42 protein-coding genes and 1 pseudogene are annotated in these 49,373 nt (G+C 68.3%); 26 read left to right on the top strand and 17 right to left on the bottom strand.

What is annotated here, in order from left to right; translation table 11 throughout:
• Nucleotides 1-127 (top strand): annotated as a pseudogene (locus tag AC6LJ2_RS20865) (fumarylacetoacetate hydrolase family protein); the annotation flags it as partial.
• Between the two features lie 23 nt (nt 128-150).
• Here AC6LJ2_RS20865 and gtdA read toward each other — a convergent pair.
• Nucleotides 151-1,203 carry a gentisate 1,2-dioxygenase gene (gene gtdA, locus AC6LJ2_RS20860; RefSeq protein ID WP_498152088.1) on the bottom strand — a complete coding sequence of 351 codons (1,053 nt, stop codon included), beginning with the start codon at nt 1,201-1,203 and terminating at the stop codon, nt 151-153.
• A 211-nt stretch (nt 1,204-1,414) separates the two neighbouring features.
• Between gtdA and AC6LJ2_RS20855 the strand changes: the two genes are divergently transcribed.
• From AC6LJ2_RS20855 to AC6LJ2_RS20845, 3 genes are all read left to right on the top strand, one after another.
• Nucleotides 1,415-2,350, top strand: a complete 936-nt coding sequence (locus AC6LJ2_RS20855) for a LysR family transcriptional regulator (protein WP_263915505.1) — start codon at nt 1,415-1,417, stop codon at nt 2,348-2,350.
• The gene (locus AC6LJ2_RS20850; RefSeq protein ID WP_498152087.1) at nt 2,350-2,940 is read left to right on the top strand and encodes a hypothetical protein; all 591 of its coding nucleotides are present in this window, start codon (nt 2,350-2,352) and stop codon (nt 2,938-2,940) included. The genes AC6LJ2_RS20855 and AC6LJ2_RS20850 overlap by 1 nt, the downstream gene beginning before the upstream one ends.
• A 130-nt stretch (nt 2,941-3,070) precedes the next feature.
• Complete coding sequence (locus AC6LJ2_RS20845; protein WP_498152086.1) at nt 3,071-3,526, top strand: SMI1/KNR4 family protein; 456 nt, start codon at nt 3,071-3,073, stop codon at nt 3,524-3,526.
• A gap of 63 nt (nt 3,527-3,589) precedes the next feature.
• Here the strand turns inward: AC6LJ2_RS20845 and glpK are convergent, their stop codons facing one another.
• Both glpK and AC6LJ2_RS20835 read right to left on the bottom strand, forming a co-directional pair.
• On the bottom strand, nt 3,590-5,113 hold the full coding sequence (gene glpK / locus AC6LJ2_RS20840) for a glycerol kinase GlpK (protein ID WP_498152085.1): 1,524 nt from the start codon (nt 5,111-5,113) through the stop codon (nt 3,590-3,592).
• Nucleotides 5,100-6,554: a DHA2 family efflux MFS transporter permease subunit gene (locus AC6LJ2_RS20835; RefSeq protein WP_263915501.1), complete on the bottom strand. Its 1,455-nt coding sequence runs from the start codon at nt 6,552-6,554 to the stop codon at nt 5,100-5,102. The genes glpK and AC6LJ2_RS20835 overlap by 14 nt, the downstream gene beginning before the upstream one ends.
• Nucleotides 6,555-6,651: 97 nt before the next feature.
• Here AC6LJ2_RS20835 and AC6LJ2_RS20830 point away from each other — a divergent pair, with 97 nt between their 5' ends.
• From AC6LJ2_RS20830 to AC6LJ2_RS20815, 4 genes are all read left to right on the top strand, one after another.
• The gene (locus AC6LJ2_RS20830; protein ID WP_263915500.1) at nt 6,652-6,840 is read left to right on the top strand and encodes a DUF3460 family protein; all 189 of its coding nucleotides are present in this window, start codon (nt 6,652-6,654) and stop codon (nt 6,838-6,840) included.
• A 16-nt stretch (nt 6,841-6,856) separates the two neighbouring features.
• Entirely contained in the window at nt 6,857-7,747 is an 891-nt protein-coding gene (locus tag AC6LJ2_RS20825; RefSeq protein ID WP_025137218.1) for a segregation and condensation protein A, read from the top strand.
• A gap of 60 nt (nt 7,748-7,807) precedes the next feature.
• Nucleotides 7,808-8,662, top strand: coding sequence for a pantoate--beta-alanine ligase (gene panC, locus AC6LJ2_RS20820; RefSeq protein ID WP_263915498.1), 855 nt, complete (start codon nt 7,808-7,810; stop codon nt 8,660-8,662).
• Between the two features lie 173 nt (nt 8,663-8,835).
• Nucleotides 8,836-9,306, top strand: a complete 471-nt coding sequence (locus AC6LJ2_RS20815) for a response regulator transcription factor (RefSeq protein WP_498152084.1) — start codon at nt 8,836-8,838, stop codon at nt 9,304-9,306.
• Between the two features lie 140 nt (nt 9,307-9,446).
• Here AC6LJ2_RS20815 and AC6LJ2_RS20810 read toward each other — a convergent pair whose 3' ends face one another.
• Nucleotides 9,447-10,241 (bottom strand): copper resistance protein NlpE N-terminal domain-containing protein, encoded by a 795-nt coding sequence (locus AC6LJ2_RS20810; RefSeq protein ID WP_263915496.1) that lies wholly within the window; start codon nt 10,239-10,241, stop codon nt 9,447-9,449.
• Between the two features lie 193 nt (nt 10,242-10,434).
• On the opposite strand from AC6LJ2_RS20810, the gene AC6LJ2_RS20805 reads away from it, so the two are divergent.
• From AC6LJ2_RS20805 to AC6LJ2_RS20770, 8 genes are all read left to right on the top strand, one after another.
• The gene (locus AC6LJ2_RS20805; protein WP_263915495.1) at nt 10,435-11,292 is read left to right on the top strand and encodes a prepilin peptidase; all 858 of its coding nucleotides are present in this window, start codon (nt 10,435-10,437) and stop codon (nt 11,290-11,292) included.
• A 142-nt stretch (nt 11,293-11,434) separates the two neighbouring features.
• The gene (gene coaE / locus AC6LJ2_RS20800; RefSeq protein ID WP_445658097.1) at nt 11,435-12,082 is read left to right on the top strand and encodes a dephospho-CoA kinase; all 648 of its coding nucleotides are present in this window, start codon (nt 11,435-11,437) and stop codon (nt 12,080-12,082) included.
• 42 nt (nt 12,083-12,124) lie between these two features.
• Nucleotides 12,125-12,877 (top strand): cell division protein ZapD, encoded by a 753-nt coding sequence (zapD, locus tag AC6LJ2_RS20795; protein ID WP_263915493.1) that lies wholly within the window; start codon nt 12,125-12,127, stop codon nt 12,875-12,877.
• A 147-nt stretch (nt 12,878-13,024) separates the two neighbouring features.
• Nucleotides 13,025-14,296, top strand: a complete 1,272-nt coding sequence (locus AC6LJ2_RS20790; RefSeq protein ID WP_498152083.1) for an MdtA/MuxA family multidrug efflux RND transporter periplasmic adaptor subunit — start codon at nt 13,025-13,027, stop codon at nt 14,294-14,296.
• Nucleotides 14,297-14,311: 15 nt separating this feature from the next.
• Nucleotides 14,312-17,410 carry an MdtB/MuxB family multidrug efflux RND transporter permease subunit gene (locus AC6LJ2_RS20785; RefSeq protein WP_498152082.1) on the top strand — a complete coding sequence of 1,033 codons (3,099 nt, stop codon included), beginning with the start codon at nt 14,312-14,314 and terminating at the stop codon, nt 17,408-17,410.
• Entirely contained in the window at nt 17,407-20,520 is a 3,114-nt protein-coding gene (locus tag AC6LJ2_RS20780; RefSeq protein ID WP_263915488.1) for a multidrug efflux RND transporter permease subunit, read from the top strand. The genes AC6LJ2_RS20785 and AC6LJ2_RS20780 overlap by 4 nt, the downstream gene beginning before the upstream one ends.
• On the top strand, nt 20,517-22,082 hold the full coding sequence (locus AC6LJ2_RS20775) for an efflux transporter outer membrane subunit (protein ID WP_498152081.1): 1,566 nt from the start codon (nt 20,517-20,519) through the stop codon (nt 22,080-22,082). The genes AC6LJ2_RS20780 and AC6LJ2_RS20775 overlap by 4 nt, the downstream gene beginning before the upstream one ends.
• 261 nt (nt 22,083-22,343) lie before the next feature.
• Nucleotides 22,344-23,294: a Bug family tripartite tricarboxylate transporter substrate binding protein gene (locus AC6LJ2_RS20770; protein WP_498152089.1), complete on the top strand. Its 951-nt coding sequence runs from the start codon at nt 22,344-22,346 to the stop codon at nt 23,292-23,294.
• A 33-nt stretch (nt 23,295-23,327) separates the two neighbouring features.
• Here AC6LJ2_RS20770 and AC6LJ2_RS20765 read toward each other — a convergent pair whose 3' ends face one another.
• The 13 genes from AC6LJ2_RS20765 to AC6LJ2_RS20705 form a co-directional block, all read right to left on the bottom strand.
• A complete protein-coding gene (locus AC6LJ2_RS20765; RefSeq protein ID WP_263915485.1) occupies nt 23,328-24,581 on the bottom strand; it encodes a D-amino acid dehydrogenase in 1,254 nt (417 codons plus the stop codon).
• 85 nt (nt 24,582-24,666) lie between these two features.
• Entirely contained in the window at nt 24,667-26,196 is a 1,530-nt protein-coding gene (locus AC6LJ2_RS20760; RefSeq protein WP_498152080.1) for an N-acyl-D-amino-acid deacylase family protein, read from the bottom strand.
• Nucleotides 26,197-26,204: 8 nt separating this feature from the next.
• Nucleotides 26,205-26,870 carry a TetR/AcrR family transcriptional regulator gene (locus tag AC6LJ2_RS20755; protein WP_263915482.1) on the bottom strand — a complete coding sequence of 222 codons (666 nt, stop codon included), beginning with the start codon at nt 26,868-26,870 and terminating at the stop codon, nt 26,205-26,207.
• Nucleotides 26,857-27,786, bottom strand: a complete 930-nt coding sequence (locus AC6LJ2_RS20750) for a DUF6963 family protein (protein WP_498152079.1) — start codon at nt 27,784-27,786, stop codon at nt 26,857-26,859. The genes AC6LJ2_RS20755 and AC6LJ2_RS20750 overlap by 14 nt, the downstream gene beginning before the upstream one ends.
• A gap of 27 nt (nt 27,787-27,813) precedes the next feature.
• Nucleotides 27,814-28,713 (bottom strand): carbohydrate ABC transporter permease, encoded by a 900-nt coding sequence (locus AC6LJ2_RS20745; protein WP_263915480.1) that lies wholly within the window; start codon nt 28,711-28,713, stop codon nt 27,814-27,816.
• Nucleotides 28,706-29,647, bottom strand: coding sequence for a carbohydrate ABC transporter permease (locus AC6LJ2_RS20740; protein WP_498152078.1), 942 nt, complete (start codon nt 29,645-29,647; stop codon nt 28,706-28,708). Before AC6LJ2_RS20740 ends, AC6LJ2_RS20745 begins: the two co-directional genes overlap by 8 nt.
• Nucleotides 29,644-30,765: an ABC transporter ATP-binding protein gene (locus AC6LJ2_RS20735; protein WP_263915477.1), complete on the bottom strand. Its 1,122-nt coding sequence runs from the start codon at nt 30,763-30,765 to the stop codon at nt 29,644-29,646. The genes AC6LJ2_RS20740 and AC6LJ2_RS20735 overlap by 4 nt, the downstream gene beginning before the upstream one ends.
• 1 nt (nt 30,766) lies before the next feature.
• The gene (locus AC6LJ2_RS20730) at nt 30,767-32,206 is read right to left on the bottom strand and encodes an ABC transporter substrate-binding protein (protein WP_498152077.1); all 1,440 of its coding nucleotides are present in this window, start codon (nt 32,204-32,206) and stop codon (nt 30,767-30,769) included.
• 312 nt (nt 32,207-32,518) lie between these two features.
• Complete coding sequence (locus AC6LJ2_RS20725; RefSeq protein ID WP_498152076.1) at nt 32,519-33,481, bottom strand: Nudix family hydrolase; 963 nt, start codon at nt 33,479-33,481, stop codon at nt 32,519-32,521.
• Nucleotides 33,474-34,340 carry an ATP-binding protein gene (locus tag AC6LJ2_RS20720; protein WP_445658105.1) on the bottom strand — a complete coding sequence of 289 codons (867 nt, stop codon included), beginning with the start codon at nt 34,338-34,340 and terminating at the stop codon, nt 33,474-33,476. The genes AC6LJ2_RS20725 and AC6LJ2_RS20720 overlap by 8 nt, the downstream gene beginning before the upstream one ends.
• Nucleotides 34,341-34,602: 262 nt before the next feature.
• Nucleotides 34,603-35,829 carry a bifunctional glutamate N-acetyltransferase/amino-acid acetyltransferase ArgJ gene (gene argJ, locus AC6LJ2_RS20715; RefSeq protein ID WP_263915472.1) on the bottom strand — a complete coding sequence of 409 codons (1,227 nt, stop codon included), beginning with the start codon at nt 35,827-35,829 and terminating at the stop codon, nt 34,603-34,605.
• A 123-nt stretch (nt 35,830-35,952) separates the two neighbouring features.
• Nucleotides 35,953-36,993, bottom strand: coding sequence for a hypothetical protein (locus AC6LJ2_RS20710; RefSeq protein ID WP_263915471.1), 1,041 nt, complete (start codon nt 36,991-36,993; stop codon nt 35,953-35,955).
• A gap of 106 nt (nt 36,994-37,099) precedes the next feature.
• A complete protein-coding gene (locus AC6LJ2_RS20705; protein WP_263915470.1) occupies nt 37,100-37,594 on the bottom strand; it encodes a MarR family winged helix-turn-helix transcriptional regulator in 495 nt (164 codons plus the stop codon).
• 306 nt (nt 37,595-37,900) lie between these two features.
• Here AC6LJ2_RS20705 and AC6LJ2_RS20700 point away from each other — a divergent pair, with 306 nt between their 5' ends.
• The 10 genes from AC6LJ2_RS20700 to AC6LJ2_RS20655 all read left to right on the top strand — a co-directional run bounded on the left by AC6LJ2_RS20700 (nt 37,901) and on the right by AC6LJ2_RS20655 (nt 49,307).
• Nucleotides 37,901-39,064, top strand: coding sequence for an ABC transporter substrate-binding protein (locus AC6LJ2_RS20700; protein WP_445658106.1), 1,164 nt, complete (start codon nt 37,901-37,903; stop codon nt 39,062-39,064).
• A gap of 212 nt (nt 39,065-39,276) precedes the next feature.
• Nucleotides 39,277-40,197, top strand: a complete 921-nt coding sequence (locus tag AC6LJ2_RS20695) for a branched-chain amino acid ABC transporter permease (RefSeq protein WP_263915467.1) — start codon at nt 39,277-39,279, stop codon at nt 40,195-40,197.
• A gap of 8 nt (nt 40,198-40,205) precedes the next feature.
• A complete protein-coding gene (locus AC6LJ2_RS20690; RefSeq protein WP_263915466.1) occupies nt 40,206-41,168 on the top strand; it encodes a branched-chain amino acid ABC transporter permease in 963 nt (320 codons plus the stop codon).
• Entirely contained in the window at nt 41,165-41,971 is an 807-nt protein-coding gene (locus AC6LJ2_RS20685; protein ID WP_263915464.1) for an ATP-binding cassette domain-containing protein, read from the top strand. The genes AC6LJ2_RS20690 and AC6LJ2_RS20685 overlap by 4 nt, the downstream gene beginning before the upstream one ends.
• The gene (locus tag AC6LJ2_RS20680) at nt 41,971-42,675 is read left to right on the top strand and encodes an ABC transporter ATP-binding protein (RefSeq protein ID WP_025137247.1); all 705 of its coding nucleotides are present in this window, start codon (nt 41,971-41,973) and stop codon (nt 42,673-42,675) included. The genes AC6LJ2_RS20685 and AC6LJ2_RS20680 overlap by 1 nt, the downstream gene beginning before the upstream one ends.
• A gap of 242 nt (nt 42,676-42,917) precedes the next feature.
• Nucleotides 42,918-44,912, top strand: coding sequence for a biofilm regulation protein phosphatase SiaA (gene siaA, locus AC6LJ2_RS20675; RefSeq protein WP_263915462.1), 1,995 nt, complete (start codon nt 42,918-42,920; stop codon nt 44,910-44,912).
• A 23-nt stretch (nt 44,913-44,935) separates the two neighbouring features.
• On the top strand, nt 44,936-45,475 hold the full coding sequence (siaB, locus tag AC6LJ2_RS20670) for a biofilm regulation protein kinase SiaB (protein ID WP_199168715.1): 540 nt from the start codon (nt 44,936-44,938) through the stop codon (nt 45,473-45,475).
• Between the two features lie 43 nt (nt 45,476-45,518).
• The gene (gene siaC, locus AC6LJ2_RS20665; protein ID WP_263915460.1) at nt 45,519-45,896 is read left to right on the top strand and encodes a biofilm regulation phosphoprotein SiaC; all 378 of its coding nucleotides are present in this window, start codon (nt 45,519-45,521) and stop codon (nt 45,894-45,896) included.
• Nucleotides 45,893-46,690, top strand: a complete 798-nt coding sequence (gene siaD, locus AC6LJ2_RS20660) for a biofilm regulation diguanylate cyclase SiaD (RefSeq protein WP_263915459.1) — start codon at nt 45,893-45,895, stop codon at nt 46,688-46,690. The genes siaC and siaD overlap by 4 nt, the downstream gene beginning before the upstream one ends.
• A gap of 40 nt (nt 46,691-46,730) precedes the next feature.
• Entirely contained in the window at nt 46,731-49,307 is a 2,577-nt protein-coding gene (locus tag AC6LJ2_RS20655; protein ID WP_263915458.1) for a sensor domain-containing protein, read from the top strand.
• Nucleotides 49,308-49,373 lie beyond the last annotated feature (66 nt).

The following is a 49,373-nucleotide window of genomic DNA, read 5'->3' as shown; positions in this document are numbered from 1 at the left end:
CGGCAGCGCCGACTGCTTCCCCGTGCGCCGCGTCTACTGCGTGGGCCGCAACTACGCCGCGCATGCCCGCGAGATGGGCTTCGACCCCGACCGCGAACCGCCTTTCTTCTTCTGCAAGCCGGCCGACATGAAGCGGGAAACGCGGGGCGTTCAGGCGATGCGCTCTTCGCGCCACAGGCCCAGGGCGTCCTGCACCGGGCGGTCCGAATAGCTGAACAGCGTGGCGTCGTCCAGCGCCGCCAGTTGCACCGGCAGCCACGACGGCGCCACGAACACGTCGCGCGGGCCGAAGTGGAATTCGGCGTCGCCGATGCGGGCCGTGCCGCGGCCTTCCACCACGCTGTAGACGGTGGAATCGGTGCTGCGAAATGGCTTGCCCTGAAAGCCCGCGGGCAGCAGCTGCATGAAGGTGGCCATGGTGGGCATGGGGTAGCCGCCGGTGGCCGGGTTCAGGTAGCGCAGCTTCACGCCGTCCCAGGGGTCGAGTTCGCCGTGGCGGTAGAGCGAATCCAGGGCTTCGCGGCTGCGCTCGTAGGGGTAGTTGAAGATCGGCGAGGTGCCGCCGGCCGCGCGATGCCGCACGGGCGCCATGTTGTGGCCAAAGCGCGCCATGCTGTCGCCTTCGGGGCGCGTGACGGGTTGGGTGGCCTGCGGGTAGTTCTCGGCAAAGCCCGCGTCCAGAAAGCGCAGCAGCGGAATGTCCAGGCCGTCCAGCCACACGACCGGCTCGCCGCCGTCGACCGTTTCGGCGTTGCCATGGTCGTGCCAGGTCCAGGACGGCGTGATGATGAAATCGCCCGGGTGCATGGTGGTGCGTTCGCCGTTGACCGCGGTGTAGGCGCCGCGGCCTTCGACGATGAAGCGCAGGGCCGACTGGGTGTGGCGATGGCTGGGCGCGATTTCGCCGGGCAGGATCAGTTGCAGGCCGGCGTACAGGCTTTGCGTGATGCTGGCCTGGCCGGGCAGGCCGGGGTTCTCCAGGATCAGCACGCGGCGCACGGCCTCTTCGGCGCTGATGAGCGAGCCCGAGGCCAGCACGTCATCGCGCACGTCGTCGTATTTCCAGAGGGCGGGCACGCAGCGCGGCGCGGGGTGGCGCGGCACCAGGTTGTGCAGCGATTCCCACAGGGGCGCCATGTGTTTCTGCGCGATGCGCGCGTAATAGGCAGCGCGGTCCGCGCCGGGGGGATGGCCGTCGGGCATGGTCTTGTCTCCTGGGCCGGCGTCGGGGCCGGCCTTCTTGTCGGCATGGCCCGCCGTCGCAAGGGGCGCGGCGGGGCCTGATAGGGAGACGATTATGCGGAACGAGCTATGTGTTTTGAAATGAAATTATCTTATTATCCATACCAATAACCATATACGTACGGCGCCGCCCGGCTCACGTACGACACCTCACAAGAGACAAGAGGGCGCCATGGACTGGACCCACCGCCTGCGCCTGCGCAACCTGAAAATGTTGCTCAGCCTGGCCCAGACCCGCAACATCAGCCACTCGGCCGCCATGCTCAACACGACCCAGCCGGGCCTGTCGAAATGGCTGAAGGACCTGGAAGACGATATCGGCCTGCCGCTGTTCGAGCGCCACGCGCGCGGCCTGCGGCCCACGCCGCATGGCGACGTGCTGATCGCGCATGCGCAGCGGGTCGAGGCGCAGCTGGACCGCGCCAGCGCGGACATGGCCGCGCTGCGCGAAGGCGGCGGCGGCCGGGTGGTGATCGGCGCATCGGGCGCTTCGGCGTCCGACACCGTGCCGCTGGCGGTGCTGAAACTGTTGGAGCGCATGCCGCAGGCCCGCGTGAAGCTGGTGGAAGGCACCACCGACCGCCTGCTGGCGCAACTGGCCCAGGGCGACCTGGACATCGTGGTGGGCCGCTCGGCGCCCGAGCACCACGACCCCGCCATCCGCTTCGAAGCCCTGTACCTTGAACCGATCCACCTGGTGGCGCGGCCGCGCCATCCGCTGTTCGCGCTGGAACAGCCGGGCTGGCCGGACCTGCTGTCGTACCGCTGGATCCTCTGGCCCAAGGGCACGCCGATCCGCAACGCAGTCGATGCTGCGCTGGCCGCGGCCGGGCAGGCGCCGCCCGCGGATCACGTGGAATCCAATTCGGTGACCATCAACCTCACGCTGATCAACAACAGCGACATGATCGGCGTGGCCTCGCACCGCGCCGCGCTGCGCTTTGCGCAGATGAAGGCGATGCGCATCATCCCGGTGCGGCTGTCGGGTTTTGGCTCGGTGGCGATGTACTGGCGCGAAGACGCCTTCCGCCCGGCCGCCGTGCAGCAAGCCATGGCGGCCCTGCGCAACACGGTGGCCGAACACGCCCCGGGCGTGACGAGGCTGTGATGGCATCCAGCCCGGGCCTGAACGCGCTGATCGCGCAGTGCCGCAAGCTGGAAGCGGCGCTGCGGGACGAGGCCGGGCGCGAGGATGGCGCGGCGCCAGAGCGGGAGCACCGCGCCGCTGCCACGTCCACCGCCATGCACCGCTTCATTGCCGACGTGGACGCGCGCCAGACCCCGCCCGGCCTGTGGTCGCCGCTGGTGCTGGCGGTGTTGACGATGGTGGGCGGCATCGGCGTGGGCATCGGCCTGTTGAGCCTGCTGCTGCGCCCCGCGGGGCCGGCGTTGGCGGCCTTTGCGCTGGTGCTGGCCTGCGCGGTCACCGCACTGGCGCTGGCCATCGGCGTGGTGGCTTTCATGGGCGGCCACGCGTTCGGCCTGGTGCTGCTCAAGCGCACTGCGCTGACGTTGGCGGCCAGCGGCGTCCTCGGGCTGATCGCCTGGTCGCAAGGGGATATGCGGGCCGTGGGCCCGGTGGTCGCCTTGCTCGGCGGCTCGGGCGCCTGGCTGCTGATGAACAGCAATGCGTTCTATGTGTTCGCGGGCTACCAGATGGCGCGGCGTGTGATGCGGGCGCAGGCGCGGCGGTGTTGAGCCGCTGATCACCGGCCTACAATCAGATCAGACTTGGCGATATTGTTGAATGGTGCGAGTTGTCGCCGATCTGGGTCGCAGCGAAACCATCGCTCTTATGATTGTTTTTCCGGCGTGAAGGATATGACAAATGGCTGAGTTAGTTGATCAGGATGAACCGCTCACCGACGATGAGTTCCGTCGCTTCGAGGCTCTATTCAGCCGAACTCTCCCGGTCTCTTTCCGACAGCATTACATGCGTGACAATGGCGGCGCTCCACATGAGGACGATGTCGAAGCAGGCAGATGGGGACTCGATGTGCATGGGTTCAATCCAATCAAGTACGGGATGTTGTCCATCGAGATGCTCGTCGAAGATTATGGAGATATCGTGCCGAGTAGGGGTGGCTTTGGTACTTGGGCGAAGTGGACGTTCGTCCCTTTTGCATACGACGCGGGGGGACACCCGATATTTCTGTCTTTACGTGACTCAGACTACGGTCATATCTACCTTTATGACCCGGACGGCGGGAACATCTATCTGATCGACCGTTCATTCGAGATTTTTCGAGCGCGCTTGTATGGCGTCGCCGGCAAGAATCCGTGAGCATGGCTGCGCGGCGCGTGATGCAGGCGCAGGCGCGGCGGCCGTAGCCGCCGTCCGGTTGGCCTAGTTGGCGCTGTTGGACCAGCCCTTGGACAGTTCCACCGCCTGGCGCCAGCGCTTCATGCGGGCGTCGCGCACCGATTGCGGCCATGACGGTTCGAACGTGCGTTCGGCCTGCCACTTGGACGCGAATTCATCCTGGCCGGACCAGAAGCCGACCGCCAGCCCGGCCAGGCCGGCCGCGCCCAGCGCGGTGGATTCCGGCACCCGCGGGCGCACCACGGGCACGCCCAGCAGGTCGGCCTGCATCTGCATCAGCAGGTCGTTGCGGGCGGCGCCGCCGTCCACGCGCAGCTCGGTCAGCGCGATGCCGCTGTCGCCGTTCATGCAGGTGAGCAGTTCGGCGCTTTGCAGCGCGATGGATTCGAGCGTGGCGCGGGCGATGTGCGCGCGGGTGGTGCCGCGCGTCAGGCCCACCAGCGTGCCGCGGGCGTAAGGGTCCCAGTGCGGCGCGCCCAGGCCGGCAAAGGCCGGCACCATGAAGACGTCGTCGGTGTCGGCCACGCTGGCGGCCAGCGATTCGATTTCCTCGGACCGCTGGATGATGCCCAGCCCGTCGCGCAGCCACTGCACCGCGGCGCCCGCCACGAACACGCCGCCTTCCAGCATGTAGGTGGGTTGCCAACCGGCCTGGCCCTGCGCCGGCAGGCCCCAGCCGACGGTGGACAGGAGGTGGTTGCGCGACTGCACCGGCTGGTCGCCCACGTTCATCAGCATGAAGCAGCCAGTGCCGTAGGTGTTCTTGGCCATGCCCGGCTTGAAGCAGGCCTGGCCGAAGGTGGCGGCCTGCTGGTCACCCGCCACGCCGGCGATGGGAATGGAGCCGCCCAGCCATTCGGGCAGGGCCTCGCCCACCACCGCGCTGCTGGGCGCGATGGCTGGCAGCACGCTGCGCGGAATGTTGAGCAGCGCCAGGATCTCGTCGTTCCAGTCTTGCGTATGCAGGTCGAACAGCATCGTGCGCGACGCGTTGCTGGGGTCGGTGCTGTGCACCGCGCCGCCCGTCAGTTGCCACACCAGCCAGGTGTCGACCGTGCCGAAGGCCAGTTCGCCGCGCTCGGCCTTCTGGCGCGCGCCGGGCACGTGGTCCAGCAGCCAGGCCAGCTTGGTGCCCGAGAAGTAGGCGTCCAGCACCAGGCCCGTGCGCGCCTGCAGGAAGTCGGCGTGGCCGTCCGCACGCAGCTGGTCGCATAGCGGCGCCGTGCGACGGTCCTGCCAGACGATGGCGCGGGCCAGCGGGCGGCCGGTGGCGCGTTCCCAGATCAGGGTGGTTTCACGCTGGTTGGTGATGCCGATGGCGGCCACGTCGGCGGCGCTGGCGGCGGCGTTGCGCAAGGCTTCGCGGGCCACGTCCAGTTGGCTGTGCCAGATTTCGCCGGGGTCGTGCTCGACCCAGCCCGGCCGCGGATAGTGCTGGCGGAATTCGCGTTGGCCGATGCCGCGCACCACGCCGTCGCGATCGAACACGATGGCGCGGGAGCTGGTGGTGCCCTGGTCCAGGGCTAGGACAAATTCATTCGTCGTCACTTTGTTTGGCGCCGTTCAGGTGTGCCCCGGCCAGAGGATCGAGGCGTCTAAAGGAAAAGACCGAGGCCGCGCACAGCAGGCCGATGACGATGAAGCCGGCGATGACGTCGCCGACCGCCAGTGTTTCGGCGCCGCGCAGCGTCATGCTGATGTTCAGCGTGACGGCGGCCACACCCACGCCAAGGCTGATGCCCAGTTGCTGCGCCATGGCGGCAAAGCTGCTGGCGCGGCTCATCTTGGCAGGGGGGATGTCGGCATAGGTTAGCGTATTTACCCCCGTGAATTGCAGCGAACGGAAGAAGCCGCCGACCAGCAGGATGGCGATCAGCAGCCACACCGGCGTGGCCGGCGTGAAGGTGGCGCACACCATGATGAAGATGCCGGTCAGCACGGCGTTCACGGTCAGCACGCGGCGAAAGCCGAAGTGGCGCACGATGGGGGTGGCGACGAATTTCATCAGCAGGGCGCCGGCCGCGCTGGCAAAGGTGATCAGGCCGGCCGAAAACGGCGACAGGCCGAAGCCCACCTGCAGCAGCATCGCCAGCAGGAAGGGCGTGGCGCCCACGGCGAAGCGGCACAGGTTGCCGCCCAGCGTCGAGATGGCGAAGGTGGGGATGCGCATCAGCGACAGGTCGATGATGGCGTAGTCGATGCGCCGCGCGTGCCAGCCATAGGCCAGGCCGCAGGCCGCGCCCAGCGCGATCAGGCCCAGCAGGGCAGGCAGCGGCATCACGTCGCGGCCGATGGCCTCGAAGCCGCTGACCAGGGCGGCCAGGCACACGGCGCTGAGCAGAAAGCCCAGCCAGTCCAGGCGCGGCGCGGTTTCTTCCTTGATTTCGGCCACGAAGCGCAGCACCAGGGCGATGCCCAGCACGCCGATGGGGATGTTGATCAGGAATATCCAGTGCCACGACATGTAGGTGACCATGAAGCCGCCCAGCGGCGGCCCGATCACCGGCCCCAGCAGCGCCGGGATCGACAGGAACGACATGGCCTTGAGCAGGTCCTGCTTGGGCACGGTGCGCAAGAGGATGATGCGCCCCACCGGCACCATCATGGCCCCGGCCATGCCCTGGATGACCCGGGCGACGACCAGCTGGGGCAGGTCCTGCGACAGGGCGCAGGCCACCGAGCTGAGCGTGAACAGGCCGATGGCGGCCACGAACACCCGGCGCGCGCCGTAGCGGTCTGCCGCCCAGCCGCTGACGGGCACGAATACGGCCACCGACAGCAGGTACGAGGTAATGGCGACGTTCAGCCGCACCGGGGTCGATCCCAGGGCCCGGGCCATGGCCGGCAGGGCGGTGGCCACCACGGTGGCGTCCAGCATCTGCATGAACAGCGCACAGCCCACGATGAAGGGAATCATTCGCGCCGCGCGCACCGCGTCCGGGGTGGTAGGGGGAGCGGGATTGGCTGCGGCTGCGGATTCTGCGGACATGGCGGGAGGGGGCGTTGGAGCCAAAAGATTGTAACGCCGGGGCCCGGTCCCGCGTGCAGTAAACTCCGGGTATCCGAAACCCAATGAAATTGGTGCCATGGCGACCAACTACGAATCCGAGATCACCCTTTTCCTGAAAGACTTCAAGCAGTCGCATCCTGGCACCGAAGAACGCCAGCGCGAAGGCCGCGCCCGTCTTTGGGACAAGCCCCAGGACCCGGAACTGCTGGAAGGCTTCCGCGCGGCGCGCGTGCCGCAAAAGCCGTACGTGTATCAGGCCGACTGATCTCGCTGCGGCAACCATGGCCCACCCCCCCTCCGTCCCGGGCGATGCCCTGGCCGCGCTAGTGGAACCGCCCGTCGACAGCACCCCCGACACGATAGACAGCGTGGCGTTCGCGCGTCTGTACGGCGAGCCGCTGTTCCAGATGCCGACGGACCTGTACATTCCGCCGGACGCGCTGGAGATCTTCCTCGAGGCGTTCGAGGGGCCGCTGGACCTCTTGCTCTACCTGATCCGCAAACAGAACTTCAATGTGCTGGACATCCCCATGGCGGATGTCACGCGGCAGTACCTGTCGTATGTAGACCAGATCCGCATCCACAACCTTGAGCTGGCGGCCGAATACCTGCTCATGGCGGCGATGCTGATCGAGATCAAGTCGCGCATGCTGCTGCCGGTGAAAAAGACCGACACCGGCGAAGAACCCGAAGACCCGCGCGCCGAACTGGTGCGCCGCCTGCTCGAATACGAGCAGATGAAGCTGGCCGCCCAGAAGCTGGACGCCATGCCCCAGCTGGGCCGCGACTTCGTCAGCAGCCATGCCGTGGCCGACCTGAGCGTCGAGCGCATGCTGCCCGAAGTCAGTGTCGATGACCTGCGCGAAGCCTGGGCCGACATCATGAAGCGGGCCAAGCTCAACCAGCACCACCACATCACGCGCGAGCAGCTCTCGGTACGCGACCACATGACGCACATCCTGCGGCGCCTGAACGACGTGCGCTTCATGGAATTCGGCGACCTGTTCATGGAACGGGTGCGCGAAGGCGCGCCCGCGGCGGTCGTCGTGGTGCACTTCATCGCCATGCTGGAACTGGCCCGTGAATCCTTGCTGGAAATCACGCAGGCCGAACCCTATGCTCCCATCTACGTGCGCCTGGCCTACACCAGCGTCGCGGCGGTCGCGGCCTAGGTCCTTTTCGTCAACAGGCCCTGAACCTGACCGGGCTGCCCCCAACCCCGGAGAATTCCCTTGAAAGTCGTACACACCATCCAGGAATTGCGCGACCAGCTGCGCGGCCAGAACCGCGTGTCGTTCGTGCCCACCATGGGCAACCTGCACGAAGGCCACCTGGCGCTGATGAAACTGGCGCGCCAGCATGGCGACCCGGTGGTGGCCAGCATCTTCGTGAATCGCCTGCAGTTCGGGCCCAATGAAGATTTCGACCAGTACCCGCGCACCCTGGCCGCCGACATCGAAAAGCTGGAACGCGAACGCGACGTCTACGTGCTGTTCGCGCCCAACGAGCGCGAGATGTACCCCGAACCCCAGAACTATCGCGTGCAGCCGCCCGATGACCTGGGCGACATCCTGGAAGGCGAATTCCGCCCGGGTTTTTTCGCGGGTGTCAGCACCGTGGTGCTCAAGCTGTTTTCCTGCGTGCAGCCGCGCGTGGCCGTGTTCGGCAAGAAGGACTACCAGCAGCTGATGGTGGTGCGCAACATGTGCCGCCAGTTCCAGTTGCCCGTCGAGGTACTGGCGCACGAGACCGTGCGCGCCGACGACGGCCTGGCCTTGTCTTCGCGCAACCGCTACCTGAGCGATGCCGAACGCGCCGAAGCCCCGGTGCTGTACGCGCAGCTGCAGCACATCGGCCAACGCCTGGCCGCCGGTGAGCGCGATGCGGCCGCCCTGGAACGCGATGCGACCCAGGCCCTGACCGACCGCGGCTGGCGCGTGGACTACATCGCCCTGCGCCGCCAGCGCGACCTCAAGCGCCCCGAAGCCGCCGACCTGCAGGCCGGCGAGCCGGTGGTGGTGCTGGCCGCCGCCAAGCTGGGCGCCACCCGCCTGATCGATAACCTGGAACTGTCCTACACCGCGTAGGGTGTCCGGCGGGCGGCCGGGTCGTGGCCCGGGGCGTGCTTGCGTGCCGGTGCCAGGGGGGCCGGCCAGCAGCCCCGGCGACGCCGCGGCCCCTGTCAGAATTGCCAGCTTACGGCGGCGTCGGTCGCCGGGCAGACTCACTGCAATCCTTCATTGCAGAGCCGAGTCCACCCATGCAGACACCCCGTCCCGACCTCCATGCCGTCCTGTCCGCCCTGACCCCGCGCGAGCGGCAAATCGTTGCCTACGTTGCGGCGGGCCGCCCCAACAAGTTCATCGCCATCGACCTGGGCATTTCCCTGCGCACCGTGGAATCCCACCGCGCCCGCATCTTCACCAAGCTGCGGGCGCGCAATGCCATGCAGTTGGCGTGCCGGCTGTGCGCCCATGGCCGGTCGGGCGCCTCGCCCGTGCTGGGCATCACGCAGGAAGATCCTTTGCTGTCTTTGGCGGCCCCGCCCGCGTGGGCGGCAGCTGCGCCAGTGGCGGCGCATTGGTTGCATGAACCGCAGGACGCCCGGGCGGGGTATGCGGCCCGGGCTGCGCCGGCCGGCGACCTCCCGGGCACGGCCACGGGCGGGTCTGGCGCGGATGCCGCCCCGAACGGGCAGCCTGGCCCCGAAATTTCTGATAAAAGCGCGTGATTCAACGCCTGTGGAGTAAGTGGGTGCTTACATCAATCCCGCTGGCGCCCAAAATTCAGGGCCTGGCGAACGTGAAGTTCGGCAGGCCCTGGAAGGGAAGCGCCAAGGTCAGGCCAGGCGGAACGACCGGCCCGGCAGGCTTACGGGCACTGGGGCGCGTTGGCCTTGGCCAGCTCGTCGATCGGGTCCAGATCCGGCTGGCGGGTCAGGTTGTAGTTCAGGTTGGGCGTCTGGCCACCAATGGAACGCACGCGCAGCACGTTATTGGCCGCCACCAGGAATTCCACCCGCACATTGCCCTGGCCATCCAGCAAGATCACGCGCGGCGGGCGTTCGTCGGTGGCATCCCAGCAGCCTTGTTCCACGACCGGTGCGGCCTTCTTGGCGGCATCTTCCAGGTAGGCCGTGCGGCCGCGCCAGCGGCCATTGGGCGCCAGCGTCAGCGTGACGCGCTGGGCCGTGCACTGCATGGCGGGCGAGAAACACGGCAGGGTGCCCATGTAGGTTTGCGGTTGCGGCACCAGGCTGTTGGCAGCGGCGCTATGGGGGGCACCGCCGGCGCCGCCCACGGGCGCGGCGACCGGCGCGGTGGCCGACCCGGCCGACACCGAGCCGCCTTCGGCGCCTTCCGGTACGGCCTGGCCGTCTTCGGTGACGTTGCCGCCCTGGGCGGGCTGGCTGGCTTGGGCCTGGGTTTTCTTCTGGTCGGGCTTGAGCGCGATCTGCACTTGCGAGGGCGCGCGCAGCACGGTGCGGTAGCCGGCGCCCGAGCCCTGGTACTGGGCGTCGGTGACCGTGCTTTCGACCGGCGGGTCGTAGTAGCCTTCGGTGCGTTGCTGGGCGCAGCCCGCAGCGCCCAGTACCGTGCCCGCTAACAGCAGCCCCACGATGCTGAGTTTGCGGGGGCGGGAGGGGATATCGACGCGCGCGGCCATGGCAGCTGATCCGTAAGTTGAGTCTGTCTCCGATTTTACGCACTTATGCGAAGATTCGATACGTTCCCCCACACCCCGAAAGACACTGTTCGTCCTTTATGCACAAATTACGACACGGTCCCAGGCGGCCAGCCTGCCGTTTTGCCGAAAATGCCGGATGTTCGGCAGGGCGGACCGCGTCTCGGGGCTTCGCATGACCTCCTTGTGGCATGTCTTTCCGTTACCGCTGGCCGCGTTCATCGGCCTGGCCGCGGGGGTTGGCCTGTTCGTGGGCGGCTGGCTGACCCGGCTGACCTACCGGCTGCCGCGCATGATGGAACGCGAGTGGCAGGCCCAATGCCTGGACGCCGTGGGCAAGGCCCGGCCACCGGCCGATTACGGCCTGCTGGCGCCGCCTTCGCATTGCCCGCATTGCCAAGCCCCCGTGGCCGGCTGGCGCCGGCTGCCGCTCGCGGGCTGGCTGGCGCTGCGGGGCCGCTGCGCCGCGTGCCACGGCGTGATCGGCTGGCGTTACCCCGCCATTGAACTGACCACCTGCGTGCTGTTCGCCGCCTGCGCCTGGCGCTTCGGCGCCACGCCCATCGCGCTGTGCGCCATGGGCCTGTCGGCCGCGCTGGTGGCGTTGGCCTGGATCGACCTGGAATCCACCTTGCTGCCCGATTCCATCACCCTGCCGCTGGCCTGGGCGGGCCTGCTGGTGAACCTGTTCGACGCCTTCACCACGTTGCAGCTGGCGGTGGTGGGCGCGGTGGCCGGCTACCTGTTCCTGTGGGTTATCTTTCATGCCTTCCGCCTGCTGACCGGTCGCGAGGGCATGGGTTTTGGTGATTTCAAGCTGCTGGCCGCGCTGGGGGCGTGGTTTGGCGTGGGCGCCTTGCCGATGCTGCTGCTGGGCGCCTCGGTGGTGGGCGTGGTGATCGGCGGGGCGCAAACCCTCAGCGGCCGTGCCAGCCGCGGGCAGGCCTTGCCTTTCGGGCCGTACCTGGCGCTGGCCGGTGTGGTGGTGCTGCTGTTGGGGGGCGAGCAGGGCCTGGGCTGGTTGCTGGGCTGACCCTGGCCGCAACGCGGACGCCGCTCACCCAGCCGATGCCGCCCACCCGCCGATGCGGCCCATCCGCCAATGCCGGTTACTCATCGATGCAATCCCCCGCCATGGCAGGCTCTACCGTTCTAGTTCGCAAGGAATGACGCACATGTTCAATATCGGCCTGACAGGCGGCATCGGTTCCGGCAAGTCGCGCGTGGCCGACATGCTGGGTGAATGGGGCGCATCGGTCGTCGATACCGACGAGATTGCACGCGCCCTGACGGCCGCTGGCGGTGCCGCGATGCCCGCCATCGAACGTGAGTTCGGGCCCGCGGCCTTGACCGCCGACGGCGCCTTGAACCGCGACTGGATGCGCGAGCGCGCCTTCGCCGACCCGCAGGTCCGCCTGCGCCTGGAAGCCTTGCTGCATCCGGTCATCGGCCAGGAAACCGAGCGCCAGGCCGCGGCCGCGCGCGGGCCTTATCTGGTGTTCGTGGTGCCGCTGCTGGTCGAGTCGATTGCGCGTTGGCGCGACCGCGTCGACCGCATCTGCGTGGTCGATTGCGACCCCGAAACCCAAGTGGCGCGCGTGCGTTCGCGCAGCGGGCTGACGGACTCTGCCATCAGGCGTATCATGGCGGCACAGGCTGCGCGGGCAAGCCGGTTGGCAGTCGCCGACGATGTCATCAATAACGACGGTGCGACCTCACCGGACCAATTGCGCGCGCAGGCAAAGACCCTGCATGATCGCTGGCTGGCGCTGGCGGCCACGACGGGCCGGCAAGCCCAGGGCTTGTCCGGCACCCCTGAATAATCTCGGCCTCCAGGCCGACCTCTGATGGGCCTGTTTACAAGCGTGATTGTTTTTGAATATCCCTTCAATGAGCGCATCCGCGCTTACCTGCGGCTGGAATACCTGTTCGACAGGCTGTTCTTCTTCGCCCGCGAGGGAGACTCACGCCAGCACCAGGTCGCCGTCACCTCGCTGTTCGATCTGCTCGACGCGTGCGAACGCACCGACGTCAAAGGCGCCGTGCTGCAAGACCTGGAACGCCAACGCGTGGCCCTGATGGGCCTGCGCGACCACCCCGGCGTGGCGCAAGATGCGCTGGAAGGCATGCTGCGCGAACTGGAAAAAGTCTCGGCGGCCCTGGCCGCGCCCGGCAAGACCGGCCAATCGCTGCGCGAAAACGAATGGCTGACCAGCCTGCGCGGGCGCCTGTCGGTGCCCGGCGGCGCCACCCAGGTCGACATGCCCTCGTACTACGCCTGGCAGCACAAGTCCGAGGCCGCGCGCTGCGCCGACCTGCAAGCCTGGCTGGCGCCTTTCGGGCCGCTCTACGACGGCCTGACCCTGGCGCTGCGCCTGTTGCGCGAATCCGGCCGCAAGACCGACATCGTGGCCGAACAGGGCGCCTACCAGCAGATGCTGGCCGGCAAGCAGTTCCAGCTGCTGCGCGTATGGGTGGACGCGGCCCAGGGCGTGTTTCCCGAAATCAGCGCCAATAAGTACATGATCTGGATCCGCTTTTCGACGCAAGACGGCGAATTCAAGCCCCAGCAGGTCGCCCGGGACGTCCCCTTCCAGATGACGCTCTGCAATTCCTGATCCGCACGGGCGGCCCCGTCCGGGCTGGCGCCCTGCCCAGGTCCCGATTCCTGTTGCGCGCTATTTCAGTCGTAACGGCCAATCGCTGAAATGACGGTTGTCTAGTACACAATACGGCTTTCTCCGTCCGTGCCGGAACCGTTTCCCATGTCCGATAGTCGTCCCGTTTCCCCGACCTCCCGCTGGACCCGCCGCAGAATCATCGGGGTGGTGGTGCTTTTGCTGGTGGTGGCCGGCATTGCCTGGGTGGCGCTGCGGCCGGCAGCCACGCCGGGCGGCGCGGGGGGCGGACGCCCGGGCGCAGGCGGGCGGCCCAACATGGCGGCGGCCATGGCCAACCTGGCCGTCCCGGTGCGCGTGGCCACCGCCGTGACGCAGGACATCGACATTTTCCTGAAGTCGCTGGGCACCGTGACCGCCTACAACACCGTTACCGTGCGCAGCCGCGTCAGTGGCGAGCTGGTGGACGTGCCGTTCCAGGAAGGGCAGATGGTCAAGGCCGGCGACCTGCTGGCCCAGGTGGACCCGCGCGCCTTCCAGGTGGCCCTGGACCAGGCCCGCGGCACCCAGATGCAGAACCAGGCGCTGCTCGAGAACGCGCGCCGCGACCTGCAGCGCTACCAGGCCCTGTTCAAGCAGGACTCCATCGCCAAGCAGCAGGTCGACACCCAGGCCGCGCTGGTGCGCCAATATGAAGGCACCATCAAGAGCGACCAGGCCAACGTCGACAATGCCCGCCTGCAACTGGATTACGCGCGCATCACCGCGCCCATCAGCGGCCGCCTGGGCTTGCGCCAGGTCGACCGCGGCAACCTCGTGTCCAGTTCGGACACCAACGGCTTGGTCGTGATTACCCAGACCCAGCCGATTTCGGTGGTGTTCACGCTGCCCGAAACCCAGTTGCCCGAAGTGCGCGCCGAACTGGCCCAGGGCCGCACCCTGGCGGTCGAGGCCTATGACCGCGCCGATACCCGCCGCATTGCCGCCGGCAAGCTGGAAACGCTGGACAACCAGATCGACGTCACCACCGGCACCCTCAAGCTCAAGGCCAAGTTCGACAACCAGGACGACGCGCTGTTTCCGAACCAGTTCGTCAACGTGCGCCTGCACGTGCTGACGCGCAAGGACGTCACCGCGATTCCCACGGCGGCGATCCAGCAGGGGTCCGCCGGCGCGTTCGTGTTCCAGGTGCAGCCGGACAACACGGTGCAGGTCAAGCAGGTCAAGCTGGGCGCCATCAACAACGGCATGGTGGCCGTGAACGAAGGGCTGCAGCCCGGCGACCGCGTCGTGACCGAGGGCACCGACCGCCTGCGCGCTGGCGCCAAGGTCGAGGTCGTGGGTGGCGCCGAGGTGATTCCCAAGGATAAGTCGCTGGGCGGGGGCGCCCCGGCGGGCACCACGCCGGCGACCCGGTAAGCCAGGGATATCGCCGTGAGCCCGTCGCGCCTGTTCATCCTGCGGCCCGTGGCCACCACGCTGTCGATGGTGGCCATCCTGATCGCGGGCTTCATCGCCTATCGCCTGCTGCCCGTCTCGGCCCTGCCCGAGGTCGACTACCCCACCATCCAGGTGACCACGCTGTATCCGGGCGCCAGCCCGGACGTGATGACCTCGCTGGTGACGTCGCCGCTGGAACGGCAATTCGGCCAGATGCCGGGCCTGAACCAGATGTCGTCCACGAGTTCAGGCGGCGCGTCGGTCATCACCATGCAGTTCAACCTGACGCTGCCGCTGGACGTGGCCGAGCAACAGGTGCAGGCGGCCATCAATGCCGCCTCGAACCTGCTGCCCAGCGATCTGCCGGTGCCGCCGACGTACAACAAGGTCAATCCGGCGGACGCCGCGGTGCTGACCCTGGCAATCACCTCGCCCACCATGCCGCTGCCGCAGGTGCGCGACCTGGTCGATACGCGGGTGGCGCAGAAGCTGTCGCAGATTCCCGGGGTGGGCCTGGTCAGCGTGGCAGGCGGGCAGCGCCCGGCCGTGCGGGTGCAGGTCAACCCGCAGGCGCTGGCGGCCAACGGGCTGGGGCTGACGGATCTGCGCACCGCAGTGGTGGGCGCCAACGTCAACCAGCCCAAGGGCAACCTGGACGGGCCGCTGCGCTCGACCACCATCAATGCCAATGACCAGCTCAAGTCGCCCACCGACTACAACGACCTGATCATTGCCTACAAGAACAACGCGCCGCTGCGCCTGTCCGACGTGGCGCGCGCGGTGGAAGGCGCCGAAGACACGCGCCAGGCGGCCTGGGCCGGTGACAAGCCGGCCATCTTGCTGAACATCCAGCGCCAGCCGGGTGCCAACGTCATCGACGTGGTCAATCGCATCCAGAAGCTGCTGCCGCAACTGCGCGCGGCGCTGCCGGCCACGCTGGACGTGACGGTGGTGTCCGACCGCACCCAGACCATTCGCGATTCGGTGGCCGACGTGCAGTTCGAAATGCTGCTGGCGGTGGGGCTGGTGGTGATGGTGACGTTCGTCTTCCTGCGCAGCCTGACCGCCACGTTGATTCCCAGCGTGGTGGTGCCGCTGTCGCTGGTGGGCACGTTCGGCATCATGTACCTGGCCGGGTTCTCGATCAACAACCTGACGCTGATGGCGCTGACGATCGCCACCGGCTTCGTGGTGGACGACGCCATCGTCATGATCGAGAACATCGCGCGCCACATCGAAGAGGGCGAAACGCCGCTGCAGGCGGCGCTCAAGGGCGCCTCGCAGATCGGCTTCACGCTGATCTCGCTGACGTTCTCGCTGATCGCGGTGCTGATCCCGCTGCTGTTCATGACCGAAGTGGTGGGACGGCTGTTCCGCGAGTTCGCCATCACGCTGGCGGTGTCGATCCTGATATCGCTGGTGGTCTCGCTGACGCTGACGCCGATGATGTGCGCGCGCCTGCTGCGCGCCGAATCCGAACAGAAGCACGGCCGGTTCCACCAGGCCACCGGCGCCTTCATCGACCGCGTCATTGCCGCCTACGACCGCATGCTGCAGAAGGTGCTGCGCCACCAGCCCTTGACCTTGCTGGTGGCCCTGGCCACGTTCGCGCTGACGGTGCTGCTGTATATCCTGGTGCCCAAGGGCTTTTTCCCGCAGCAGGACACCGGGCTGATCCAGGCCATCACCCAGGCGCCGCAATCCATTTCGTTCACGGCCATGGCCGATCGCCAGCAGGTCGCGGCGCGGCTGGCGCTGGAAGACCCGGACGTGCAGGCGGTGTCCTCGTTCATCGGCGTGGATGGCAGCAACGCCACGCTCAGCGCCGGGCGCATGCAGATCGCGCTCAAGCCGCAGGCCGAGCGCAAAGGCGATCTCGCCACCGTGATGGCGCGGTTGCAGCAGTCGTTTGCCAAGCAGGACGGCCTGACGGTCTACATGCAGCCGGTGCAGGACCTGACGATCGAAGACCGCATCAGCCGCACGCAGTACCAGATGACGGTGTCCAACCCCGACCTGGCGGTGCTGAGCGAATGGACGCCCAAGCTGATCGACCGCCTGCGCCAGGTGCCGGGCCTGAAGGACGTGACCGACGACCTGCAGGACGACGGTCTGCAGACCTGGGTCGAGATCGATCGCGATGCGGCTTCGCGCCTGGGAATCACGGCGGCGGTGGTGGATGAGGCGCTGTACGACGCCTTTGGCCAGCGCCTGATCTCCACCATCTTCACCCAGTCCAACCAGTATCGCGTGGTGCTGGAAGTGCAGCCGCAGTTCCAGATGAACCCGGCCGCGCTGGGGCAGATCCATGTGCCGACGTCCAGCGGCACGCAGGTGCCGCTGTCGTCGATTGCCCGCATCACCGAAGGCAAGACGGTGCTGGCCGTGAACCGGCTGGACCAGTTTCCGATGGTGACGGTGTCGTTCAACCTGGCGCCCGGCGCGTCGCTGTCGGCGGCGGTCGAGGCCATTACGGCAGCCGAAGCCGAGATCGGCATGCCGGCCAGCATCGAGACGCGCTTCCAGGGCGCGGCGCTGGCGTTCCAGAATTCGCTGACCAGCACGCTGTGGCTGATCCTGGCGGCGATCGTCACCATGTACATCGTGCTGGGCGTGCTGTACGAAGGCTACATCCATCCCATCACCATCCTGTCGACGCTGCCGTCGGCCGGCGTGGGGGCGTTGCTGGCATTGCTGATCAGCGGCACCGAGCTGGACATGATCGGCATCATCGGCATCATCCTGCTGATCGGCATCGTCAAGAAGAACGCGATCATGATGATCGACTTCGCGCTGGACGCCGAGCGCAAGCGCGGCCTGTCGCCGCGGGCGGCGATCCATGAGGCGGCCCTGCTGCGGTTCCGGCCCATCCTGATGACCACGCTGGCCGCGCTGTTCGGTGCGTTGCCGCTGATGCTGTCGTCGGGCACCGGCGCCGAGCTGCGCCAGCCGCTGGGCCTGGTGATGGTGGGCGGCCTGCTGCTCAGCCAGGTGCTGACCCTGTTCACCACGCCCGTGATCTACCTGATGTTCGACCGCATGTCGCGGCGCTGGCGCAGCATGCGCGAGGCCCGCGCCGGGGACGTGCGATGATCCTGTCGGCCCCCTTCATCGTCCGGCCGGTGGCGACCACGCTGCTGTCGCTGGCGGTCGTGCTGGCGGGCATGCTGTCGTTTTTCCTGCTGCCGGTGGCGCCGCTGCCGCAGGTGGACATCCCCACCATCTCGGTGTCGGCCAGCCTGCCGGGCGCCAGCCCAGAGACCATGGCGTCCAGCGTGGCCACACCGCTGGAACGTTCGCTGGGCAGCATCGCGGGCGTGACCGAAATGACGTCCAGCAGCTCGCAGGGCTCGACCCGCGTGACGCTGCAGTTCGATCTGTCGCGTGACATCAACGGCGCGGCGCGCGACGTGCAGGCGGCCATCAACGCGGCCCGTTCGCTGTTGCCGACCAGCCTGCGCAGCAACCCCACTTATCACAAGTCCAACCCGTCGGACGCACCCATCATGACCCTGGCGCTGACGTCCGACACGCTCAGCCAGGGCAAGATGTACGACCTGGCGTCCACCATCGTCGCGCAGAAGCTGTCGCAGGTGGACGGGGTGGGCGAGGTCACGGTGGGCGGCAGTTCGCTGCCGGCGGTGCGCGTGACGGTGCTGCCGGGGGCGCTGGCCAACCGCGGCGTATCGCTGGACGAGGTACGCACGGCGCTGGCCAATGCCAACGCCAACCGGCCCAAGGGCGTACTGGAAAACGACCGCTATCACTGGCAGATCATGGTCAACGACCAGCTCAGCCGGGCCGAGCAATACCGGCCGCTGATCGTGGCCTGGCGCGACGGTGCGCCGGTGCGTGTGTCGGACGTCGCCAAGGTCGAGGATTCGGTCGAAGACCTGTACCAGACCGGCTTCTACAACCAGCGCAATGCCATCCTGATGATCGTGCGGCGCCAGGCCGACGCCAACATCATCGAGACCGTGGACGCGGTGCGGGCGCAACTGCCGGTGTTGCTGGCGCTGATGCCGGCCGATGTGCAGCTGACCGTGGCGCAGGACCGCACGCCCAGCATCCGCGCGTCGCTGCACGAGGCCGAACTGACGCTGATCATCGCGGTGGGCCTGGTGGTGCTGGTGGTGCTGCTGTTCCTGCGGCGGTGGCGGGCGGCCATCATCCCCAGCATTGCGGTGCCGGTGTCGCTGATCGGTACCTTCTGCATCATGTATCTGTGCGGCTTCACGCTGAACACCATTTCGCTGATGGCGCTGATTGTCGCCACCGGCTTCGTGGTGGACGACGCCATCGTGGTGCTCGAGAACATCATGCGCCACGTCGAGAACGGCATGTCGCCGATGCGGGCGGCGCTGCGCGGTTCGCGCGAGGTCGGCTTCACCGTGCTGTCGATGAGCCTGTCGCTGGTGGCGGTGTTCATTCCCATCCTGCTGATGGGCGGGGTGGTGGGGCGGCTGTTTCGCGAGTTCGCCGTGACGCTGTCGGCGTCCATCATGGTGTCGCTGGTGGTATCGCTGACCTTGACGCCCATGATGTGCGCCCGCTTGCTCAAACCCGAGCCCAAGGAACCCGAGCCGCCCGGCCGGCTGGCGCGCTGGGCCGAAAGCGGCTTTGCCTGGATGCAGGACGGCTACCGCCGCAGCCTGGCGTGGGCGCTGGCGCACAGCCGCCTGATGATGGTGATACTGGCCGCGGCGGTGGGCCTGAATGTCTACCTGTACACCGTCGTGCCCAAGGGCTTTTTCCCGCAGCAGGACACCGGCCAGCTTCTGGGCTTTTTCCGGGTGGACCAGGGCACGTCGTTCCAGGCCACGATTCCGAAGCTGGATGCGCTGCGCAAGATCGTGCTGGCGGATCCGGCCGTGCAGAGCATGACCGGCTACGCCGGCGGGCGCGGCGGCAGCAACAGCAGCTTCATGCAGATCCAGCTCAAGCCGCTGGGCGAACGCCAGGCGTCGGCCGACCAGGTCATCAACCGCCTGCGCGCCCGGTTGCAGAACATGCCCGGGGCACGCATGTTCCTGGTGTCGCAGCAGGACATCCGCATCGGCGGCCGGCAGAGCCAGGGCTCGTACGACTACACCCTGATGTCGGGCGACCTGCAATTGCTGCGCACCTGGATGCCCAAGGTGCAGCTGGCGATGTCGAAGATTCCCGAGATCACCGACGTGGATACCGACGTCGAGGACAAGGGCCGCGAGATCAATCTGGTGATCGACCGCGAGGCCGCCACGCGGCTGGGCGTGAGCATGTCGACGATTTCGACGGTACTGAACAATTCCTTCAGCCAGCGGCAGGTGTCGGTGATGTACGGGCCGTTGAACCAGTACCACGTGGTGCTGGGGGTGGACGCGAAGTTCGCGCAGGACATCGAATCGCTCAAGCAGGTGGAAGTGATTACCTCGACCGGGGCGCGCGTGCCGATGGCGGCGTTTGCGCGTTTCGAGAACGCCAACGCGCCGCTCAGCGTGCAGCACCAGGGGCTGTTCGTGGCGGACACGGTGTCGTTCAGCCTGGCGCCCGGCGTGTCGCTGGGGCAGGCCACGGCGGCCATCGATGCGGCGGTGGCGCGCATCGGCCTGCCGTCGGACCAGATCCAGGCGGGATTCCAGGGCACGGCGGCCGCGTTGCAGCAGACGCTGGCGCAGCAGCCTTGGCTGATCCTGGCGGCGCTGGTCACGATGTATATCGTGCTGGGCATCCTGTACGAGAGCTTCGTGCACCCGCTGACGATTCTGTCGACCTTGCCCTCCGCCGGCCTGGGGGCGCTGCTGGCGTTGCTGCTGGTGCGCACCGATTTCACCCTGATCGCGCTGATCGGGGTGTTCCTGTTGATCGGCATCGTCAAGAAGAACGCCATCATGATGGTGGACTTTGCGCTGGATGCCGAGCGCAACCAGGGCATGGCGCCGCGTGAAGCCATCTTCCAGGCCTGCCTGACGCGTTTTCGCCCGATCATGATGACCACCATGGCGGCCATCTTCGGTGCGCTGCCGCTGGTGGTGGCCACCGGCGCCGGCGTCGAGATGCGCCAGCCGCTGGGCATTACCATCGTGGGCGGGCTGGTGCTGAGCCAGATCCTGACGCTGTACACCACCCCCGTGGTTTATCTTTACCTAGACCGTTTCCGTCTCTGGGCCGCGCGCGGGCGCACCCGGCGAACGGGCGGCGACGCTTCCATAGAACAAATATGATCCGCAACGCCAAGCCTTCTTCCTACGCAATCCTGCCGCGCGCGGGCGCGGTGCTGGCGCTGTGCGCCGCGCTGGGCGCCTGCGCCGTCGGCCCTGATTACCAGCGCCCGGCGCTGGACGTGGGCGCGGCCTACAAGGAAGGGCAGGTCGAAGTGCCGGGCTGGAAGCGGGCCGAACCGCGCGACGATGCCGATCGCGGCAAGTGGTGGCTTGTGTACGACGATGCCACGCTCAATGACCTGGTGGCGCGGCTGAACGCGTCGAACCAGACCATTGCGCAGGCCGAGGCCAATTACCGGCAGGCGCTGGGCCTGGTGCGCGGCGCGCGCGCGGGCTTTTTCCCGACGGTGGGTGCCGGTGCCGGCCTGACGCGCTCGGGCAGCGGCGGGGGCAGCGGCGCGTCTTCGTCTTCCGGCGGCAGCGGCGGCAGCAATGTGTCGAACCAGTATTCGTTGACCGGCAGCGTCAGCTGGGAACTGGACGTGTGGGGCCGCGTGCGCCGCAATGTCGAGTCATCCGAGGCCAGCGCCGCGGCCAGCCTGGCCGACCTGGCCGCCACGCGCTTGAGCGCGCAGGCCGCGCTGGTGCAGGCCTACCTGCAGCTGCGCGTGCTGGACGAACAGAAGCGTTTGCTCGACGCCACCGTGGCGGCCTACGAGAAATCGCTGCAACTGACGCAGAACCGCTACAACGTCGGCGTGGTGGGGCAGTCGGACGTGGCCGTGGCGCGCACGCAGGTGGAGAGCACCCGCGCGCAGTCGATCGACCTGGATTGGCAGCGTGGCCAGTACGAGCACGCCATCGCCGTGCTGATGGGCCAGGCGCCGTCGCACTTCACCCTGCCGCCCGCCGCCTTCAACGTGCAGCTGCCGCAGATTCCGGTGGGCCTGCCGTCGGAATTGCTGGAACGCCGGCCCGACGTGGCCGCCGCGGAACGCCGCGCGGCCGCGGCCAATGCGCAGATCGGCGTGGCGCAGGCGGCCTGGTTCCCCAGCCTGACGCTGTCGGCCGACGGCGGCTTTCGCAACGGTCAGTTCGCTGAACTGCTGACCGCGCCGGCGCGCTTCTGGTCCTTGGGCCCGGCGCTGGCGCTGACGATCTTCGATGGCGGGGCGCGCGAGGCCCAGGTCGAGCAGGCGCGGGCCTCGTATGACGCGCAGGCCGCCGCGTATCGCCAGGCCGCGCTGGTCGGGCTGCGCGAGGTCGAGGACTACCTGATCCAGCTGCGCGTGATGGAAAGCGAACAGACGGTGCAGCGCCGCGCGCTGGAAGCGGCACGTGAATCGCTGCGCTTGATCCAGAACCAGTACAAGGCCGGCCTGGTCGACTACCTGAGCGTGGCGGTGGTGGATGCCACCGCACTCAATAATGAGCGCAGCGCGCTGAGCCTGTACGGCAACCGCCTGGTGGCCAGCGTGAACCTGATCGTGGCCCTGGGCGGCGGCTGGGACGGGCTGGGCCCGGTGTCTGGCACGCCTGCACCGGCTGCCGACGCCGCAGCGCCCACCGCGGCAGCCAGCCCGGCGCCGGCGCCCGCGGCGCCCCCCGCCGCGCAGCCCTAGGGATAACGCCTAACCTCTCCTTCCCCCGATTGACAAGGCCGGGCCGCGGGTTCTTAATGCGTCAAAAGTGACCAACTGGTCACGCTGGGCGCACCGCCCGGGACGCGTGCCGGGCCTGGCCTGGCCGACCCGTCCGCATCGAAGTACCGTGGCGCCGGATTCCGTTTGATCAATCGAACACTTCTTGTGAAGGGGAAGAGGATGGGCAGGTTTTTTCGTGCAAGCGCGGGCGCTGCGGCCGCTCGCCTGGCTGTCGCAGGCATGGCCGTGGCGGCTGGCGCCCTGGCGGTGTGTGCACCCGCGGTCGCGGCCTGGCCCGAGCGGCCCATCACCCTGATCGTGCCTTTCCCGCCAGGCGGCACGACCGACATTTTCGCCCGCACCATCGCCGAGCACATGCGGCCGGCGCTGGGCCAGTCCATCGTGGTCGAGAACAAGCCGGGGGCGGCCGGCAACCTGGGCGTGGCCGCGGCGGCGCGCGCGCAGCCGGACGGCTACACCATCGTGCTGGGCTCGGTGGGTACGCAGAGCGTCAATCAATTCCTGTACAGCAACATCGGCTTCAATCCCGCCACCGACCTGGTGCCGCTGGGCATGATCGCGTCCACGCCCAACGTCATGGCGGTGGCGGCCGGATCGCCCTGGCGCACGCTGGACGACGTCATGAAGGCGGTGAAGAAGGACCCGGGCAAGTATTCCTATGCGTCGCCCGGCATCGGCTCGTCGGTGCACCTGACCGGTGCGTATTTCGAGTCGATGGCGGGCTTGCAGATGCTGCACGTGCCGTTCAAGGGCTCGTCGGCCGCGATCCCCGCGGTGATCGGCGGGCAGGTCGATATCCTGATGGACAACCTGCCCAGTTCGATGGCGGCGTTGAAGGCGGGCGACCGGCTGCGCGGCATCGCCGTCACGTCGGCCGAACGCAGCCCCGCCGCGCCTGACCTGCCCACCATGGCCGAGGCCGGGCTGCCGGGCTTCGAGGTCACCGCGTGGTCGGGCCTGTACGCGCCGCGCGGCACGCCCGCGCCGGTGGTGGACAAGCTGATCGCGGCGATGAAGCAGGCCCTGCAATCGCCCGCCTTGACGCAGTCGCTGGCGCAGGGGGGCGCCACGCCCGGCAACCTGTTCGGCGCGGATCTGGCGGCCTTCGAGGTGAAGGAACGCGACAAGTGGGGCAAGCTGATCCAGAGCCGGGGGATCAAGGCCGATTGAGGGCGGGCGGGGCCGGCAATCGGCCCCGCGGCGTCATGCCGCCAGTGCGAACGCCGCCGGATCCACGGCGGGACGGCGGCCCCGCATCAAGTCCGCCAACATGCGGGCGCTGCCCGCGGCCAGCGTGAAGCCCAGGCCGCCATGGCCGGCGTTCAGCCATAGATTGCGCCAAGGCGTGGCGCCGATGAGCGGCTTGCCGTCGGGCCGCGCGGGGCGCAGGCCGGCCCAGGCCTGGGGCGCACCCGCAGGATTCAGCCGGGGAAAGAAACGCGCCACGTCGTCGCGCAGGCTTTGCACGCGGCGCGGGTCGATGGCCGCGTCCGCCGCGCCGATGTCGACCATGCCGGCCACGCGCAGGCGCTGGCCCAGCCGCGCATACACCACCTTGCGGCCGATATCGCTGATGCTGGAGACGGGCGCGATGCTGTCGGGCGTCAGGTCGTAGGTCAAGCTGTAGCCCTTGAGCGGGTAGATGCGCAGGTCCAGCCCGATGCGCCGCGCCAGCAACTGCGCGCCGATGCCGCCGGCCAGCACGTAGTGATCGGCCTGCAGGTCGCCGTCGGGCGTGGACAGTGCGACGATACGGCCGTTCTCGGTGCGCAGGGCCGACACCGGGGTATTGAAATGAAAGCGCGCCGGGCCGGGCGCGGCGCGCAGGATGCGGGCCAGTTCATCGCACAGCCGCAGGCAGTCGCCGGCGTCTTCGGTGGGGGTATAGATGGCGCCGGCGATGCTCGCGCCGATGTCGGCCAGCGCGGGTTCGAGGTCCAGGCAGGCCTGGCGGTCCAGGGCGCGCTGTTCGCAGCCCAGCGACGCCTGGTAGTCCATCTGCGCCAGCGCACGGCCGTAGCTGGCGGCGTCCTGGTAGACCAGCAGCTTGCCGCTCGAACTGAAGTCGAATGCCGGCCGTTCCTGCCCGACCAGCTCATGCACGCACAAGCGGCTGTACAGGCCCAGCGCCAGCAGCTCGCGCGTGGTGGCGCGGCTTTGGGCGCGGGTGCAGGCGCGCAGGAAGTCCAGGCACCAGCGCCATTGCGCCGGGTCCAGCCGCGGACGCCAGCGCAGGGGCGTGTCGCGGCCCAGCAGCCAGGCGGGTAGCTTGGGCAGCACCGCGGGGTCGGCCAGCGGCGCCACGAAACTGTAGCTGAGCTGGGCGCCGTTGGCCCGGCTGGTGCCCAGGCCGGGGCCGGGTCCGGCGTCCACCACGCTGACCTGGTGGCCTTCGCGATGCAGGGTGTAGGCAGTGGCCATGCCGACCACGCCCGCGCCGATGACGATAGTGCGCATGATGCTCCAAGGAAAGGCGCCGCCCGCGGGACGGCGTCGGATGGCAGGGATGCCGCGCGGCGGGGCCGCGCGATTCAGACGGGGATCAGGCGGCTGGCTGGTCCGAAGAAGCGGGCGTGCCGGGGCCGGCCCATGCCGGCGTGTCAAAGCCCGGCGCCGCGCGGTCGTCGCCGCGCAACAGGCGGCCCGGCCGCGCGCCGGTGGGCGCGCCGTGTTCTTCGACCAGTTGGCCGTTGACCAGAACCGCCTGGATGCCGGCGGACGGTTGCATCGGGTCGGCGAAGGTGGCCAGGTCGGCCACGGCGGCCGGGTCGAACACCACCACGTCGGCATAGCAGCCGGCGCGCAGCACGCCGCGGTCGCGCAGGCCGAACTGCGCGGCGGTCAGGCTGGTCATGCGGCGTATGGCCTGCTCCATGCCCAGCACCCGCATTTCTCGCACATACCGGCCCAGCACCCGCGAAAACGCGCCCCACAGCCGCGGGTGCGGCCGCTGGTCATGCGGCAGGCCATCAGAGCCGATCATCACGTTGGCGTGGCCGATGACGCGTTTGACGTCGTCTTCGTCCATCGAGAAATAGATGGCGCCGCCCGGCGAGAGTTCTTCGGCCAGGCGCTGTGGGTCCTTGCCTTCGCGGGCCGCCAGTTCGCGCAGGTCCACGCCCTGGATCTCGGGCCGGGTCTGTGACCAGGTCACGATGATCTTCTCGCCGGCCGGCACCCGGCGCGGCTCCAGGATGGTGGACGAGGCCGCGTAGGGATACACGTCCATGCCCACCGGCTGGTCGGCGCGCACGCGGTCGTACAGCGCCAGCGTTTCGGCGGTGCGGCCGTGGTTGTGCTTGCCGGTGACCTTGTGGTGCGACAGGATGGCCGGCACGTCGGCCGCGCGGCCGATCAGAAAGGCCTCTTCCATGGACTCGCAGACGTGGTCGGCCTCATCGCGCAGGTGGGTAGTGTACAGGCCCTGCCAGGCGGCCAGCGGTGCGGCCACGCCGATCACCTCTTCGGTGCTGGCGTGCATGGCGGTGGGGTAGTACAGGCCGGTGGACAGGCCCGCTGCGCCCGCGGCCATGGCCTGGTCCAGCGCGTGGCGCATGGCGGCGATTTCCTTTTTGTCGGCGGGCCGGTCCAGCCGGTCCATCGCCGATACCCGCAGGCTGGAATGGCCCACCAGCGCCAGGCTGTTGACGGCGGCGGGGTGGGCGTCCAGCGCGGCGGCGTAGTCCTGCATGCGGGCATACAGTTCACCGGTGTGCTGGGCCAGCAGGTTCAGCGGCGGCGGCACCGTGTCGCCCGGCGCACGCACCGGCGCCAGGCTGATGCCGCAGTTGCCCGTCACCACGGTGGTGACGCCCTGGCTGACCTTGGGGCGCATCAGCGGCGAACCCAGCAGGGCGCGATCGTCGTGGGTATGGCAGTCGATGAAGCCCGGCGCCACCACCTTGCCGGTGGCATCCAGGCGGCGCGGGGCGGTCCAGGCGGCGCCGTCGCCGATGGCGGCGATGCGTTGGCCCGAGATGGCCAGGTCGGCGCGGCGGGCGGGGCTGCCCAGGCCGTCGGCGATCAGGCCGCCGCTGATGATGAGGTCGTAGTCCTGCGGATGCGCTGGCATGGAGGGTGTCAGGTGTCGGTATTGGCGGGCGGCCGGGCTTTCTTGCGGCGCGCCTCCAGGGTGGCGAGGGATTCGGTGTTGAGCGGTTCGGGAAAGCCGTGCTTGACCAGGTGTTCCAGGGCGCCGTTGATGCGGTCCCAGCCTTCCGGGGTGCGCAGGGGCACGCCCAGGAAGTGGCTTTCGGTCTTGGCGCGCAGCATCAGGTACAGCACGCCGGCCAGCATCACGCTGACGACGGCGGGCGCGTCCATGTCGCTGGTCAGGCCGTCGACGCGGTCGATGAAGCCGCGCGCGGCGCGCTCGCGGCGCTCGGCCAGCGGCGCGGACACGTCGTTGCGCTCGATCAGTTCCCAGCGGCGCACTTCACGCAGCGACTCGTTGCCGGCCAGTGCGTCGATCTGGGCGCGCAGCATGGACAGCACCAGGTCGCCGGGGCTGCGCTGGCTGGACTCGTCGGCGGCCAGCAGGCCCGGGTTGCGGGTCCAGAAGTCCTGTTCCTGCATCCAGGCCAGCATCAGGCCGGGCATGCCGTCGAAGTAGCGGTAGATGAGTTCCTTGCTGACCCCGGCGCGCTTGGCGATGGCATTGATGCCCACGCCCTGCATGCCGGTTTCCTTGATCTGGTCTTCCAGGGCCTGCAGGATCTGGCGCTCGGTGTTTTCACGTCGGGACATGGGCCGATTCCTTCATGAGGATGAGGGAGCGGGCGGGGTCCGGCAGACCGAACACCCGGCCGTCGGCCATGTCGACGACTAGCTCGCTGACGGTATGGCCGATATGCTTGCCATCTTGCCAGACTTCGCTGCCCAGGTAGACGGCGTTGGCGCGTCGGCGGGCGGCGGGAAACGACGGATCGGCCTGCTCGATGGCGGTGACGCGCAGGCGGGCGTCGACGTGCACCCGGTCGCGCGGACCGGGCTGGATCGTCACCGGTGCGCGCAGGCTCAGGGCCCGGCACGCGCCGGTCGCGCCCGTCAGCACCTGCCAGGCCAGGTCGGCCATCGCCTCGGCCAGCGGCGGGCAGGGAAAGATCGAGTTGTGCAGCACGGCCAGCCGGCAGGCGCCGTCGTCGCGGGCGGCCTGGCCATGGTCGGGGCGGCGAGCCACCCGGCTGGTGTTGCCCCAGGCCAGGCGGCCGTCGGCGGCCAGGGCGATCAGGCCAGCATCGACTTCAGGGTGGGCCTGCAATACCTCGGCCACGGCGGATTCGGGCGCTTGCCCGGCGGCCAGGCGCCGCAGCACCGCCTGGTTCAGCGGCACGCCGTCGGCGCCCGGGCGGTTGGGCAGCCGGTGGCCGGTCACCAGCCCGACGCCATCGGCGCCCGGCAGGAATTGCACCAGCGGTTCGGGGCGGTCGGGGCCGCTTTCGATCAGGGCCGCATGGCGGGCCCGCAGCCAGGCCGGCGGCAGGTCCAGCGCCGTCACGCCGCCGCGCTGGACTGTCGCGTGCTGCACCCGGCCGTCGTCGTCCAGCACGGCGACCACCGCGAAGCCGCCGATGGCGCCGTGGCCCAGCAGTTCGGCCCCCAGCGCGGCGGCGCGCACCGCGGCGCCGGCGTTGGGGCCGTAGGCGGCGACGCCGATGGTCATGCGGAATTCCGGGTCGTGGGCATGGCGTCAGTCCGTATTGCTCGTCACCGGGTCGACGATGTTCAGGTTGGTGATGAAGCGCTGGAACAGCATGGCCAGCGCCAGCGGCGGCAGGGCGGCCAGCATGCTGGCCGCGGCGAACAGGCCCAGGTCGGCCCGAAAGCCCGGCATCAGCGGCGACAGCCCCAGCAGGGCCGCCGACAGCGTCTGCGCGGCCGTGCCGCCTGTCAGCACGATGGCGAACAGCAGATCGTTCCAGCCCACCAGGAAGGCGATGATGAAGGCCGCGGCAATGCCGGGCAGCGCCATCGGCAGGGTCACGTGGCGCAGCATCTGCCAGCGGGTGCAGCCGTCCATCCGCGCGGCGCGTTCGATTTCCACCGGCAGCGACGCGAAGTAGCCCATCAGCACCCACGACAGCAGCGGAATGACGGCGGTCAGGTAGACGATCCACAGCCCGAACAGGCTGCCGGCCAGGCCGATGGCGGCAAAGAACACGTAGTACGGAATCAGCAGGGCAATCGGCGGCAGCGTGCGCGAGGCCAGCAGCACGTACAGCAGCGGCCCCTTGAAGGGAAACTCGAAACGCCCCAGCACGTAGCCCGCCAGCGTGGCGATGGCGGTGCCGGCCGCCGCCGCAGGCAGCGCCACCAGCGCGCTGTTGACGAAGCCGGCCATGATGGCGCGGGTCTGGCCGCCGAAGATCGAATCCGAGCTGGACAGCCCCAGCACCCGCAGGTAGTTGTCGAAGGTATAGCCGCCGGCGTTGTGTGCCACGCCCATGATGATGGCCGACTCGTCCATGAACGAGGCCTTCAGCGTCCAGTACAGCGGGAACAGGCACCAGAACGCCACCGCCGCCACGCCGGCCCCGACCAGCCAGGGGCGCCAGCCTTCGCCGGCCGCTCTTGCGGTTTCACTACGCATGGCTGGCTCCTTGCGGACGCTTCTTGCGGATCAACATGAAATACGCCGTCGCCAGCAGCAGCGACAGCACCGTCAGCAGGAAGGCGGCAGCCGACGCCAGGCCGTATTTCGAGAACTCGAAGTTGTAGCGGAAGATCAAGAGCGGCAGGATCTGCGTGGACGTGCCCGGCCCCCCGCGGGTCAGCGAGAACAGCAGGTCGAACTGCCGCACGGCTTCCACCGTCATCACCACCAGCACGATCAGCGTGGTGTGCTTCAGGTGCGGCAGCGTGATGTGGCGAAAGCGCGCCAGGGGGCCGGCGCCGTCCACCCGCGCGGCGCGGTACAGGTCGCGCGGAATGGTCTGCAAGGCAGCCAGGTAGAAGAAGCTGCCCAGCGGCGCGATGTGCCACACGAAGGCCAGCGCCACCCAGAACAGCGCCCAGTCGCTGCCCAGCCAGACCGTGCCCGGGCCGGCCAGCCCCAGCGGCGTCAACAGGCCCGTCAGCGCACCGAAGCTGGGATTGAGCAGGAAGGAAAACACCGTGGCCGTCACCACTTGCGACATGGCCCAGGGCAGCAATGCCAGTCCGCGCACCAGGCCGCGCAGCGGCATTTCTTCGTTGAGCACCAGTGCGATGCCCAGCGCCGCCACGAACGATCCCACCACGCACATCGCCACGAAGCCCAGGCTGCGCCAGATGGCGTCGGTCACGGCGGGGTCGGACAGCACTTCGCCGTAGAGATCGGCGCCGACGAATTCCTCTGTGCGCAGGATGGCATTGGTGTCGTGCAGGCTGAGCCAGAACGAATAGCCCAGCGGCACGCCGATGATCAGCGTGTTCAGCGCATACACGGCGATGATGACCGTCAGCGCAAAGCTCAGGTCCGACATCTCTTTGCCGCCGGGGGCGGTGCGCGGCGCGGACGTCTGCGGCAGGCTGGCGGCGCTCATGTGCGCGGCTCCTCGCCGCCATGCACGCGCAGGCCGGCGGCGTCGAACAGGTACAGGCGGGCTTCGGGCAGGGCCAGCGCGATGGGGGCGCCGACCTCGTAGCGGCGCTCCGGCGGCAGTCGGGCGCGCAGGCGCGGCCCGTCTTCGCCCGCGGTGGCCACGTCCACGAACTGGTCCGGGCCCACCGGTTCCACCGCCCAGACATGGCCCTGCAGCAGCACGCCGCTGCCGGCCAGCGGCGCGGGCGCCATGGCTTCGGGGCGGATGCCCAGGGCGGCCTGGCTGCCGGCGGGCAATGCGCGCGCGGCCGCGGCCAGCGCGGGCGGCAACGCGTAGACGCCGCCAGCGGTGCGCAGCGCCGGGGCGCCGTCCTGCGCGTCCAGCGTGCCGCGCAGGAAGTTCATGCCCGGGTTGCCGATGAAGTCCGCCACTTCCATGGTGGCCGGGCGGCGGTAGATGGTGTCCGGGTCGGCGAACTGCAGCAGGTTGCCGCCCGACATCACCGCGATGCGATCGGCCAGCGTCATGGCTTCGACCTGGTCGTGGGTGACGTAGATGAAGGTCGCGTTCAAGCTGCGGTGCAGGCGCTTGAGCTCGACCCGCATGTCGGTGCGCAGCTTGGCGTCCAGGCTGGACAGCGGCTCGTCGAACAGGAACAGGTCGGGGTCGCGCACCACGGCGCGGCCGATCGCCACGCGCTGGCGCTGGCCGCCCGACAACTGGTAGGGCTTGCGGTCCAGCATCGATTCGACCCGCAGCAGCGCGGCCGCGCGGTCGACCCGGCTGCGCACCTCGGCCGCGGGCATCTTCTGCATGCGCAGCGGAAAGCCGATGTTCTCGCGCACGGTCATGTGCGGATACAGCGCGATGCTCTGGAACACCATGGCCACGTTGCGCCGGTGCGGCGGCACCTGGTCCACCCGCCGGTCGTCGATGCGGATCTGGCCGCCCGTGGGCGTGTCCAGTCCCGCGATCATGTTCAGCGTGGTGGTCTTGCCACAGCCCGACGGCCCCAGCAGCACCACGAATTCACCATCGCGGATGTCCAGGTCCAGTGAATGCACGGCCGTGAAGCGCGTGTACGACTTCTGTATGCCTTGCAGGGATACGCTGGCCATGTCAGCTCCGCTTCAAGATCTTGGCGTACTTCTTGTACAGGCCGTCCCAGCGCGCCCGCAGCTCGGTGGCCACCTGCACAGGCGTGCGGGTGCCTTTGATCAGCATGTCCTGCGCGATCATCTCGTGCATGCCGGTATCCCATTCCTGGTACCAGGGCGCCTTCAGGATGTTGGCGGCCACGGCTTTCTCGCGGCCTTCGAACAGCCACTGGTAGACCTGCTCCCTGTAGGCCGGGTACATCCATTTCATGATGGCGGCGCGGCTGTCGGCATCGCGGTACAGCTCGGGAAACGGCACTTCCAGGTTGGCCTTGGCGATCCAGTTCTTGTGCGTGGTCAGCTGGCCGGCGCGGTCGCGGTAGCCGAAGTGCTTGACCAGTTCCCACAGCGCGGCCTGCTCGGCGTCGCTGCGCTTGCGGGTCGACATGCACAGCAAGGCATGGCCCACCAGCACCGTGTCGTGGGTGGCGCCCGGCACTACCGGGTTGTAGCTGGAATGCTCGGCGATCTGGCTCTTGGCCGGATCGTTGTAGTTGAAGCTGTAGTAGTCGATGTTCAGGTGGAAGGCGTGCTGGCCTTTCATCCACGAGCTGGACGTCTCGGTGCCCGACCAGGTCAGCACGGCGCGCTGCACCAGCTCGTCGTCCCACCAGCGCTTCCAGTCGGTCAGCACCTTCACCAGCGGCGTGTCGGGGCCGAAGGTGGCGCGCAGTTCGCCGTCGACAAAGCGCTCGCCTTCGGCAAAGCACTGGGCGATCAGCGCCCACGGCAGGCCGGTCCAGGCGTTGTACCAGGGCATCAGCATGGGGTGCTGGGCCAGGCCCTTTTTCTTGATCTCGCGTGCCTGCTTTTCGACGGTGGCCCAGTCCTGCGGGTAGTCGGCGGCGTTGGCGGTGCCGCCAAAGCCTGCCTCGCCCAACATCTTTTCATTGCGGAACAGGGCGTAGGGGCCGCCGTTGTAGTAGGTCAGGCCCAGGTAGCGGCCGTCGGTGGCGCGGGCATCGTCGACGATGCCGGGGAACATCTGCTTCTGGATGTCGGCCAGGCCGGGCATGTCGTCGATGGGGCGGATCCACCCGGCCGCATACCAGCGCGAGGCCTGGCCGCGCTGGGCGTAGAACATGTCCAGCGGCGCCTTGGCGGCCAGCTGGGTTTCCAGCACCGCGGCGTAGTCGCCGGGAATGGGCGACAGGTTCACCGGCACGCCGCTTTCCTGGGTGAAACGCGTCGCGCCTTGCTGCACGATTTCACTGCCCCAGGGCCAGAAGGCGAAGGTCAGGGGTGACGCCTGCTGCGCCAGCGCCCGCAGGGGCCAGCCGCCCGCCGCCAGCCCGGCCGCGCCGGCCAGGCCTGCGCTGCGTAGAAGGAAGTCGCGGCGATCCAGGCCGGTCGTGCCTGGGAGGGCATCGGCATGGGGATCGGGAAAGGGGTGCTGGGGCATGCTGGACTTCCTTGTTGTGGAGACGACGACAAAGAAACGGTGCAGCAAAAACGGTGCAGCAAAAACGGTGTGGCGAACGCGTGGCGCAGGGGCGGCGAGGAGCCGCGCCCGGTGGCAATGCCTGATGTGACTATGTGGTCACATGAGGGAGGAAGATATTGCTTTCGCGCACGGCCCAGCAAGGGGGGAGTTTCCCTAGGGAGGCCGCAAGCCGCTGTTGAAGGGGGGGGGCGCTTTCGGCGGATGGAAAGCGGGCACGCCGAGAGAACGGCGTAGTTGGCCGGCGCGCAGCGGCGCCGGCCAAGAGGGGCGTCAGATCAGCCCGCGGATCCCGGCGATGCCGTGCGCGCCGTGGCGCAAGGCCTGCGACACGGTCTGGGTGGATTGCCCGCCCAGCGCGAACACGGGAATGCCGGCGTCGCGGTTGCCTTCCACAAAGCCTTCCCAGCCCAGCGTGGGCGCGCCGGGGTGGCTGGGCGTATCCAGCACGGGGCCGAGCACCGCGAAGTCGGCGCCCAGCTCGCGCGCATGCACCACCTGCGCGTTGTCGTGGGCGGACACGCCGACCAGCGCGCCGGCCGGCAGCTCGGGGCGGGCCGTCAGGCGGGCGGCATCCGCGCTGCGCAGGTGCACGCCATCGGCCTCGCGCCACCAGGCGGCCGGGTGGGCGCTGTTGACCAGCACCCGCGCGCCCGCGGCGCGGCAGCGCTTGACGATCTGCTGCAGCGCCTCGTGCAGCGAGGCCGATGCCGCGCCGTCCGGCCATTGCGGCTCGCGCAGCTGCACCAGCTTGACGCCGCGCGCCAGCGCCGCATCCAGCCGACCCAGGAAGGCCGCCAGCCCGGCCCGCGAGCCGATGGAACTGATGCCGTAAGCCGTGGGCAGTTGCAGCCAGCGCAGGGGCGGCAGCGTGGCGGGCAAAAGGTCGCCCACCGACGCGGCGTTGGCCGGGTCGACCCATTCCAGGCGCTGGTTTTCCAGGCTGCGCGGTTCGCCTTCCCACGCCGTGACGTGGCAGAACGCCAGGCGCACCGTGGTGTGGGGGTAGACGTGCACGTAGGTCACCCACGGACGCGATTGCGTCACGCGGATGCCGATTTCTTCCTGCAATTCGCGCGCCAGGGCCTGCAGCACGGTTTCGCCGGGCTCCAGCTTGCCGCCGGGCAGTTCCCACCAGCCCGACCAGGGCTTGCCTTCGGGGCGCTGCCCCAGGAGCAGCATGCCGTCCGGGCGCAGGATCAGGCCGGCGGCGACATCGATGATCTTGTCAGACATGGCGGGCAGCCCAGTCGCGCGCGAATTGGTAGGCGACGCGGCCCGAACGCGAGCCGCGTTCGATGGTCCATTGCAGCGCCTCGGTGCGCGACGGCTCGATCTGTGCCTCGGGGCAGCCCAGCTCGCGCAGCCAGTGGTAGACGATGTCCAGGTAGTCGTCCTGCTTGAACGGGTAGAACGACAGCCACAGGCCGAATCGCTCGGACAGCGAGATCTTCTCTTCCACGGTTTCGCCGGGGTGGATCTCGCCGTCGGGCTGGTGCTTGGCCGCCAGGTTCTCGCTCATGTATTCCGGCATCAGGTGGCGCCGGTTGGACGTGGCGTAGATCAGCACGTTGTCGCCCGAGGCGGACACCGAGCCGTCCAGCACCGACTTCAGCGCCTTGTAGCCGGCTTCGCCTTCCTCGAACGACAGGTCGTCGCAGAACACGATGAAGCGTTCGGGGCGCGAGGCCACCAGTTCGACGATGTCGGCCAGGTCGCCCAGGTCGGACTTGTCGACCTCGATCAGGCGCAGGCCCCGGTCGCCGTAGGCGGCCAGCATGGCCTTGACCAGCGAGCTCTTGCCGGTGCCGCGCGCGCCGGTCATCAGCACGTTGTTGGCCGGCTTCTTGTCGATGAACTGCTGGGTGTTGCGGTCGATGATGCCTTTCTGGCGCTCGATGTGCTGCAGGTCCTGCAGGTCGATGGTGGCTACGTGGCGTACGGCGTCCAGCCAGCCGCGCGAGCCGCGCTTGCGCCAGCGGAACGCGTGCGCGCTCCAGTCGATTTCGGGCGGGGCCGGGGGCAGCCAGGCTTCAAGCTGCGCCAGCACGCGCTCGGCGCGCTGGATGAGGGTGGTGAATTCGTTTGCGGTCACGGTGTAGTCCTGGGAGAGCGAACGGGCGGGCCCTGGCGTCGGGCCCGCGGCGCATTCGCGGGCATCGTCGGATGAGGGGGGCGCGTTCCGCCGCAAGGCGTCCTGGAACACGCGCCGCTCAACGGTTGTCACCGGCCGGGGCCGCAGTGATGCCGCGGGCCGCCGGGGGGCAGTGACAGGCGATGGGTAAGGCACAGCCACTGGATTGCACTGCTGCCGCCCACCGCCGGGGTCAGCCGGACGGCGGGCGACGGTAAAACGGTCAGGAACGGTAGTCGGCGTTGATCGTCACGTACTCGTGCGAGAAGTCGCAGGTGTAGACGGTGTCGCTGACCTGGCCGCGGCCCAGCGCGATGCGGACCGTGATCTCGGCCTGCTTCATGACGCGTTGGCCATCGGCTTCCTGGTAGTCGGGGTTGCGGCCGCCATCGCGCGCCACCAGCACGTCGTCCAGCCACAGGCGGATGCGCGACACGTCCAGGTCGTCGATGCCGGCGTAGCCGACGGCGGCCAGGATGCGGCCCAGGTTGGGGTCCGACGCGAAGAAGGCGGTCTTGACCAGCGGCGAGTGCGCCACGGCGTAGGCCACCTTCAGGGCTTCTTCGGTGTTGCCGGCTTCTTCGACGCGCACCGTCATGAACTTGGTGGCGCCTTCGGCGTCGCGCACGATCTTCTGCGCCAGTTCCAGGGCGGCGGCCGACAGGGCCTCGCGCACGGCGACGTAGGCGGCGTCGGTTTCGGCGTTGATTTCCACGCCCGACTTGCCGGTGGCGGCAATGATGAACGAGTCGTTGGTGGAGGTGTCGCCGTCAACCGTGATGCGGTTGAACGAGGCGTCGGCGATTTCGACGGCCAGCTTGCGCAAGAGCGGCTGGGCGATGCCGGCGTCGGTGGCCAGGAAGCTGAGCATGGTCGCCATGTTGGGGCGGATCATGCCGGCGCCCTTGCTGATGCCGGTGAAGGTGACGGTCTTGCCGGCGATCTGGACGCGGCGCGACGAGATCTTGGGCAGGGTGTCGGTGGTCATGATGCCGTGCGCGGCGCTGGACCAGTGGTCGGCGGCCAGGTCGGCGATGGCGCCGGGCAGGCCGGCGAACAGGCGATCCAGGGGCAGCGGTTCGAGAATCACGCCGGTCGAGAACGGCAGCACCTGTTCGGCGGGCACACCCAGCAGGCGGCCGAGTTCGACGCAGGTGTCCTGGGCCTTCTTCAGGCCTTCGGCACCGGTGCCGGCGTTGGCATTGCCGGTGTTGATGACCAGGGCGCTGATCGGGCCGCCGGCGGCCAGGTGGGCCTGGCAGACCTGCACGGGCGCGGCGCAGAAGCGGTTGCGCGTGAACACGCCGGCAACGCTGGTGCCTTCGGCCAGGCGGAAAACCGTCAGGTCGCGTCGGTTGGCTTTGCGGATGCCGGCCTCGGTGACGCCGATTTCTACGCCGGCAACAGGGAAAATTTCGGACTCGGAGGGGATCAGCAGGTTAACGGCCATGACTTCGTCTCATGAATGAGAAGGACGGAATCGCCGCCTGGGCCAGGCGGCGCGCGGGGGGGAAAGCTTCGTATTATCCCACTGCTTTGCGACAGGCAGCGGCGGGCGGCGCAACGCCGGCGGTCAGGGGGCGGTCCGCATGGCGGCCACGTCCAGCACGCCGGCGTCGCGGTTGGACAGGATGCCGCGCACGGTGCCGTCCGGCGCCTGCAGCACCGACATGCCGGCGGCGATCTCCTTGCCGTCGGCCTGGCGCGCCGAGCGGCCGCGCGAGGGCGAAAACAGCAGGTCGCCCGCCTGCACGCCGGGCACGCGCGGGCCGGCGGTCAGCATGCGGGTGCCGGTGGGGTAGGTGATGCCGCCCAGTGCGCTTTCGCGCGCCAGCAGGCCTTCGAATGCCAGCAGGCGGCGCTGGGCGTCCAGCGTCATGTCCACCTTCAAGAGCGGCATGCCGGCTACGGTCAGGGGCTCGCTGCCTTCGGCGCTGAGCCGCCAGCGCGGCGCCGGGCTGGCCGGGTCGGGGGCGCTGGCGCGCGCGGCCTCGTCGACCTTGATCCAGGCGCCGGCCGGCACCGGCTGCTGGTTCAGGGTGTTGCCGATGGCCAGGTGGCAGCTGGCAAATCGGGGCTGGCCGCCCAGCATCACGAATTCCAGGCGGTGGCCGTGGGCGCAGAGCCAGCCGTCCTGGGCCTGGTCGCGGGCGATCTCGACCGACAGGGTTTCGGGCTGGCGGGCGGTGGCCGGGTAATGGAACAGGCGGGTCGCGCTGACGCCCTGCACCGAGGCCAGGTGGCCCTCTGGAAAGGTGGCGCGGTCGAACGAGCCGGGGTCGCCCGGGGTGGTGACGCGCAGTACCGTCCCGGCGGGCATGTCCACGCCGGCCAGCCGGGTGGGCTGGGGCAGCGTCATGTTCAGGCTGGCGTCCTGGCGGGCGTCGCGCTGGGCGGCCAGCCACAGGCTCAGTTGCTGGTAGGGGAAGATGGCGCCGATGCTGGCCAGCAGCGCCATCAGGATCGCGCCGCCGCGCCGGTGTTCGCCCAGCCACAGCCTGGCGCCGCGGCTGGTGGCCAGCACGGCCAGCCAGGTCAGCAGCGTGGACAGGCAGGCCAGCGAGACCACCATCATCACGTAGAAATTACCGCCAGGAAGAGATACCGGAATCATGGCGGCAATTATGCGCCAAACCGATGGCGTTTTCCGGCGCGGGCGGGGGGAAAACCGCCGGCCGCAAACGGTTGGCCGGACGGCGCCTGCCGCCCGAGGCCGTCGCCTAGTCCTTGGCCGCGGCCGAACGCGTGGCCACCACCTGCAGCTTCAGCTCGCCCAGCGCCTGAAAAAGCGCGTTGCGGCTGCCTTCGGGCAGCTCGCCGAACATGGATTTCACCCACGACTCGTGCGCCCGCGCCATCCTGGCGAAGCTCTTCTTGCCCTGCGGCGTCAGTTTGATGAGCGAGCTGCGGCGGTCGGATTCGACCTTGGTGCGCACCACCAGGCCTTCTTTTTCGAGCTGGTCGGTGATGCCGGTGATATTGCCGTTGGTCACCATCATGTGGCGCGACAGTTCGCCCATCTTCATGCCCTTGGGGGCGCGCTGCAGTTGCGCCATCAGGTCGAAACGGGGCAGGGTGGTGTCGAACTCGTTGCGCAGCCGGCTGCGGATCTCGCCTTCGATGAGATTGGCGCAGGTCAGCATGCGCAGCCACAGGCGCAGCGCATGGTGGTCGTCGGGCGCGGCGCGGGATTCCAGGTCGGGAGCGTCTGTCATGGTCGGGAAGGTTACCGGGAATACAGGGTGAAGGGCGGTTTTCGACGGGCGGATTTCTTGAGTATCCGCCGGATGTCGGGTAATGTCCGCGCGGGGCTGGTGAAAACCCTAGACTTGTTTTGGCGAATACTTTAAACCTAAACTATGAACCACGCCAGTTCTCCCCATGCCGCATCACGGGATCGGCTGCTGCGGGCGCCGGTCTGACGGCCGCCTAACCAGGCCGGCAGGCCGGGCATAGAAGTCCTTCGAATCGCAATTCCAAAAAAACACCCTCTGCGCGGCTCGCGCACGGAGCACACCACCATGCGTTTGATCACTTCCCTCGTTGCCGCCGCCGCGCTGGTTCCGGCACTGGCCTGCGCCGACCCGGTCAAGGTCGGCATCGCCAACGATATTTCCGGCCCGTTCTCGGCGTTGGGCGCCGAAGCCCGCGACGGCTTCAACCTGGCCATCAAGCAGCTGGGCAGCAAGCTGGGCGGCCAGCCCGCCGAATTCCTGCAGACCGACATGGGCGGCAACCCCGACCAGGCCCGCCAGCTGGTCACGCGCTACATCCAGCGCGACAAGGTCGATTTCTTCACCGGCCCGATCGGCTCGAACGTGGCGCTGGCCGTCGGCCCCGCGCTGTTCGCAGCCAAGGTGCCGTACCTGTCGAACAACCCGGGCCCCAGCCAGTTCGCCGGCGCCCAGTGCAATAACTACTGGTTCGGCTCGTCGTACCAGAACGACGCCTTCCACGAAGCCGCCGGCAAGGTCGCCGCCGACCGCGGCTTCAAGAAGATGTTCATCATGGCCCCGGACTACCCGGCGGGCAAGGATGCGCTGACCGGCTTCAAGCGCGGCTACAAGACCGCCCCGGGCGACGAGGTCTACACCAAGCTCGGCCAGATCGACTACGCCGCCGAGATTGCCCAGATCCGCGCCGCCAAGCCGGACGCCGTCTACATCTTCCTGCCGGGCGGCATGGGCATCAATTTCGTCAAGCAATTCGTCTCGGCCGGCCTGTCGCAAAGCGTCAAGCTGATCGGCCCGGGCTTCTCGGCCGACGAAGACGTGATCCAGGCCGTGGGCGAACCCATGCTGGGCATGTACAACACCGCGCAATGGGCGCATGACCTGGACGTGCCGCAGAACAAGGCCTTCGTCGAGGCCTTCCGCAAGGAATACAACGGCCGCTACCCGTCGGTGTACGCCGCCCAGGCCTATGACGTCATCATGGCCATGGACGCCGCCGTCAAGCAGGCCGGCGGCAAGGCCGCCGACCGCGAGGCCATCGTCAAGGCGCTGGAAAAGGCCGACTACCCCTCGGTGCGCGGCAGCTACACCTACGGCAAGAACCACTACCCGATCCAGGCCTACTACCTGCGCGTCGTCGACAAGGACGCCAGCGGCCGCATCACCAACAAGCTGGTGGGCAAGGTCTTCGACAAGTATCAAGACGTCTACGTCGGCGACTGCAAGCTCTAAAGCGCGCGGCCACACGATGAAGCTCGGCCCGCGGGGTCACACGGAGCCGGCTTTGCCGGTCCGTCGTGACGCCCCCTTGAGGGGGGAGCGCGCAGCGCTTCGGGGGTGGGGGGCGTACAGCACGGAGCCGGCTTTGCCGGTCCGTCGCGACGCCCCCTTGAGGGGGAAGCGCGCAGCGCTTCGGGGGTGGGAAGACCAGAGGGGATTTTTTCATGACGTTCACGCTCATCGTCGAGCAATTGCTGAACGGTCTGCAGTTTGGGTTGATGTTGTTTCTGATCGCGGCCGGGCTGACCCTGGTGTTCGGCATCATGGACATCATGAATCTGGCGCACGGCTCGCTCTATATGGCAGGCGCCTATGTCGCCGCCGAAACCATGCAGCGCACGGGGTCGTTCACGGCCGCGGTGCTGGTCGCGGCGGTGGCCACCGGCCTGGTCGGGGTGGCGCTGGAACTCACGCTGATCCGCCGCCTGGCGCTGCGCGATCACCTGGCCCAGGTGCTGGGCACCTACGCCGTCATCCTCATCGCCAATGACCTGGTCAAGATGATCTGGGGCCCGGCCCCCGTCATGCTCAACATGCCCGCCATGCTGTCCGGCCCGGTGCGGCTTTTGCCCGACCTGCTCTATCCCGCCTACCGCCTGATGATCATCGTCTTCGGCGTGGCCTCGGCCGTGGGCTTGTACTGGTTCGTCACGCGCACCCGCGCCGGCGTGCTGGTGCGGGCCGGCGCCTCGAACCGCCAGATGGCCACGCTGATGGGCGTGCGCGTGCCGCTGTTGTTCCTGGGCGTATTCGTGCTGGGCGCCATGCTGGCGGCCGTGGCCGGCGCGCTGCTCGGGCCGATCACCTCGGTGCAGGTCGGCATGGGCGAGGAAATCCTCATCCTGGTGCTGGTGTGCATCGTCATCGGCGGCATCGGCTCGATCCGCGGCGCCTTTGTCGGGGCGCTGCTGGTGGGCATGGTGGACACCGCCGGGCGGGCCTTCCTGCCGATGCTGCTGCGCCAGGTGTTCTCGCCTGCCGTGGCTTCCAGCGTCGGCCCCACGCTGGCCGCGATCGCCATCTATGTATTGATGGCGGCGGTCCTGGTGTTCCGGCCTTCCGGCCTGTTTCCGGCGCGAGGCTGAGCATGCGGATGTCTTCGACTCTCTGGACCCTGGCCCTGCTGGCCCTGCTGGCGGTGTTTCCGCTGGTGGCGCCGGCGCTGGGCCTGGACTTCTATATTTCTTTCGTGCGCCGCGTGCTGATCTACGCGCTGGCCGCGACCAGCCTGAACCTGATCCTGGGCTACGGCGGCATGGTGGCGCTGGGCCACGCGGCCTTTTTCGGCGCAGGCGCCTACGCGGTGGGCATCCTGGCGATGTCGGGCGTGACCTCGGCGCTGGTGTCCTGGCCGGTGGCGATGGCGCTGGCCGGCCTGCTGGCCTGCATCACCGGCGCGATCTCGCTGCGCACCCGCGGCGTGTACTTCATCATGATCACGCTGGCGTTTGCCCAGATGCTGTTCTACATCTTCATCTCGCTGCGCCAGTATGGCGGTGAAGACGGCCTGAACCTGCCCGGCTATTCCACGCTGCCCGGCATCGACCTGGCCAACGACGTGTCGTTCTATTACCTGGTGCTGGCGCTGTTCGCGGTGGCGATGTGGCTGTTCGGCCGGGTGGTGGCCTCGCGCTTCGGCACGGCGCTGCAAGGCATCCGCGAAAACGAATCGCGCATGGAATCGCTGGGTTATCCCGTCTACCGCATCAAGCTCACGGCGTTCACGTTGAGCGGCGCGGCGGCCGGGCTGGCGGGCGCGCTGCTGGCCAACCACAACCTGTTCATCTCGCCCAGCCTCATGCACTGGACCCAGTCGGCCAACCTGCTGATCATGGTGCTGGTGGGCGGCATCGGCCTGCGCTACGGCGGCGTGGCGGGTGCGGTGGTGATGCTGGTGCTGGAAGAAGTGCTGCGCCAATGGACCGAATACTGGCACCTGCCGCTGGGCGTGCTGCTGCTGTGCGTGGTGTTCGGCGCGCCGCGCGGCCTGGTGGGCCTGTTCGGTCCGCTGTTCGGCGGCGGCAAGGCGGCATCAACCGGCAAGGCGGGATCATGAGCCAACCCCAATCCCCATCTCAGTCCAGTACGCCTGCCTTGCAGGCCAGCAACCTGGTGCGCCGCTTTGGCGCGCTGGTGGCCACCGACAATGTCTCGATCTCGCTGAACCCGGGCGAGATCCATGCCCTGATCGGGCCCAACGGCGCCGGCAAGTCCACGCTGATCCACCTGCTGTCGGGCACGCTGGCGGCCGATTCCGGCACGCTGGCCGTGGGCGGGCGCGACGTCACGGCCATGAACGCGCACCAGCGCGTGGCGGCGGGCCTGTCGCGTTCGTACCAGATCACCAACATCTTCAAGCAGTCCAGCGTGCTGGACAACCTGGTGCTGGCCGTGCAGGCGCACGCCGGCAGCAGCTTCCGTTTCTGGCGGCCGCGCGCCGCCGAAGCGGCCCTGTACGAGCAGGCCCGCGAACTGGCGCACGAATGCGCCATCGACCCGGCCCTGCTGGGGCGCGCCGCCGGCACGCTGCCGCACGGCGAGCAGCGCAAGGTGGAATTCGCGCTGGCCCTGGCCGCCCGGCCCAGCGTGCTGCTGCTGGACGAACCCATGGCCGGCATGGGGCCCGACGAGACCCTGCGCCTGACCGAACTGATCGAAGCCCTGCGCGGCCGCGCCGCGATGCTGCTGGTCGAACATGACATGCAGGCCGTGTTCCGGCTGGCCGACCGCATTTCGGTGCTGGTCTATGGCCGGGTGATCGCCACCGGCACGCCCGACGAAATCCGCGCCAATCCGGACGTGCGCCAGGCCTACCTGGGCGACGACGAGACGGCGCCCGCGCGCCAGGAGACAGCGTGATGCTCAGCATTGAATCGGCCCAGAGCGGCTACGGCGCCAGCCAGGTGCTGTTCGGCGTGGACCTGCAGATCGGCGCCGGCCAGGTGGTGACCTTGCTGGGCCGCAACGGCATGGGCAAGACCACGCTGTTGCGCACGCTGTTCGGGCAACTGCCGCTGCGCGGCGGCAAGATCAGCTTCGCCGGCCAGGACATCAGCGGCTGGAGCCCCGACCGCATTGCGCGCACCGGCATGGCGATCGTGCCCGAAGGGCGCCAGTGCTTTCCCAACCTGACCGTGCGCGAACACCTGACGGCCTTCGTGGCCGCGCGCAACCCGTCCATTGGCGAACCCTGGACACCCGAACGCGTGTTCGAGCTGTTTCCACGCCTGGGCGAACGCGCCCGCAACATGGGCAACCAGCTGTCGGGCGGCGAACAGCAGATGCTGGCCATTGGCCGCGCGCTGGTCACCAACCCGCGGCTGTTGATCCTGGACGAGGCCACCGAGGGCCTGGCGCCCAAGATCCGCGAGGAAATCTGGCATTGCCTGGCGCGCCTGCGGCAGGCCGGCCAGACGATCCTGGTGATCGACAAATACGTCGAACGCCTGCTCAGCCTGGCTGACCGCCATGTCATCCTGGAACGCGGCAAGGTGGTCTGGAACGGTGACTCCGCCGCGCTGGACGCCGACCGCGGCCTGTGGGAACGCTACCTGGGCGTGTAGCGCGAAAGCCGCAGCCCCGATGCGGGTGGCGGCTTTTCTTTCGATATAAAACGCAATAAACGCACGGATCGGCGCAGCCTGCGCGAAACAGGCTGACCTTTGGCAAATTCGCGCGTTTACGCCTGTTTCAATTCATCCCGCTGTTCTCTACACTTAGCGCGCCGTGCGATCCCGCGTGGATGCGTCACGTCTCAAACAGGGCCCAGCGTCTCAACAGGCCCGGACTGTCAGGAAGACTTCGCATGGCGAAATGGGGTTTGCGCAAAAAATCATTGATGGCGCTGTTGCTGGCGTGCCTGGTCGCTCTGGCGCCGGCCGCGCTGATAGGCTGGCAGGTGCTGGACGGGGTCCGCGACCACTTCGGCCGCGCGTTCGCCGACAATTTCACTCAACTGAACCGCCAGCGCATCCTGGCGCCGGTGTCGCGCGAACTGGCGCTGTCGCAGCGCTTGGCCGACAGCGAAGTCACGCGCCGCTGGCTGCGCAATGAAAGCGATCCGGCCGCGCGCGAGCTGTTCTTCCGCGAAGCCGATGGGTACCGGCGCGACCTGCTGGGCCGCGCCTACTTCATCGCCAGCGCCGCCACCGGCCACTATTACTTCAACGATGACCAGCCCCTGTCCGAGGCGCCGCGCTACACGCTCAGCCGCGAGGCCGCCGACGACGGCTGGTTCTACAGCACGCTCAAGTCGCCCAACCGCTACAACATCAACGTCAATCCCGACCTGAAGCTCAAGACCACGCGGGTCTGGATCAACGTGCAGGTGCGCGACGGCGACAAGGTCATCGGCCTGACCGGCGCCGGCCTGGACGTGGGCGGCTTCCTGCGCGACTTCGTCAATAGCGGCCAGCCGGGCGTCACCCCCATCATCGTCGACGAAGATGGCGCGATCCAGGCGCACATGGACCCCACCCTGATCGCCTACAACTCGGGCGCGGGCGGGGCCGGCGGCAAGGACGGCCGCGGCATGGTGTTCAACCTGCTGGACGCCGGGCATGGCCGCGACGAACTGCGCGCGGCCCTGCACGCCGCCCAGGCCGACCCGCAATCGGTGCAATCCGCCTGGGTCACCCTCGACGGGGTGCGCCAGCTGGTGTCGGTGGCCTACATGCCCGAATTGCGCTGGCACGTGCTGACCGTGGTGGACCTGGGCGCTGCCCGGGTGCTGGATACCGACTGGCTGTGGCCCGCGGCCATCGGCCTGGTGCTGCTGTTCGCCGCGCTGCTGCTGTGCTTCGGCTATGCCATTGAACGCCTGATGCTGCGGCCGTTGCGCCGCCTGCAGCAGTCCGCCCGTGCCATCGCCAACGGCAGCTACGACGTGCGCCTGCCGCCGGGCGGGCAGGACGAGATCGGCGACCTGAGCCGCGCCTTCGGCGTAATGGCCGACAAGGTGCGCCAGCACACCGCCGAACTCGAGACCAAGGTGCGCGAACGTACCTCCGCACTGGAAGACGCCAACCGCGCCATGGCCGCCGCTCACAAGAAGATCGGCGATTCCATCGACTACGCCAGCCTGATCCAGCGCGCCATCCTGCCCGACCGCCAACTGACCCAGTCGCTGGGCGCGCACCACTTCGTGCTGTGGAAGCCGCGCGACGTGGTGGGCGGCGATTTCTATGTGTTCCGCTCCGATGGCAACAATTGCCTGCTCGGCATCATGGACTGCGCCGGCCACGGCGTGCCGGGCGCGCTGATGACCATGCTGGCCCGCGCGGCCATCGACCTGGCCATCACCGAGGCCGGGCCGGCCGACCCGGCGGGCATCCTGGCGCGTACCGACAGCGCGATCCGGGCCATGCTTGCGGATGCGCAACTGCCCCGTGCCCTGGCCACCAATACGGACGCGGGCCTGGTATATATTGACCGCGAATCCGGCAGCTTGCGGTATGCCGGCGCCAAGATCAGCCTGTATGCCAGCGACGGCCAGACCCTGCGCGAAGTGCCCGGAGGCAAGCGCGCGCTGGGCGACAAGCGCACGGGGGTTTACCAGAACATCGAGCTGCGCATGGAACCCGGCTGGACGTACTACCTGGCCACCGACGGCTTCCTGGACCAGGCGGGCGGCGAGCACGGCTTCGGTTTCGGCAACACGCGTTTCGCCGAAATGCTCAAGAGACACGCGCAGCAGCCGTTAACCGAACAGGCGGCCGCTTTTTCCGAGGCCTTGGCCCAGTATCAAGGCGGACGGCCGCAGCGCGATGACATTACCTTGCTGTCTTTCCGTTTCGAATAATCGTTATCAGGGCGGTAACTCCCATGAATGCCTCCGATCTCTACGCATTGGGCGAGCGGTTCGACCAGAACCGCACCCTGCTGTGCTTCAACGGGCCGATCTCCCGTAGCCTGATCGAGGAAATCGGCAATGCGCTGAAGAACTACCTGAATGCCGAACACGCCCGGCCGGCGGAAGCCATGGACGTGTTCTCGGTCTACATCGAGATGATCCAGAACATCCGCCAGTACGCCGCGCAGAACGGCGATGCCGATGCCGCCGCCACCGTGGTGATCGGCCGCCGCGACGAAAGCCGTTATGTGGTGTCGGCCGGCAACCTGGTCAAGGCCGAAGACGGCCGCCATCTGGTGGACCGCATCCAGCGACTGGCCGCGCTGGACAAGGCGGCCCTGAAAGCCGAATACAAGGCCCAGCTGCACAAGCCGCGCACCCCCGGCGTTGCCTCGGGCGCCGGCCTGGGGCTGATCGACATCGCGCGCCGGGCGGGCGCACCGCTGGAAGCCAGCCTGACGCCCGCGGCGGGCGAGGGCAAGGCGTTCTTCAGCCTGAGCGTCGTGATCTGACCGCCGCCTCTCCGCGCGCCCTAGACCCTTTTCGGAGTGATTGATGAAAGACCTGAATATTCCCGGGACCCAGTCCACGCCCGCCATTACCGCCGACTTCGCCGCCGGCGTGCTGGCGATGCGCGGCGATTCCTACCCCGAGAATTCCTTCGAGCTGTTCGGCCCGGTGATCGAGTGGGTCGAGACCTACCTGCAGGGCGGCGATGCGCCGCTGAACCTGGAACTTGAACTGCTGTACCTGAACACCAGCAGCATCAAGTCGGTGATGGACATCTTCGACCTGCTGGAAGCCGCCCACGGCAAGGGCCGCAGCGTCAGCGTCACCTGGTTCTACGACATGCGCAACGAGCGCGTGGGCGAACTGGCCGAGGAATTCAAGGAAGACTGCACCTTCCCGTTCTCGGTCGTCGGCCGCCAATGAAGCCCGGCAACGCCGAGCTGGACGAACGCATCGGCCGCCTGCTGGCGGATCCGGCCTACGCCGGGCATCCCCTGCGTGACGCATTGCAGGACCTGTGGCGGCACACCGCCGAGCAGATGGCGCGGATCGAACGCGTCACCCACCTGTCCGACGCCTACCAGTCCATGGCGCACCAGCGGGAAATGGGTCTGTGCGAACAGTTCGACCGGCAGTTGCGACGCCTTGCCCGTATCGCCCGTATCTCCGACCACTACCAGAGCATGATGCGCGACCTGAACGCGGCGCTGGAAGAAACCTCCAGCCGCGATCCCCTGACGGGTCTCTTGAACCGGCGCGCGCTGATGGAAATGATCAAGCAGGAAGTCCAGCGCGCCGCCCGTGGCGGCCAGGCCTTCGTCGTCGCCATGCTGGACGTGGACCACTTCAAGTCGGTCAACGACCGCTACGGTCACGAAATCGGCGACCGCGCCCTGGTCGAACTGGCCGGCGCCATGCGCAACAGCGTGCGTGAATACGACCTGTGCGGTCGCTGGGGCGGCGAGGAATTCCTGGTGCTGCTGCCCGCGACCCCGCCGGAAACGGCGCAGGGCGTGATGGACCGCCTGGTGGGCGCGGTGCGGGGATTGGCGATCAATGTCGGCGCAGACGTGCTACGCCTGACCGTCAGCATCGGCATGGCGTATCACCAGCTCGGAGAAACTTTTTCAGAAACGCTCAGCCGGGCGGACCAGGCGCTGTACCTGGCCAAGCAGGACGGACGCGATCGCGTCGCGCTTGGATTCCCCCGGCCCTGAAATGAACCCGGAATCGCAGTCTTCCGGTATGGAGCCCCTTATGCTTGATTCTCATCCAGGTGGTTCAAGCGCGGCCCCGCAAGGCGCCGCGTGGCAGGTGGACAACTACCTGGCGTCGATGGACCGGGCACTGCTGCTGTTCGATTTCGACGCGGCCGGTTCGCTCCTGAACGCAAACGAAAACTTCCTGGCCGCCATGGGCTACGCCCAAGGCGACATCGACGGCCTGCGCCATGACCTGCTGTGCGACAGCATGGACGAAGGCAAAGGCATTGCCAGCGCCGAAAACATCTGGGCCCGGCTGCGCCGCGGCGACTTCTTTTCCGGCACCTGCCGTTACCGCAGGCAGGACGGCGGATCCCTCTGGATCGAAGCCACCTACCTGCCGATGCGCGACGACACGGGCGAGGTGCGCCGCATCTCGGTCATCTCGCGCAAGTCCATCGCCGACGCCGAGCGCCAGGAAGAAATCCGCCTGCTGCTGCTGGGCATCAACGAAACCGGCAACGCCGTGGCCGTCTCGGGCCGCGACGGCCGCATCGTCTACGTCAACGACGGTTTCCAGCGCATGCTGGGCTTTGCCCGCGGCGACGCGCTGAACCAGGAGCTGGGCGAACTGCTGGCCGGCGGGCGCCCCGACGGCGGCACCCGCGAAGAGCTCGACCGCCGCATCGCCTGCCGCGAGGGCTACCACAAGGACGTGCTGGTCTACGACCGCGGCGGCAAGCCGCTGTGGGTGTCGGTGATGGCCAATTCCGTGTTCGACGAACGCGGCTCGCTGGTCAACATCGTCGACGTGCTGACCGACATCACGCCCACCAAGGTGCACGAGGTGCTGCAGCGAAGGGTGCTGCAGGCGATGGTGAACGAGGCCTCGGTGGTGGAAGTGATGAACATGGTGTGCCGCGAGGTCGAGCGCCTGGCGCCCGAAGTCGCGGCCACGGTGCTGCGCGTGGACGAGGCCGGCAAGCTGCGGCCCCTGGCCTCGCCGAGCCTGCCGTCGGCCTACGCCGACGCCCTGGACGGCGAAGCCATCGGCCCGCAGTCCGGTGCTTGCGGCACCGCCGCCTTCCTGGGCCGCCCGGTGATCGTGCCGGACATCGCCACCGATCCGCTGTGGGACAACTACCGCCACCTGCCGCTGCCGGAAGACATCAAGGCGTGCTGGTCCTCGCCCATCAAGTCCAGCGACGGCCGCGTGATCGGCACGTTCGGCTTCTATTTCCGTGAACGCCGCCTGCCCGACGATTTCCACCACCGCCTGGTGGACGTCTGCGTCTACCTGTGCGCGCTGGCGCTGGAACGCGAAGAAGCGCGCGCCCGCATCCGCCAGCTGGCGTTCTACGACGAGCTGACGGGCCTGCCCAACCGCAATCTGCTGCTGGCCCAGGCCGAGCAGGCCATCGCGCGGGCCGAACCCGATCGCAAGCGCGTGGCGGTGCTGTTCCTGGATCTGGACCGCTTCAAACAGGTCAACGACACGCTCGGCCATCCCATCGGCGACGCACTGCTGCGCGACGTCGCCCAGCGCCTGCGCCGCCTGGCCCGCGCCACCGACATCGTCGGCCGCCTGTCGGGCGACGAGTTCGTGATGCTGATGCCCGATTTCGAGCACGGCCGCCTGACCGCCGCCGCGGAACACATCCTGGTCGCCCTGGCGCAACCGTTCGTGGTGGGCGGCGTCACGCTGAACCCGTCGGTGAGCATCGGCATCAGCGTGTTCCCGGAAAACGGTCGCGACATGGATACGCTGCTGCGCCACGCGGACATGGCGATGTACCAGGCCAAGACAGCGGGCCGCAACCGCATTTCGTTCTTCAGCGCCGAAATGAACCGCCAGGCCCAGGAACGCCTGGCCCTGGAAGCCGCCCTGCGCGACGCCCTGGAAGGCCGCGCGCTGCGGCTGCACTACCAGCCCCAGGTCGGCCTGAAGAACGGCAGCCTGTACGGGGTCGAGGCGCTGGCCCGCTGGCGCCACCCCACGCTGGGCGACATTTCCCCCGCCCGCTTCGTGCCCCTGGCCGAAGAATGCGGCCTGATCGGCGACCTGGGCGACTGGGCCGTACGCGAAGCCTGCTCGCAACTATCGACATGGCGCCACAACGGCCTGCGCGTCCCGTCGGTATCGGTGAACCTGTCAGCGACCAACTTCCACAACCTGAACCTGCCCCGCATGATCGCGGCGACCCTGGCCGAGTTCGGCCTGGCCGCGCAGGACCTGATGCTGGAAATCACGGAAGGCGTGGTCCTGGACGCCACCGCCGGCACGCTACGCACCATCGCCGAACTCCACCGCCTGGGCGTACGCTTGTCGATGGACGATTTCGGGACCGGCTATTCAAGCCTGGGACATTTGAGGCGCTTGATCGTCGATGAGCTGAAGCTGGATCGCAGTTTCGTTCAGGGGCTGGAGAGCGACGATGCGGCTCGGGCGCTGACAAGCGCTGTGATTCGGATCGGGGAGAGTCTGAGCTTGCCGGTGGTGGCCGAAGGGATCGAGAACGAGGAGCAGCGGCGGTTCTTGATCGAGCAGGGGTGTGCAGCAGGACAAGGGTTCTTGTTTTCGCCGCCGTTGCCGGCGGGAGATTTGGAGGAGTGGTTGCGGGCGCGGGGGTGATCGGTTTTTGGTGTGCAGATGTTGGTTCTTAAGCCGCGCTGGGCGGGGTGGGTGTGGGGTGGGCGG

It is taken from the genome of Achromobacter sp. 1014246743 (genome assembly GCF_059760725.1).
The sequence above is the reverse complement of the archived record's forward strand: the minus strand, read 5'-3'. Positions and strand labels throughout refer to the sequence as shown.

Bases quoted from the DNA above. Each gene is read 5' to 3' on its own strand.
- gtdA (WP_498152088.1), bottom strand. From the start codon at position 1,203: ATGCCCGACGGCCATCCCCCCGGCGCGGACCGCGCTGCCTATTACGCG.
- AC6LJ2_RS20855 (WP_263915505.1), top strand. From the start codon at position 1,415: ATGGACTGGACCCACCGCCTGCGCCTGCGCAACCTGAAAATGTTGCTC.
- AC6LJ2_RS20850 (WP_498152087.1), top strand. From the start codon at position 2,350: ATGGCATCCAGCCCGGGCCTGAACGCGCTGATCGCGCAGTGCCGCAAG.
- AC6LJ2_RS20845 (WP_498152086.1), top strand. From the start codon at position 3,071: ATGGCTGAGTTAGTTGATCAGGATGAACCGCTCACCGACGATGAGTTC.
- AC6LJ2_RS20835 (WP_263915501.1), bottom strand. From the start codon at position 6,554: ATGTCCGCAGAATCCGCAGCCGCAGCCAATCCCGCTCCCCCTACCACC.
- AC6LJ2_RS20830 (WP_263915500.1), top strand. From the start codon at position 6,652: ATGGCGACCAACTACGAATCCGAGATCACCCTTTTCCTGAAAGACTTC.
- AC6LJ2_RS20825 (WP_025137218.1), top strand. From the start codon at position 6,857: ATGGCCCACCCCCCCTCCGTCCCGGGCGATGCCCTGGCCGCGCTAGTG.
- AC6LJ2_RS20815 (WP_498152084.1), top strand. From the start codon at position 8,836: ATGCAGACACCCCGTCCCGACCTCCATGCCGTCCTGTCCGCCCTGACC.
- AC6LJ2_RS20810 (WP_263915496.1), bottom strand. From the start codon at position 10,241: ATGGCCGCGCGCGTCGATATCCCCTCCCGCCCCCGCAAACTCAGCATC.
- AC6LJ2_RS20805 (WP_263915495.1), top strand. From the start codon at position 10,435: ATGACCTCCTTGTGGCATGTCTTTCCGTTACCGCTGGCCGCGTTCATC.
- coaE (WP_445658097.1), top strand. From the start codon at position 11,435: ATGTTCAATATCGGCCTGACAGGCGGCATCGGTTCCGGCAAGTCGCGC.
- AC6LJ2_RS20790 (WP_498152083.1), top strand. From the start codon at position 13,025: ATGTCCGATAGTCGTCCCGTTTCCCCGACCTCCCGCTGGACCCGCCGC.
- AC6LJ2_RS20780 (WP_263915488.1), top strand. From the start codon at position 17,407: ATGATCCTGTCGGCCCCCTTCATCGTCCGGCCGGTGGCGACCACGCTG.
- AC6LJ2_RS20775 (WP_498152081.1), top strand. From the start codon at position 20,517: ATGATCCGCAACGCCAAGCCTTCTTCCTACGCAATCCTGCCGCGCGCG.
- AC6LJ2_RS20770 (WP_498152089.1), top strand. From the start codon at position 22,344: ATGGCCGTGGCGGCTGGCGCCCTGGCGGTGTGTGCACCCGCGGTCGCG.
- AC6LJ2_RS20765 (WP_263915485.1), bottom strand. From the start codon at position 24,581: ATGCGCACTATCGTCATCGGCGCGGGCGTGGTCGGCATGGCCACTGCC.
- AC6LJ2_RS20760 (WP_498152080.1), bottom strand. From the start codon at position 26,196: ATGCCAGCGCATCCGCAGGACTACGACCTCATCATCAGCGGCGGCCTG.
- AC6LJ2_RS20755 (WP_263915482.1), bottom strand. From the start codon at position 26,870: ATGTCCCGACGTGAAAACACCGAGCGCCAGATCCTGCAGGCCCTGGAA.
- AC6LJ2_RS20750 (WP_498152079.1), bottom strand. From the start codon at position 27,786: ATGACCATCGGCGTCGCCGCCTACGGCCCCAACGCCGGCGCCGCGGTG.
- AC6LJ2_RS20745 (WP_263915480.1), bottom strand. From the start codon at position 28,713: ATGCGTAGTGAAACCGCAAGAGCGGCCGGCGAAGGCTGGCGCCCCTGG.
- AC6LJ2_RS20740 (WP_498152078.1), bottom strand. From the start codon at position 29,647: ATGAGCGCCGCCAGCCTGCCGCAGACGTCCGCGCCGCGCACCGCCCCC.
- AC6LJ2_RS20735 (WP_263915477.1), bottom strand. From the start codon at position 30,765: ATGGCCAGCGTATCCCTGCAAGGCATACAGAAGTCGTACACGCGCTTC.
- AC6LJ2_RS20730 (WP_498152077.1), bottom strand. From the start codon at position 32,206: ATGCCCCAGCACCCCTTTCCCGATCCCCATGCCGATGCCCTCCCAGGC.
- AC6LJ2_RS20725 (WP_498152076.1), bottom strand. From the start codon at position 33,481: ATGTCTGACAAGATCATCGATGTCGCCGCCGGCCTGATCCTGCGCCCG.
- argJ (WP_263915472.1), bottom strand. From the start codon at position 35,829: ATGGCCGTTAACCTGCTGATCCCCTCCGAGTCCGAAATTTTCCCTGTT.
- AC6LJ2_RS20710 (WP_263915471.1), bottom strand. From the start codon at position 36,993: ATGATTCCGGTATCTCTTCCTGGCGGTAATTTCTACGTGATGATGGTG.
- AC6LJ2_RS20705 (WP_263915470.1), bottom strand. From the start codon at position 37,594: ATGACAGACGCTCCCGACCTGGAATCCCGCGCCGCGCCCGACGACCAC.
- AC6LJ2_RS20700 (WP_445658106.1), top strand. From the start codon at position 37,901: ATGCGTTTGATCACTTCCCTCGTTGCCGCCGCCGCGCTGGTTCCGGCA.
- AC6LJ2_RS20695 (WP_263915467.1), top strand. From the start codon at position 39,277: ATGACGTTCACGCTCATCGTCGAGCAATTGCTGAACGGTCTGCAGTTT.
- AC6LJ2_RS20690 (WP_263915466.1), top strand. From the start codon at position 40,206: ATGTCTTCGACTCTCTGGACCCTGGCCCTGCTGGCCCTGCTGGCGGTG.
- AC6LJ2_RS20685 (WP_263915464.1), top strand. From the start codon at position 41,165: ATGAGCCAACCCCAATCCCCATCTCAGTCCAGTACGCCTGCCTTGCAG.
- AC6LJ2_RS20680 (WP_025137247.1), top strand. From the start codon at position 41,971: ATGCTCAGCATTGAATCGGCCCAGAGCGGCTACGGCGCCAGCCAGGTG.
- siaA (WP_263915462.1), top strand. From the start codon at position 42,918: ATGGCGAAATGGGGTTTGCGCAAAAAATCATTGATGGCGCTGTTGCTG.
- siaB (WP_199168715.1), top strand. From the start codon at position 44,936: ATGAATGCCTCCGATCTCTACGCATTGGGCGAGCGGTTCGACCAGAAC.
- siaC (WP_263915460.1), top strand. From the start codon at position 45,519: ATGAAAGACCTGAATATTCCCGGGACCCAGTCCACGCCCGCCATTACC.
- siaD (WP_263915459.1), top strand. From the start codon at position 45,893: ATGAAGCCCGGCAACGCCGAGCTGGACGAACGCATCGGCCGCCTGCTG.
- AC6LJ2_RS20655 (WP_263915458.1), top strand. From the start codon at position 46,731: ATGCTTGATTCTCATCCAGGTGGTTCAAGCGCGGCCCCGCAAGGCGCC.